55 protein-coding genes, 2 pseudogenes and 1 riboswitch (1 of these 58 only partly in view) are annotated in these 55,911 nt (G+C 71.4%); of the genes and pseudogenes, 27 read left to right on the top strand and 30 right to left on the bottom strand.

Features of this window, described 5'->3' with window-relative positions:
• Together rox and HHX33_RS03885 are read right to left on the bottom strand one after the other, a co-directional pair.
• On the bottom strand, positions 1-1,393 hold the 5' portion of the coding sequence (rox, locus tag HHX33_RS03890) for a rifampin monooxygenase (RefSeq protein WP_220501513.1). Its footprint begins 32 nt before the window's first position; only the first 1,393 of its 1,425 coding nucleotides appear in the window; it begins with the start codon at positions 1,391-1,393; the stop codon falls past the left edge of the window.
• 315 nt (positions 1,394-1,708) lie between these two features.
• Complete coding sequence (locus tag HHX33_RS03885; protein WP_182873378.1) at positions 1,709-2,317, bottom strand: TetR/AcrR family transcriptional regulator; 609 nt, start codon at positions 2,315-2,317, stop codon at positions 1,709-1,711.
• A gap of 177 nt (positions 2,318-2,494) precedes the next feature.
• Between HHX33_RS03885 and HHX33_RS03880 the strand changes: the two genes are divergently transcribed.
• Complete coding sequence (locus tag HHX33_RS03880; protein ID WP_182873377.1) at positions 2,495-3,055, top strand: hypothetical protein; 561 nt, start codon at positions 2,495-2,497, stop codon at positions 3,053-3,055.
• A 39-nt stretch (positions 3,056-3,094) separates the two neighbouring features.
• Here the strand turns inward: HHX33_RS03880 and HHX33_RS03875 are convergent, their stop codons facing one another.
• The 3 genes and pseudogenes from HHX33_RS03875 to HHX33_RS03865 all read right to left on the bottom strand — a co-directional run bounded on the left by HHX33_RS03875 (position 3,095) and on the right by HHX33_RS03865 (position 4,746).
• Complete coding sequence (locus HHX33_RS03875; protein WP_310741205.1) at positions 3,095-3,634, bottom strand: DUF1062 domain-containing protein; 540 nt, start codon at positions 3,632-3,634, stop codon at positions 3,095-3,097.
• Positions 3,635-3,911: 277 nt separating this feature from the next.
• Positions 3,912-4,079: pseudogene (locus HHX33_RS03870) on the bottom strand (VOC family protein); the annotation flags it as partial.
• A 130-nt stretch (positions 4,080-4,209) separates the two neighbouring features.
• Positions 4,210-4,746, bottom strand: a complete 537-nt coding sequence (locus HHX33_RS03865) for a TetR family transcriptional regulator (protein ID WP_111699622.1) — start codon at positions 4,744-4,746, stop codon at positions 4,210-4,212.
• Positions 4,747-4,832: 86 nt separating this feature from the next.
• Between HHX33_RS03865 and HHX33_RS03860 the strand changes: the two genes are divergently transcribed.
• Both HHX33_RS03860 and HHX33_RS03855 read left to right on the top strand, forming a co-directional pair.
• On the top strand, positions 4,833-5,978 hold the full coding sequence (locus HHX33_RS03860) for an FAD-dependent monooxygenase (RefSeq protein ID WP_182873375.1): 1,146 nt from the start codon (positions 4,833-4,835) through the stop codon (positions 5,976-5,978).
• Between the two features lie 150 nt (positions 5,979-6,128).
• Entirely contained in the window at positions 6,129-7,328 is a 1,200-nt protein-coding gene (locus HHX33_RS03855) for a hypothetical protein (RefSeq protein ID WP_182873374.1), read from the top strand.
• Positions 7,329-7,338: 10 nt separating this feature from the next.
• On the opposite strand, the gene HHX33_RS03850 is transcribed toward HHX33_RS03855, so the two are convergent.
• Positions 7,339-9,018 (bottom strand): ABC-F family ATP-binding cassette domain-containing protein, encoded by a 1,680-nt coding sequence (locus HHX33_RS03850; RefSeq protein WP_182873373.1) that lies wholly within the window; start codon positions 9,016-9,018, stop codon positions 7,339-7,341.
• Between the two features lie 200 nt (positions 9,019-9,218).
• Between HHX33_RS03850 and HHX33_RS03845 the strand changes: the two genes are divergently transcribed.
• Together HHX33_RS03845 and helR are read left to right on the top strand one after the other, a co-directional pair.
• Entirely contained in the window at positions 9,219-9,899 is a 681-nt protein-coding gene (locus HHX33_RS03845; protein WP_310741204.1) for a TetR/AcrR family transcriptional regulator, read from the top strand.
• Positions 9,900-10,130: 231 nt separating this feature from the next.
• Positions 10,131-12,278 (top strand): RNA polymerase recycling motor ATPase HelR, encoded by a 2,148-nt coding sequence (gene helR / locus HHX33_RS03840; RefSeq protein ID WP_182873371.1) that lies wholly within the window; start codon positions 10,131-10,133, stop codon positions 12,276-12,278.
• A gap of 1 nt (position 12,279) precedes the next feature.
• Here the strand turns inward: helR and HHX33_RS03835 are convergent, their stop codons facing one another.
• Positions 12,280-14,370 (bottom strand): HelD family protein, encoded by a 2,091-nt coding sequence (locus tag HHX33_RS03835; RefSeq protein WP_259402140.1) that lies wholly within the window; start codon positions 14,368-14,370, stop codon positions 12,280-12,282.
• A 186-nt stretch (positions 14,371-14,556) separates the two neighbouring features.
• On the opposite strand from HHX33_RS03835, the gene HHX33_RS03830 reads away from it, so the two are divergent.
• From HHX33_RS03830 to HHX33_RS34875, 3 genes are read left to right on the top strand one after another with little or no spacing between them, the layout of a single operon-like run.
• Entirely contained in the window at positions 14,557-14,901 is a 345-nt protein-coding gene (locus HHX33_RS03830; RefSeq protein ID WP_182873370.1) for an ArsR/SmtB family transcription factor, read from the top strand.
• Positions 14,898-15,296, top strand: coding sequence for an SRPBCC domain-containing protein (locus HHX33_RS34880; protein WP_259402139.1), 399 nt, complete (start codon positions 14,898-14,900; stop codon positions 15,294-15,296). The genes HHX33_RS03830 and HHX33_RS34880 overlap by 4 nt, the downstream gene beginning before the upstream one ends.
• Positions 15,271-15,996 (top strand): dihydrofolate reductase family protein, encoded by a 726-nt coding sequence (locus tag HHX33_RS34875; protein ID WP_310741203.1) that lies wholly within the window; start codon positions 15,271-15,273, stop codon positions 15,994-15,996. Before HHX33_RS34880 ends, HHX33_RS34875 begins: the two co-directional genes overlap by 26 nt.
• A 351-nt stretch (positions 15,997-16,347) precedes the next feature.
• Here the strand turns inward: HHX33_RS34875 and HHX33_RS03820 are convergent, their stop codons facing one another.
• Positions 16,348-16,773, bottom strand: a complete 426-nt coding sequence (locus tag HHX33_RS03820) for a MarR family winged helix-turn-helix transcriptional regulator (protein ID WP_182873369.1) — start codon at positions 16,771-16,773, stop codon at positions 16,348-16,350.
• Between the two features lie 172 nt (positions 16,774-16,945).
• Between HHX33_RS03820 and HHX33_RS03815 the strand changes: the two genes are divergently transcribed.
• From HHX33_RS03815 to HHX33_RS03805, 3 genes are all read left to right on the top strand, one after another.
• Positions 16,946-18,361, top strand: a complete 1,416-nt coding sequence (locus HHX33_RS03815) for an FAD-binding oxidoreductase (RefSeq protein ID WP_182873368.1) — start codon at positions 16,946-16,948, stop codon at positions 18,359-18,361.
• 117 nt (positions 18,362-18,478) lie between these two features.
• Complete coding sequence (locus HHX33_RS03810; protein ID WP_182873367.1) at positions 18,479-19,111, top strand: TetR/AcrR family transcriptional regulator; 633 nt, start codon at positions 18,479-18,481, stop codon at positions 19,109-19,111.
• Between the two features lie 19 nt (positions 19,112-19,130).
• Positions 19,131-19,877, top strand: a complete 747-nt coding sequence (locus HHX33_RS03805) for a class I SAM-dependent methyltransferase (RefSeq protein WP_220501481.1) — start codon at positions 19,131-19,133, stop codon at positions 19,875-19,877.
• A gap of 271 nt (positions 19,878-20,148) precedes the next feature.
• Here HHX33_RS03805 and istB read toward each other — a convergent pair whose 3' ends face one another.
• The 4 genes from istB to HHX33_RS03785 all read right to left on the bottom strand — a co-directional run bounded on the left by istB (position 20,149) and on the right by HHX33_RS03785 (position 23,655).
• Positions 20,149-20,940 carry an IS21-like element helper ATPase IstB gene (gene istB, locus HHX33_RS03800; RefSeq protein ID WP_182873365.1) on the bottom strand — a complete coding sequence of 264 codons (792 nt, stop codon included), beginning with the start codon at positions 20,938-20,940 and terminating at the stop codon, positions 20,149-20,151.
• Positions 20,940-22,478: an IS21 family transposase gene (gene istA, locus HHX33_RS03795; protein WP_310741202.1), complete on the bottom strand. Its 1,539-nt coding sequence runs from the start codon at positions 22,476-22,478 to the stop codon at positions 20,940-20,942. The genes istB and istA overlap by 1 nt, the downstream gene beginning before the upstream one ends.
• Before the next feature lie 79 nt (positions 22,479-22,557).
• Positions 22,558-22,737 (bottom strand): hypothetical protein, encoded by a 180-nt coding sequence (locus HHX33_RS03790; protein ID WP_220501480.1) that lies wholly within the window; start codon positions 22,735-22,737, stop codon positions 22,558-22,560.
• 111 nt (positions 22,738-22,848) lie between these two features.
• On the bottom strand, positions 22,849-23,655 hold the full coding sequence (locus HHX33_RS03785; RefSeq protein WP_182873364.1) for a helix-turn-helix domain-containing protein: 807 nt from the start codon (positions 23,653-23,655) through the stop codon (positions 22,849-22,851).
• An 88-nt stretch (positions 23,656-23,743) separates the two neighbouring features.
• Between HHX33_RS03785 and HHX33_RS03780 the strand changes: the two genes are divergently transcribed.
• Positions 23,744-24,148: a nuclear transport factor 2 family protein gene (locus tag HHX33_RS03780; protein WP_310741201.1), complete on the top strand. Its 405-nt coding sequence runs from the start codon at positions 23,744-23,746 to the stop codon at positions 24,146-24,148.
• Between the two features lie 110 nt (positions 24,149-24,258).
• Here HHX33_RS03780 and HHX33_RS03775 read toward each other — a convergent pair whose 3' ends face one another.
• The gene (locus HHX33_RS03775; protein WP_182873363.1) at positions 24,259-24,933 is read right to left on the bottom strand and encodes a CHAP domain-containing protein; all 675 of its coding nucleotides are present in this window, start codon (positions 24,931-24,933) and stop codon (positions 24,259-24,261) included.
• A gap of 13 nt (positions 24,934-24,946) precedes the next feature.
• Positions 24,947-25,081: riboswitch (cyclic di-AMP (ydaO/yuaA leader) on the bottom strand.
• Between the two features lie 280 nt (positions 25,082-25,361).
• Between HHX33_RS03775 and HHX33_RS03770 the strand changes: the two are divergent.
• Both HHX33_RS03770 and HHX33_RS35555 read left to right on the top strand, forming a co-directional pair.
• Positions 25,362-25,601 (top strand): annotated as a pseudogene (locus tag HHX33_RS03770) (Tn3 family transposase); the annotation flags it as partial.
• The gene (locus tag HHX33_RS35555; RefSeq protein ID WP_259402211.1) at positions 25,564-25,686 is read left to right on the top strand and encodes a hypothetical protein; all 123 of its coding nucleotides are present in this window, start codon (positions 25,564-25,566) and stop codon (positions 25,684-25,686) included. The pseudogene HHX33_RS03770 and the gene HHX33_RS35555, both read left to right, overlap by 38 nt.
• Before the next feature lie 302 nt (positions 25,687-25,988).
• Here the strand turns inward: HHX33_RS35555 and HHX33_RS03765 are convergent, their stop codons facing one another.
• Positions 25,989-26,651, bottom strand: a complete 663-nt coding sequence (locus HHX33_RS03765) for a TetR/AcrR family transcriptional regulator (protein WP_182873362.1) — start codon at positions 26,649-26,651, stop codon at positions 25,989-25,991.
• A 140-nt stretch (positions 26,652-26,791) separates the two neighbouring features.
• On the opposite strand from HHX33_RS03765, the gene HHX33_RS34870 reads away from it, so the two are divergent.
• The 6 genes from HHX33_RS34870 to HHX33_RS34855 all read left to right on the top strand — a co-directional run bounded on the left by HHX33_RS34870 (position 26,792) and on the right by HHX33_RS34855 (position 31,229).
• Positions 26,792-26,941 carry a hypothetical protein gene (locus HHX33_RS34870; RefSeq protein WP_220501479.1) on the top strand — a complete coding sequence of 50 codons (150 nt, stop codon included), beginning with the start codon at positions 26,792-26,794 and terminating at the stop codon, positions 26,939-26,941.
• An 18-nt stretch (positions 26,942-26,959) separates the two neighbouring features.
• Complete coding sequence (locus HHX33_RS34865) at positions 26,960-27,151, top strand: cupin domain-containing protein (protein ID WP_310741200.1); 192 nt, start codon at positions 26,960-26,962, stop codon at positions 27,149-27,151.
• 107 nt (positions 27,152-27,258) lie between these two features.
• Positions 27,259-28,692: an APC family permease gene (locus tag HHX33_RS03755; RefSeq protein WP_182873361.1), complete on the top strand. Its 1,434-nt coding sequence runs from the start codon at positions 27,259-27,261 to the stop codon at positions 28,690-28,692.
• A 19-nt stretch (positions 28,693-28,711) separates the two neighbouring features.
• A complete protein-coding gene (locus tag HHX33_RS03750; protein ID WP_220501477.1) occupies positions 28,712-30,352 on the top strand; it encodes a N,N-dimethylformamidase beta subunit family domain-containing protein in 1,641 nt (546 codons plus the stop codon).
• Between the two features lie 106 nt (positions 30,353-30,458).
• Positions 30,459-30,650, top strand: coding sequence for an aldehyde dehydrogenase family protein (locus HHX33_RS34860; protein ID WP_310741199.1), 192 nt, complete (start codon positions 30,459-30,461; stop codon positions 30,648-30,650).
• 84 nt (positions 30,651-30,734) lie between these two features.
• A complete protein-coding gene (locus HHX33_RS34855; RefSeq protein ID WP_220501476.1) occupies positions 30,735-31,229 on the top strand; it encodes an aldehyde dehydrogenase family protein in 495 nt (164 codons plus the stop codon).
• A gap of 133 nt (positions 31,230-31,362) precedes the next feature.
• Here the strand turns inward: HHX33_RS34855 and HHX33_RS03740 are convergent, their stop codons facing one another.
• From HHX33_RS03740 to HHX33_RS03730, 3 genes are all read right to left on the bottom strand, one after another.
• Complete coding sequence (locus tag HHX33_RS03740; RefSeq protein WP_182873360.1) at positions 31,363-32,571, bottom strand: hypothetical protein; 1,209 nt, start codon at positions 32,569-32,571, stop codon at positions 31,363-31,365.
• A 539-nt stretch (positions 32,572-33,110) separates the two neighbouring features.
• Positions 33,111-34,343 carry a HAMP domain-containing sensor histidine kinase gene (locus HHX33_RS03735; protein ID WP_310741198.1) on the bottom strand — a complete coding sequence of 411 codons (1,233 nt, stop codon included), beginning with the start codon at positions 34,341-34,343 and terminating at the stop codon, positions 33,111-33,113.
• Positions 34,340-34,993 (bottom strand): response regulator transcription factor, encoded by a 654-nt coding sequence (locus HHX33_RS03730; RefSeq protein ID WP_182873359.1) that lies wholly within the window; start codon positions 34,991-34,993, stop codon positions 34,340-34,342. The genes HHX33_RS03735 and HHX33_RS03730 overlap by 4 nt, the downstream gene beginning before the upstream one ends.
• A gap of 163 nt (positions 34,994-35,156) precedes the next feature.
• Between HHX33_RS03730 and HHX33_RS03725 the strand changes: the two genes are divergently transcribed.
• From HHX33_RS03725 to HHX33_RS03710, 4 genes are read left to right on the top strand one after another with little or no spacing between them, the layout of a single operon-like run.
• The gene (locus tag HHX33_RS03725; protein ID WP_182873358.1) at positions 35,157-35,687 is read left to right on the top strand and encodes a hypothetical protein; all 531 of its coding nucleotides are present in this window, start codon (positions 35,157-35,159) and stop codon (positions 35,685-35,687) included.
• On the top strand, positions 35,684-36,772 hold the full coding sequence (locus HHX33_RS03720; protein ID WP_310741197.1) for an efflux RND transporter periplasmic adaptor subunit: 1,089 nt from the start codon (positions 35,684-35,686) through the stop codon (positions 36,770-36,772). The genes HHX33_RS03725 and HHX33_RS03720 overlap by 4 nt, the downstream gene beginning before the upstream one ends.
• Complete coding sequence (locus tag HHX33_RS03715) at positions 36,769-37,533, top strand: ABC transporter ATP-binding protein (RefSeq protein ID WP_310741196.1); 765 nt, start codon at positions 36,769-36,771, stop codon at positions 37,531-37,533. The genes HHX33_RS03720 and HHX33_RS03715 overlap by 4 nt, the downstream gene beginning before the upstream one ends.
• On the top strand, positions 37,530-38,750 hold the full coding sequence (locus HHX33_RS03710; protein WP_182873357.1) for an ABC transporter permease: 1,221 nt from the start codon (positions 37,530-37,532) through the stop codon (positions 38,748-38,750). Before HHX33_RS03715 ends, HHX33_RS03710 begins: the two co-directional genes overlap by 4 nt.
• Positions 38,751-38,775: 25 nt before the next feature.
• Here the strand turns inward: HHX33_RS03710 and HHX33_RS03705 are convergent, their stop codons facing one another.
• The 6 genes from HHX33_RS03705 to HHX33_RS03680 form a co-directional block, all read right to left on the bottom strand.
• Complete coding sequence (locus HHX33_RS03705; RefSeq protein ID WP_182873356.1) at positions 38,776-40,128, bottom strand: serine hydrolase domain-containing protein; 1,353 nt, start codon at positions 40,126-40,128, stop codon at positions 38,776-38,778.
• A gap of 34 nt (positions 40,129-40,162) precedes the next feature.
• Positions 40,163-41,542 (bottom strand): MFS transporter, encoded by a 1,380-nt coding sequence (locus HHX33_RS03700; protein ID WP_182873355.1) that lies wholly within the window; start codon positions 41,540-41,542, stop codon positions 40,163-40,165.
• Positions 41,539-42,225, bottom strand: coding sequence for an ArsR/SmtB family transcription factor (locus tag HHX33_RS03695; protein WP_182873354.1), 687 nt, complete (start codon positions 42,223-42,225; stop codon positions 41,539-41,541). Before HHX33_RS03695 ends, HHX33_RS03700 begins: the two co-directional genes overlap by 4 nt.
• Positions 42,226-42,647: 422 nt before the next feature.
• Positions 42,648-43,451 (bottom strand): STAS domain-containing protein, encoded by an 804-nt coding sequence (locus HHX33_RS03690; protein ID WP_182873353.1) that lies wholly within the window; start codon positions 43,449-43,451, stop codon positions 42,648-42,650.
• Positions 43,444-44,310: an MEDS domain-containing protein gene (locus tag HHX33_RS03685; RefSeq protein WP_182873352.1), complete on the bottom strand. Its 867-nt coding sequence runs from the start codon at positions 44,308-44,310 to the stop codon at positions 43,444-43,446. Before HHX33_RS03685 ends, HHX33_RS03690 begins: the two co-directional genes overlap by 8 nt.
• A gap of 12 nt (positions 44,311-44,322) precedes the next feature.
• Positions 44,323-44,520 (bottom strand): hypothetical protein, encoded by a 198-nt coding sequence (locus HHX33_RS03680; protein ID WP_182873351.1) that lies wholly within the window; start codon positions 44,518-44,520, stop codon positions 44,323-44,325.
• A 77-nt stretch (positions 44,521-44,597) separates the two neighbouring features.
• Here HHX33_RS03680 and HHX33_RS03675 point away from each other — a divergent pair, with 77 nt between their 5' ends.
• Entirely contained in the window at positions 44,598-46,844 is a 2,247-nt protein-coding gene (locus HHX33_RS03675; RefSeq protein WP_182873350.1) for an ATP-dependent RecD-like DNA helicase, read from the top strand.
• Positions 46,845-46,860: 16 nt separating this feature from the next.
• Here the strand turns inward: HHX33_RS03675 and HHX33_RS03670 are convergent, their stop codons facing one another.
• Positions 46,861-47,955, bottom strand: a complete 1,095-nt coding sequence (locus HHX33_RS03670) for a hypothetical protein (protein ID WP_182873349.1) — start codon at positions 47,953-47,955, stop codon at positions 46,861-46,863.
• Positions 47,956-48,703: 748 nt separating this feature from the next.
• Here HHX33_RS03670 and HHX33_RS03665 point away from each other — a divergent pair.
• On the top strand, positions 48,704-49,720 hold the full coding sequence (locus HHX33_RS03665; protein WP_310741195.1) for a L,D-transpeptidase: 1,017 nt from the start codon (positions 48,704-48,706) through the stop codon (positions 49,718-49,720).
• A gap of 17 nt (positions 49,721-49,737) precedes the next feature.
• Here the strand turns inward: HHX33_RS03665 and HHX33_RS03660 are convergent, their stop codons facing one another.
• Positions 49,738-49,917, bottom strand: a complete 180-nt coding sequence (locus HHX33_RS03660; RefSeq protein ID WP_182873348.1) for a hypothetical protein — start codon at positions 49,915-49,917, stop codon at positions 49,738-49,740.
• A gap of 124 nt (positions 49,918-50,041) precedes the next feature.
• Here HHX33_RS03660 and HHX33_RS03655 point away from each other — a divergent pair, with 124 nt between their 5' ends.
• Positions 50,042-50,497: a helix-turn-helix domain-containing protein gene (locus HHX33_RS03655; protein WP_182873347.1), complete on the top strand. Its 456-nt coding sequence runs from the start codon at positions 50,042-50,044 to the stop codon at positions 50,495-50,497.
• 180 nt (positions 50,498-50,677) lie between these two features.
• On the opposite strand, the gene HHX33_RS03650 is transcribed toward HHX33_RS03655, so the two are convergent.
• The 5 genes from HHX33_RS03650 to HHX33_RS03630 form a co-directional block, all read right to left on the bottom strand.
• Positions 50,678-51,433 (bottom strand): phytanoyl-CoA dioxygenase family protein, encoded by a 756-nt coding sequence (locus HHX33_RS03650; RefSeq protein ID WP_182873346.1) that lies wholly within the window; start codon positions 51,431-51,433, stop codon positions 50,678-50,680.
• Positions 51,434-51,552: 119 nt separating this feature from the next.
• Entirely contained in the window at positions 51,553-53,379 is a 1,827-nt protein-coding gene (locus tag HHX33_RS03645) for an ABC transporter permease (protein WP_182873345.1), read from the bottom strand.
• 5 nt (positions 53,380-53,384) lie between these two features.
• Positions 53,385-54,146, bottom strand: coding sequence for an ABC transporter ATP-binding protein (locus HHX33_RS03640; RefSeq protein WP_182873344.1), 762 nt, complete (start codon positions 54,144-54,146; stop codon positions 53,385-53,387).
• Complete coding sequence (locus HHX33_RS03635; RefSeq protein WP_182873343.1) at positions 54,143-54,700, bottom strand: PadR family transcriptional regulator; 558 nt, start codon at positions 54,698-54,700, stop codon at positions 54,143-54,145. The genes HHX33_RS03640 and HHX33_RS03635 overlap by 4 nt, the downstream gene beginning before the upstream one ends.
• Positions 54,701-54,933: 233 nt before the next feature.
• Positions 54,934-55,755 (bottom strand): alpha/beta fold hydrolase, encoded by an 822-nt coding sequence (locus tag HHX33_RS03630; protein WP_182873342.1) that lies wholly within the window; start codon positions 55,753-55,755, stop codon positions 54,934-54,936.
• Positions 55,756-55,911: the final 156 nt, after the last annotated feature.

Here is a 55,911-nt window from a genome sequence, read left to right as displayed (position 1 = left end):
GGTGGTCGTCCAGGTCCCGCTGGTCGTCGCCGATCCAGGCGACGTGGCCGTCGGGGCGTAGCAGGACGCAGGGAACATCCAGTGCGGCGGTGGGATCCGCGAGGTGGTCGACCCGGTCCGACCAGCCATCGGCGGTCAGGCGTTCGGTGCGGTCCAGCAGCAGGCCGCGGCCGCGATGCAGCAGACCGTAGAGGTGGCCCTGTTTCACGTCGATGTCGCGCAGGCGGCGGCCGAGCAGGTCGGGGCCTGCGCCGAAGTCGTAGCGGATGCCGATCGCGGTGATCTTCTCGATCAGGTGGCGGTTCACCTCGTCGAAGTCCATCAGTTCGGTGAGCAGCCTGCGCACGGCCTGTGCGCCCGGTTCGGCGGACAGCAGTGCCATCTGGGCGCGGGTGTTGTCCAGCACCTCTTCGGCGACCGGATGACGTTCGGCCTGGTAGGTGTCCAGCAGTGTGTCCGGCGCCCAGCCGCGGATCTGTGCGGCCAGTTTCCAGCCGAGGTTGAACGCGTCCTGAACGCCCAGGTTGAGGCCCTGTCCGCCGATGGGCGGGTGGATGTGTGCCGCGTCGCCGGCCAGCAGCACCCGCCCGACCCGGTAGCGCTCGGCCAGCCGCGTGGCATCCCCGAAGCGGGACATCCAGCGCGGGGAGTGCACCCCGAAATCGGTTCCGGCGACGGCGCGCAACTGCTGCTGGAAGTCCTCCAGGGTGGGCGGCTTCGCCCGGTCGCCGACTTCCGCGGCCGGGACGACGATGCTGTAGACCCCTTCGCCGAAGGGCCGGAGCCAGAATCGCCGCTGGGTCTCGCGGAGTTCGGCCGTCTTGGCGGCGATCTCCTCCCGCGACGCGCTCACGTGCATCTCGCCCATCAGCGTGTCGTTGCGTGAGGGCTCGCCGGGGAAGCCGACGCCGAGCAGTTTCCGCACCGTGCTGCGCGCGCCGTCACAGCCGACGAGGTAGCGCGAACGCAGCTGTCGCCCGTCGGTCAGCTCGACGGTCACCCCCTCGTCGTCCTGCTCGAAACCGGTGACCGCGCAACCGCGCCGGACCTGCGCACCCAGTTCGATCGCGTGTTCTTCGAGCAGTTGTACGATGACCGGCTGCGGGATGCCCAGCAGATAGGCGTACGCGGAGTCCAGGCCCTGGGGCACGGGTTTGGGGATGGCGGCGAAGAAACCGCCGGCCGGACGCTGTCTTCCATGCGGGAGAACGCGCTCGAGCAGTCCGCGCATCGCCATCAGTTCGAGACTGCGAATATGCAGACCGACTATGCGGATGAACGACGCGGGCTCGGTCTCCTTCTCCAGGACGAGGACCCGTACGTCGTGCAGCCGCAGTTCGGCGGCCAGCATCGCACCGGTCGGACCGCACCCGGCGATGATCACATCGAACATGAACGGCGCGCGGTCGCGCTCGGTCACATCGTCCGACGACGGCTCGGAGGCGAACGGAAAGTCCATAGGTGTTGCCTTTCGGGAGTGCCTTGTTGGCTAGGCGCTCCCGGCGACACCTACGTCGATCGGCCGGCCGTGACGGGAAGGGGGAGCACCCACGTCGATACAGCGTTCATGGGTCTCACCTCCTCGGGCGGTGTCACGGTCGACCGCAAGCTACAAGCCCGAGCATCATCCCGTCCAATCCTTTTTCGAGCCGGGACGGCTGTGCGGAGCATCCGTGATCAGGGGCCTGACCGCGTCAGGCCCGCGGCTTCAGGCGCCCGCCGGTCCGCTGTAGTCGGTGACGGCGTAGACCTCCAGGAGCCTCTCGACTCCGCGGAGGAAGGTTTCGCTGATCAGCACGGGGTCGAACAGGCAGCCGGCGGCCATGGCGCCGTCGCGCATCATCACGTAGTGGCGGGCGGCGGGCTCGGCGCCGGTCCCCTGGATCTTGGCCAGCAGTTCCGTGACGGTCTCCAGGAACCATTGGCGGTGGGCGAGCACGGCCCTGTGGACGGGGGACTCGGGGTCGGGATACTCGGCGGCGGCGTTGAGGAAGGCGCATCCCCGGAAGCCGGGGGACTGGATGCCCCGGACGATGGACTCGCTGAGGGCCCGGATGGTGCCGGCGGCCGGTAGTCCGGCGGCCATGGCCTCGTCCGCCTGGCCCCGTATGGCTCGGTCGACCTCGTTCAGATAGGCGAGGACGAGGTCTTCCTTGCCGGGGAAGTGCCGGTAGAGGGTGGCCCGCGTCACCTGCGCTTCGGCGACGATGCGATCGATGCCGACGGCGTGGATGCCCTCCGCGTAGAAGAGCCGGGTGGCCGTGCTGAGCAGCCGGGACCGCGCTTCGGACGGTCGGCCTTCGGATTGGCGGGACATACCGCCATCCTAGTGGGTAGAACGTTCGGTCTTGACAGCCTGCGTCGCCGATTGCCATGCTGAGCCGAGATAGAACGTTCGGTCTACCAAGCGCGGCCCTTGCCGGTCGCCCCCTGATCGCAGAGGCCGGACGCGCCGAACCGCTCTCCTCGTCGCTCATCCGCTGGAAGGATCACCATGAGCACCATCGCCGCTTCGCCGGGTATTTCCGGGACCGCGTCCGCACTGCGGCGGCTGTACTTCGTCCGGTTCGCGTTCGCCGTCGTCTGGGCCCTCGCGATGTTCACGACCGCCTCGAACCTGGGTCCGCTCGCGGTCACCCTGCTCGTGCTCTACCCGCTGTTCGACGTGGCCGCCGCCACCGTCGACGCCCGTGCGTCGCGCAGCACCGGATCATCTGCCCTGCTGTACGTGAACATCGCCGTCAGCCTGGTCACCGCCATCGGCGTGGCCATCGCCTGCGCGTCCGGCATCCCGGCGGTGCTGCGCGTGTGGGGCGCCTGGGCGGTCGTGGCCGGGCTGGTCCAGCTGCTCGTGGGTGTCACCCGTCGCAGGATGAGCGGCCAGTGGCCGATGATCATCAGCGGCGGCATCTCCGTACTCGCCGGTGCGTCCTTCATCGTCGGTGCCGCCTCGGCCGGCCCGACGCTGATCAACGCGGCCGGCTACGCCATCCCCGGCGGCGTCTTCTTCCTCATCTCGGCCCTCCGTCTCGGCCGCGCCGCGAAGGGAGACTGAAGCCGTGGCGGGCCGGGTGGCCCGCCACGGCGGCGTTCCCTAGTCTCCGGCCATCACGACGAACGCGAATCCGCTGCTCGTCGTACGGCGCAGCGGAGTGTCGCACTTGATCCGGCGCAGCGCCTCGTTCCTGCTGAGGCCCAGCCCCTGGGCGATGAGCCGGTCCGGGCGCACCGGCACCGGGTCCTCGAAGACGACCTCCACCTGGACCGGCCACGCCCCGTCGAGCCGTGCCGCCGGGGTGTCCAGCCGCCAGGCCCCCGTCCAGTCCAGGGTGAAGCGGTTGCGCCGGGCGAGCAACGGATCCAACAGCCTGGCCGCCACCAGTTCCGGATCGTTGACGCGGTAGCCGTGGAGTTCGGCCGGATCGAGGGATCTCACCGGCACCCGCTCGTGCACGGTGAGCTTGCTCGTCCGATCGCAGGACACGCAGCGGACCAGCAGCCACACGTCCAGCAGCTTGCCGTTGGCGTTGACGCGGAACCTGCCCTCGCCGGTGGTGGCCGACTCCGACGGGCAGCCCACGCACCGCACCGACAGCAGAGGCAGCCTGGTCCGGCGGACGACCCAGGGCAGCACGATATGAGGTTGTGAAGACATGATCTCTCTAGACCTGACACGAGGCCGATTACGCGCGGCCTCAGACGCCGTGCGACCGGGCGCGCGGAGGCAGCCCGGCGAGACCGACGGGAGCGTCGGCTACGGGTGAGCGGAAGAAGGTGTCAGGTCTGAAGAGCAGGCGGGGTCACGCGGTTCTGTCCTCTGTCCTCACTGCTACGAGCCGCAGGCAACCTACGGGAACACAGAAGGACGGCTCAACCGGTTTTCCGCCTCAGCCCGGGGCGAGGACGCAGGAGTCGACGCAGACGGCGGTCGGGTCCGGCCAGGCGAAGCCCACCGGTTCGACGTTGGTCACGCCGGGCCCCTCGCTGGAGACGCCCCAGCCGAGCGCCTCCGCCCAGAACCGGCCGAGGGCCGAGTCGTCCCGAGCCTTGAAGTTCACCTGAACAAGTCGCAGAGCCATGCCGCCCAACCGTACGCGCGGGCGGATCGGCGGGAACAACCGGCAAGTCGGTCAGGGTGCGGGTTCGTGAGCGTCGTCCGGGCACCGGCCGGCGGCTCCGGGCGGAGAGGAGCGCGAAGACCCCGCGGTGTCACTCGGTGAGATAGCGCTGGACCGTGGGACTCAGCCAGGCGATGAGCTCTTCCTCCGTTGCCGCCACCATCGGCGGAAATTTCAGGATGTAGCGGGATAGGGCCAGGCCCAGTAGTTGCGAGGCGACCAGGGAAGCCCGCAGGGGAGCGCGCTCCGGATCACCGGTCAGGCCGATCACGAGCGGCATGACCTGGCCGCCGAAGATCGTCCGCATGCGCTCGGCGGCGGCCTCGTTCGTCACGCCGGTGCGGAGCAGGACCTGTAGCCCTTCGTCGGCCTCCCACTTGCGCAGGAAGTGCCGGACCAGGCCGGCGCCGGCCTGGTCCGGTGCCAGCTCGGGCAGTTCCAGGTCGAATTCGGCCGCGGCGGCGAACAGCTTCTCCTTGGTGCCGAAGTAGCGCATCACCATGGCCGGGTCGATCCGCGCGTCGGCGGCGATGGCCCTGATGGTGGCCTTGTCATAGCCGTCGGCGGCGAAGCGTTCGCGGGCCGCGGCCAGGATCACGGCCTTTGTCTCGGCGGAGGATCTCCTCATGCCAACAATTGTAGGCCAACAACCGTTGACATTCCACTCGGAGTGGGCATACGTTCATGCCAACAACCGTTGACCAAGGAGGCGCGATGAACGCCGAAGTGCTCGTCGTCGGAGCCGGACCCGCCGGGCTCACCGCCGCGATCGTCCTGGCCCAGCACGGCCGGCAGGTCATGATCGTGGACGCGCTGGGGGAGGGCGCCAACACCTCCCGCGCCGCCGTCGTGCATCCCCGCACCCTGGAAGTCCTGGAGCCGTACGGCGTGGCGGACCGGCTGGCCGCGCACGGCGTCCACACTCCGGTCTTCGCCATCCGCGACCGCGACAGGATGCTGGTGCCGGTGCCCTTCGGCGGCCTGCCCACCGCCTACCCCTACACCTTGATGATCTCCCAGGCCGACACGGAGGCCCATCTGCTGGCCCGCCTGCACGAGCTCGGCGGCAAGGTGATCAGACCCGCCCGGGTGAGCAGCGTCGAGCAGGACGCCGACGGCGTCACCGCCACTCTGGACGACGGGCGGCGGATCCGCGCCGCCTACCTGATCGGCGCCGACGGCCTGAACAGCACGGTCCGCCAGAGCGCCGGGATCGGCTTCACCGGCGGCACCTACGCCGAGTCGTTCGTCCTGGCCGACGTCCGCCTGTCCGGCGGGGTGCCGCAGAACGAGGTCACCCTGTACTTCTCGCCCGCCGGACTGGTCGTCGTCGCCCCGCTGCCCGGCGGCCTGCACCGCATCGTCGCCACCGTGGACGAGGCCCCCAAGGAACCCGGCATCCTCTTCGTGCAGCACCTGCTCGACACCCGTGGCCCCGAGGCCGAGCCCGCGCGGGTGCGGGAGCTGATCTGGAGCTCGCGCTTCCGCGTCCACCACCGCATCGCCGACACCTACCGGCGGGGCCGCCTGCTCCTGGCCGGCGATGCCGCCCACGTGCACTCGCCCGCCGGCGGCCAGGGCATGAACCTGGGCGTCGACGACGCCGTACACCTGGGCGAGACGCTGGCACGAGTGCTCGGCGGTGAACCGGACAGCCTGCTCGACTCCTACGCCGCCACCCGCCGCCCGCAGGCCGAGCAGGTGGTCGCCCTCGCCGGGCGGCTCACCAGGCTGGCCACCGCCGCCGACGGCCGCCGCGTGCTACGCAACCTCCTCCTCGCCCTGGCCGGCCGGGTCCCCGCCGTCCGCACCCGGCTGGCCTGGCAGCTGTCCGGTCTGAACAGACGGGAAGCCGCGTGATCGCCGGATCCGGGCATCGGCGGAGCCACCGAAAGATAACTTGCGAGAATTACCCATCTCCCAAGTTATCCGGGCGCGGACGCCACGCAACGGATCGAGGCTTTCTGTTTTCTGTTTCCAGAAATTCAGAAAATCGCTAGGCTGTCCGTCGTGACGATCTCCGTGACCACCGCGTGCAAGCACTGCGGGGCGCCCATCGACCAGCCCGTACGGCGGGGCAGGCCGCGGGAGTACTGCCCGGACGGCGACTGCCAGGCGGCGGCCAAACGGGAGCGGGAGCTGCGCCGCGCGACCCCGGGCCTGGAGGGCGCGCTGGCGCGGGTGGAGGACCTGTACGAGCGGATGGAGAAGGGCCTCGCCGCGGCGATCGACCCGCTGGCGCGGGTGCTGGAGCAGGAGCTGAGCCCGGCGGGGGTGGAGGCCAAGCTGAGCGCGGTCCAGGCGGAGGCGCACACCAGCGTCGCCATCGCCCGGGCCGAGCGGGAGCAGGCCCTGGAGCAGGTGCGGCTCGCCCGGGAGGCCGCCGAGGAGGCGCGGCGGGACGCGGAGGAGGCCCGCCGCCGGATGGACGAGGCCTACACGGAGCGGGACACCGCGTTCGCCGACGCGGAGACCGCCCGCGAGCAGGCCCTGGCCGCATTGCGCGAGGCGGCCGCCACCGAACGGCGGATCAGGCAGGAGGCCGACCAGGCCGGCCGGCGGGCCGAGGCCGCCGAGGCCGCCCGCGAGCAGGCCGTACGCGAGCTCGCCGACCGGGTGGACAAGGCCGCGGCCGAGGTGCGGCAGGTGCGGGAACGGGCGGCGCGGGCCGGTGCGGAACGCGACCAGGCGCAGGCCGAGGCGCGGGCGGCGCGGGCGGAGGCCGAGCTGGCCCGCCGTGCGCACCGGGAGTCGGAGCAGGCGAGCGCCGCCGCGCTGGCCCGGGCCCAGTCGGCCGAGGCCGAGCGTGACCGCGCGGTGGCGCGAGCGGAGGCCGAGCGCGACCGGGCCGTCGCCCAGGCCCAGGACGAACGCGACCGGGCGCTGTCACGGGCGCAGGCCGCCGAGTCGGCCCGCGAGGAGGTGGTCGCGGAGGCCGCCCGCCTGCGCGCCGAGGCGGCGCAGGCCGAGGCGCGTGCCCGGGCCGCGGGCGCGGAGGCGGAGCGCGCCGCCGGGGAGTCCCGGTCGGCGGCGGCCGAGCGGGATCGGGTCCAGGCCGAGCTGTCACTGGAGCTGTCACTGGAACGGGCACGGCTGGCGGACCTGCGTTCGCAGCTCGACGTGGCCAGGTCCGAGGCCGCCCAGCTGCGTGAGCGGGCGGTCGCCGCGGAGCTGCGGGCCGCGGGGGAGGCCCCGCCGCCGGACCGGTGACGTACGGCGATCAGGTCCGGGCGCGCCGGATCGGCTCCTCGGCCGAAGCCGACGGACGGCCCGGACGGGCGCGCGTGACACGAGCTTCGTCCCAGACCGGCTCGTCGCTCTCGTAGACGGTCCCGTCGGCGCCGAAGACGAGGAAGCGGTCGAAGTCGGCGGCGAACCAGCGGTCATGGGTGACGGCCAGCACGGTGCCGGCGAAGGACCCGAGGCCCTGTTGCAGGGCCTCGGCGCTGGCCAGATCGAGGTTGTCGGTCGGCTCGTCGAGCAGCAGCAGCGTCGCTCCCGACAGTTCCAGCAGCAGGATCTGCAGCCGGGCCTGCTGACCGCCGGACAGGGTCTCGAACCGCTGATTGGCCGCCGGCGCGAGTTCGTAGCGGGCCAGTGCGGCCATGGCTTCGTTCAGCGTGAGGGCATGCCCGGCCGTGACCAGTCCGGCGGGGGTACGGCCGTGCAGGTCGGGCCTGGCGTGGGTCTGCACGAAGTGGCCGGGCACGACCCGGGCGCCCAGCTGTACGGAGCCGCTGTGGCGCACCGAGGGGACCCCGCCGTCGGCCGACTCGGCCAGCAATCGCAGGAAATGAGATTTGCCCGAACCGTTCGACCCGAGGACGCCCACGCGTTCGCCGTACCAGATCTCGACGTCGAACGGCCGCATCAGTCCGGTGAGTTCCAGGGATTCGCAGACGACAGCGCGTTTGCCGGTCCGGCCGCCGCGCAGCCGCATCCGCACGTTCTGCCGCTTGGGCGGGCGCTCGGGCGGGCCCGCCTCCTCGAACCGCGACAGCCGGGTACGGGCGGCGCGGTAGGCGGAGGAGAGGGCGTCGTTGTTGGCCGCCGTCTGCCGGAGGGTCTGCACCAGGCGCCTGAGTCTGGTGTGCTCCTCATCCCAGCGGCGGCGCCGTTCCTCCAGCCGGTCGATGCGGTTCCGGCGGCCCTCGGCGTAGGTGGCGAAGCCCGCGCCGTGGACCCAGACGCCGCGCGACTCCACGGTCACGATGCGGTCGGTCGCGTTGGCCAGCAACTGCCGGTCGTGGGAGACCAGCAGCACGGTCTTGGATGTGCCGCGCAGTTGTTCTTCCAGCCATACCTTGGCGGGCACGTCGAGGTAGTTGTCCGGCTCGTCCAGAAGCAGGACCTGATCCGGTCCGCGCAGCAGCGCCTCCAGGACGACGCGCTTCTGCTCACCGCCTGACAGGGTGCCTACCGGGCGTTCCCGGACCTCGTCGTAGGGCAGGCCCAGGGCCGCTGTCGCACAGGTGTCCCACACCACCTCCATGTCGTAGCCGCCCGCGTCGGCGTAGTCACTGATCGCCTGCGCATAGGCCAGTTGCGTCGTCTCGTCGCCGCGTTCCGCCAGCGCCGACTCCGCCCGTCGCACTGCCACGGCGGTGGTGCGGACCCGGTCGGGGGCCACCGACAGCAGCAGATCGTGCAGGGTCCGGTCGTCGCGGACGCTGCCGATGAACTGCCGCATCACCCCCAACCCACCCGAGCAGGCCACCCGGCCGTCGTCCGGTCGCAGGTCTCCGGCGATCAGCCGCAGCAGAGTGGTCTTTCCCGCACCGTTCGGTCCCACCAGCCCGGCCCTGACGCCATCGCCGATGCGGAACGACGCCTCGTGAAGAAGCAGTCGCCCGTCCGGCAGGACGTAGGTGAGCCGGTCCACCTCGACATGTCCCGGCACTGTGTTCCTCGGCTCCCTCTGGGACGACGTTCGACTACCGGATCATTGGTCCGGTCATCGACCACGATACTAGACTGGCCCGCGCTAGGACGAGGAGGGACAAGGTGGGAACGAAGCACTCGGGTTCACCAGGGGACGTGTGGCTGCGACCGCCTGCACGGGCGGCGCGCGAAGCTCCGCCGCTGAGTCGCGACCGGATCGTGGCCGAGGCCATAGCCCTCCTGGATGAGGAAGGCGCCGACCGGCTGACCATGCGACGGCTCGCCGAGCGCCTCGGGACCGGCTCCACGACGTTGTACTGGCACGTCAAGACCAAGAACGACGTCCTCGACCTCGCCCTCGACGCGATCTTCGCAGCGGTCGAGATCCCGCGCGCGGACGGTCAGGACTGGCGTACCGGCATCACCGCGCTGATCAGCGGGTGGCGTGCCGTCCTGCTGGAACATCCCTGGTCGGCGGCGCTGCTCGGCCGTCCGATGCTCGGCCCCAACGTGCTCGCCCGCAGCGAGTTCCTGTACGCCACCCTCCTGGACGCCGGGGTGACCGGGCCGCACCTGACCGCCGCCGCGTACGGCCTGTCCAACTACGTCATCGGTTCCGCACTCATGCAGGCGACCTGGACGGCCGGGGGAGAGCAGGCCACGCGAGCCGCCGCTCAGGATCGCTTCCGCGCCGACCGTGAGCGGTACCCCGTCCTCGCCACCCATGGCCCTCTCGCCGCGGACAGCGATTGGGACTCTAGCTTCGCCCTCGGCCTCACCTGGCTCCTCGACGGTATCCACGCCACCGTCGGTGCCTCCATGCCGGCGTGCGCCACCGACGAGGCATCTGTCGGCGCCGCACGCCACGCCCGTCGTGGCCGCGGGTCTTCCGGAGAGTGAGGGAGCCGCCCACGGGGAGTATGTGCCGACCCGGTGGGCGCACACAGACGCGATCCAGGTGGTCGGCGATCGGGCGGAAAGGGGGTTGTCCGCACCTTTCCACTCTCAACCTATAGCGCACCGGGGGGCTTGCCACAAGACCCCGGTCGTGCCGCACAATCGTCGGCCGAGGCCGGGCCTGCGCCCACGGGGGACGCCGGCGCACCACCGGACCGGATCGGAGCTGATGCCGTGAACCCCTTGACCACCAGCGCGTTCGACCTTCCCGACCACCTGTCCCACAAGACCGGCCCGGAGCTGATCGCCGAGGACGAGCGGCACTTCGCGGCCATCGCGGATAGCCTGCGTCAGTCGGTCGCCGAGCTGTCCGGCCGTCTCGACGCCGAGCTCAGGGCGCCCGGCGGCGAGGGCCGCGAGGCGCTGGACCGCGACCTGGAGATCCACCGGCTGACCGCCCGCCTGCGTACGCTGCGCCGCTTCGGCCTGGACCTGTGCCTCGGGCGCATGGTCGGCGCGGACGGTTCCGAGCCCGTGTACGTCGGGCGGCTCGGCCTCACCGACAGCGCGGGCCGCCGGCTGCTGCTCGACTGGCGTTCCCCGGCGGCCGAGCCGTTCTTCGGCGCCACCCACGCCAACCCGATGGGCCTGGCGAGCCGCCGCCGGTACCGCTGGTCCGGGGGCCGCGTCAGCGACTACTGGGACGAGGTGTTCACCCCGGACGGGCTGGAGGGGAACGCCGCGCTGGACGACCAGTCCGCGTTCATCGCCAGCCTGGGCGGCAGCCGGTCGTCGCGGATGCGGGACGTGCTCGGCACCATCCAGGCCGACCAGGACGCCGTGATCCGCGCGGGATCGCGCGGCGCTCTCGTCGTCGACGGCGGTCCCGGCACGGGCAAGACCGTCGTCGCCCTGCACCGCGCGGCCTACCTGCTGTACGCCGATCCCCGCCTGGGTCAGCGCCGGGGCGGCGTGCTGTTCGTCGGCCCGCACCAGCCCTACCTCGCCTACGTCTCCGACGTCCTGCCCAGCCTCGGGGAGGACGGCGTACGGACCTGCACCCTGCGGGACCTGGTCACCGAGGGAGCCTCGGCCGGGATCGAGACCGACCCCGAGGCGGCCCGCCTGAAGTCGTCCGCCCGCCTGGTGGAGGCGATCGAGCCGGCCGTCAGGTTCTACGAGAACCCGCCGACCACGGGGATGACGGTCACGACCCCCTGGTCGGAGGTGTGGCTGAGCCCCGACGACTGGGCCGAGGCGTTCGAGGCTGCCGAACCCGGCACCCCGCACAACGACGCCCGCGATCTCATCTGGGAGGAGCTGGTCACGATCCTGGTGGACCGGCACGACGGCGACGCCCCGCCCGACCTGGTCCGCCGGTCGCTGCTGCGCGACAGGGAGCTGCTCACGGTCTTCAACCGGGCCTGGCCTCTGATCGAGGCGGCCGACCTCGTCGGAGACCTGTGGTCGGTGCCCGCCTACCTGCGGATGTGCGCGCCCTGGCTGAGCGTGGAGGAGATCCGCGTCCTGCAGCGCGCGGACGCGCAGGCCTGGACGGTGTCCGACCTGCCGCTCCTCGACGCGGCGCGGCAGCGGCTCGGCGACCCGGAGGCGTCCCGCCGCAGGCGCCGGAACGAGGCCGCCGTCGCCGCCCAGCGCGAGCACATGACCCGGGTCGTCGAGGACCTGATCGAGGCCGACGACTCCGAGATGCTCGTGATGTCGATGCTCCGCGGGCAGGACATGCGCGACGCCCTGGTCGACGAGGCCGGGCTGGCCACCGGCGATCCGGACCAGCTCGCCGGGCCGTTCGCGCACATCGTCGTGGACGAGGCTCAGGAGCTGACCGACGCGGAGTGGCGGATGCTGCTGCGGCGCTGCCCGTCCCGGAGCTTCACCGTCGTCGGGGACCGCGCCCAGGCGAGGCACGGGTTCACCGAGTCGTGGCGGGAGCGGCTGGAGCGGATCGGGTTCGACCGGATCACCCTGGCCTCCCTGAGCATCAACTACCGGACGCCGGAGGAGGTCATGGCGGAGGCCGAGCCGGTCATCCGGGCCGTGCTCCCCGACGCGAACGTGCCGGTCTCGATCCGCAGCGGCGGCGTCCCCGTCGTGTACGGCCCGGTGTCGGAACTGGGCACGGTGCTCGGCACGTGGCTCGCCGAGCACGCCGAGGGAATCGCCTGCGTCATCGGCGACCCCACGTTCGAGGAGACGCCACGCGTCCGGTCGCTGACCCCGGAGCTGTCGAAGGGGCTGGAGTTCGACCTGGTCGTGCTCGTCGACCCCGGCGCGTTCGGCGACGGCGTCGAAGGAGCGGTCGACCGCTACGTCGCGATGACCCGGGCGACCCGGCAGCTCGTCATCCTCACCAGCCCCTGATTCAGCGATCGCGGTGTACGGCGATCGTGCACAGTCTCCTGGTGGCACGCGTCAGGGCGACGTACAGGTCACGCTCCCCGCTGGGACGGGCCGCGACGATCTCCTCCGGGCCGACGACGACGATCGCGTCGAACTCCAGCCCGCGGGCCTCGGAAGCCGGCACGAGACGCGCCCACTGTGCGACACCCGCGGACGCCATCTCCTCGACCCGGTCGTCCGCGCAGATCACGGCCAGCAGTTCGCCCGGGTGTGCCGCGGCCTGCGCCCGGAGTTCCTCGGCCACCGTGCCGGCGAGTGTGTGCGGACATGCGGCGAGGCCTCGGGGAGGCTCGCCGTGGCGGATCGATCGGCTCGGCGTCTGGCCGGGGGCGATCCGGGCGAGCAGTCCGTGGGTGGTCGCCAGGATCTCCTGGGTCGTGCGGTAGCCGACGGTCAGGGTGTGCAGGGCGAACCGGCTGCCCAGGTGCGGGCCCAGCGCCTGGGACCAGTCGCCCGCGGCGGTCGCGGGGCCCGCCTGGGCGAAGTCGCCCACCAGCGTCATCGACCTGGCCGGGCACCGGCGCATCACCATCCGCCACTGCATCGCGGTCAGCTCCTGGGCCTCGTCGACCACGACGTGCCCGAACGTCCGCTCCGGCGGCCCGTCCACCAGGGCCGCGGCCTCATCCAGCAGCGGTGCGTCGGCATCGGTCCACGGGGCGTCGGGGGAACGCGCCAGCCGGGAGTGTTCGTCACCGGAGAGCGACGGCAGATGCCTCTCCATCGTGGGAGCGTCCGCCAGCAGCGCCCGTACGACCGCCTCGGGTGCCAGCCGCGGCCAGAGGGCCTCCACCGCACGGTCGACGCCGGCGTCGCCCGCGAGGTCCGCGCGGACGGCATCCGCGTCGAACACCTCGGCCGGATCCGCGGCCGGCGCGTCGTCGAGGCCGAGAGCCCGCAGATCGGCCGCGGCCGCGGCGTCGAGATCCATGCCCGTGCTCTCGGCGACCTCGGCGTCGATGAGTTCGAGGGCCTCGACGGCGCCGCGCTCCAGGGCGTCCGTGACCAAGTCGATCAGGTGTTCCTTGAACACCTCCCGCGCGCGGTTGTGCGCCAGGCAGCTCGCCACCGCGGCCTGCCGTGCCGCCGCGACGTCCACGCTCGTCAGGCGGACCCACTCCTGCCCCGCACGCACCGCGAACCCGCCGCCCGGTGCCTGCCGGGAGCGCACCAGGTCCGCGAGCGCCCCGGCCAGCGCCGAATCCCCCTTGAGGCGCGCGACATCGAACGGCTCCGTGGCGGCGGGCACCACCCCGGCCAGCGCCGCGCAGGTCGCCAGGAGCACGTCGTTCTCACCGAGCGAGGGCAGCACCCGGGAGACGTAGTCGAGGAACCGCGCGTTCGGCCCGAGCACCAGCACCCCGCGTGCGGCGGCGCCCGGGAACGCGTACATCACGTACGCCGCCCGGTGCAGCGCGACGACGGTCTTGCCCGTGCCGGGACCGCCCCGCACCACCGTCACGCCCCGGTGCGGGGACCGGACGATCTCGTCCTGCTCCGCCTGCAGCGTCGCCACGGCGGCCCGCATCCGCCCCGTCCGCCGCGCCTCGAGTGCCTCCGTCAACGGACCGTCGCCGACGACGTCGCCGACCGCGGGCGCGGATCCGTCCAGCAGCTCGTCGCTCACCGCACGGACCATACGGCCCTCGACCCGCAGATGACGGCGCCGCCGCAGGCCCATCGGGTGGACGGCCGTCGCCGCGTAGAAGGGTCGCGCCGCCTCCGCTCGCCAGTCGACGAGCAGCGGCAGCTCCCGATCGCCGGTGTGCAGGCCGAGCCGTCCGACGTGCAGGACGGTTCCGTCCGCGCCGTCGATCCGGCCGAACGCCAGGCCCTCCTCGGCCCCCTCCAGCCGGCGAAGCCGGCGCGCCAGACGCTCCGCTTCGACATCGCGCGCGTACGCCTCACCCGCGCTGCCGGCCGACGACCTCAACACGTCCGCCAGCCGGGCACGTGCATCCGCCAGCTGCTCGTCGAGCAGCCCGTACATGGCGGCCACGTGGGCCTGCTCCACCTCGACCTGTCCTGCGGCATCCTCGTCGAACTGCGGCAACAACAGCCCTCCTCTCGGCTCGGCCCTCCACTATGCGGCCCGATTCCCGCGAAAGTAAGGCTTGACTTACTTAGCCGAGCACGCCGCCGTCACTACTCGCGATTTTCGCTCCGCCGCCCCTTGTCCCGGCCACGGTTCCGTGCCTATTATCAACACATCGGTTGATAAAGAGGTTGGTTGATAAAGATGTCGATTGACGAGGCGGAGGACCGCCTGGACCGGGCGTTCGCCGCACTGGGCGACCCCGTCCGCCGCGCGCTGATCGCCCGGCTGTCGCGGGGCGAGGCGACCGTGAACGAGCTCGCGGAGCCGTTCCCGATCACCAAGCAGGCCGTGTCGCGGCACATCCAGGTGCTGGAGGCGGCCGGGCTGATCACGCGGAGCCGTGACGGCCAGCGCCGTCCGTGCCGTCTGAACCCGGCGGCGCTCGAGGAGCTGACGAGCTGGATCGACACCTACCGGCTGACCCGCGAGGGGCAGTTCCGGCGCCTCGACGGCGTACTCGGCGAGATAAGGGAGCAGGAACCATGATCGAGAACCCGACCACCATCACGGCCCAGCCCGGCAGCCCGTTCATCGAGGTCGTCCGCGAGTTCGACGCGCCGCCCGCGCGGCTCTTCCGCGCGTACACCGACCCCGAGCTGGTCACCCGCTGGCTCGGCCCGCGTGACATCGAGATGCGCCTCATCGAGTACGACGCGCGCCCGGGCGGGGCGTACCGCTACGTGCACCGCGACGTCGAGGGCAACGAGCACGTCTTCCGCGGCGTCTTCCACACCGTCACCCCCGGCGAGCGGATCGTCCAGATCCTTCGAGCACGAGGGCACGCCCGATGTCGTCAGCCTCGACTCGGCGACGTTCGAGGACCTCGGGGGACGCACCCGGCTGTGGACCCGGTCCGTGTTCCCGACCGTCGAGGCCCGTGACGCAATGATCGCCAGCGGGATGGAACGCGGCATCCGCGACGCGATGGACCGCCTCGGCGAACTGGCCCACGACCCGGCCGAGGGCCGCCCGGAGGCGAGCCGGGTCGTCGTCGACATCTCGATGTCGCTGGACGGGTACGTCAGCGCGCCGGGCGTCGACCTCGAACACGGCCTGGGGGTGGGCGGCGAACCGCTGCACGCCTGGGTGACGGACGATCGTACGCCGCGCGACGCGGAGATCCTCCACAGGTCCTTCACCGACACCGGCGCGGTCATCATGGGCCGGCGCACCTTCGACATCGTCGACGGGCCGAAGGGATGGAACGACGAGGTGGGCTACGGCCACGACCAGGACCAGATCGCCGCCCCGCCCGTCTTCGTCGTCACCCACTCGCGACCCGAGAAGGTGCGGCTGGGCGAACGGTTCCGCTTCGTCACCGACGGCCTCGACAGTGCCGTGGAGAAGGCGCGTGCCGCCGCCGGCGGCAAGGACATCGTGATCCTGGGAGGCGGCACGATCGCGGACGCGTTCCTGCGCGCCGGCCTGGTGGACGTCCTCCGGATCCACCTCGCTCCGATCATCCTCGGCGGCGGCACGTCGCTGTTCCCCGAGGGCATGCCCGAGTCCCTGCGGCTGGAGCCGCTCGGCTCCGTGTCCACCCCGGCCGCCGAGCACCTGACCTACCGTGTGGTCAAGTGAGGACAGGCGGATGACTCGGCGGGTCAGCTGTGCGGGTCAGGCAGGGCCGGGGGTGTCCAGTCCCCCAGGGCACCGAGCGTACGGGGCGCGAGACGTGCCCACAGCGTTGAAGGCGTGAGCCGAAGGGCGAGAACGGTCAGGGCATGGGTGACCGGTCCAGCGTTGATCGTCTGATGACCGGCCTGGCGGGCGGCGCGGGCGACGGCCTGGGTGCGGGGGCGGCGCCGGGCATCGTAGGCGTCCAGCGCCGCGGGCACGGAACCGTCGGCGGCCAGGACGACGGCGTCTTCGATCGACTGGCCGTGCTGGGGCTGGTTCGGGCGGTTTGGGCTGCTTGGCCCCGCCCCCTGCTCAGCCCTTTTCGAAGCGGACGACCTCTTCCAGCACTGTGCGCATGCCGGCGATCCGATCCCGGCCGAGGTGCTGCGCCCACCGCCGCTCGATGTCCCCGAGGATTCGGGCGGCGGCAACCCGCGCCTTCATTCCCCGTTCGGTCAGTCGGATGATCTTGGCACGGTGGTCGTCAGGATCGATCGTCCTCTCGACGTAGCCGTGCCGTTCGAGCTCGGTGACCACCTCACCGAGTGCCTGCTTGGAGAGCCCCGAGCGTTCAGCGAGCACGGTCAGCCGCGAGCCCTCGGCATCGATGAACCGGAAAACGGCGCCGTGGCTGTAACGGATCCCCTCGAATCCCTCCGCATCGAGCCGCCGGTGCAGCGCCGCGAGCGTGACTTCCTTGGCCTGCGTGAACAAGGCGGGAAGTGGGATCTCGCTCACACCTTGGTCGCCCCGCCTTCCGGTGCGCGTCATCATCCCGAGTGCCCCTTCTTCCGCCGCGATTCGTCAGGCGACTTGACAATACCGTGCCGATCGATAGTACGGTCGCCTTACTATTTGCGTCCGCTCCGGCTGATCGAGCGCCGAGGGCGACAACCCAGAGGACATGATCATGAGCAGTTCGAAGCCCCAACGCTTCCAGCCCGCCGACATAGACCCAGCCGAGGTCAAGGCCCTGGCTGAGCGGGTGAGAGGTCCGGTGCTCACACCCGAAGCCGAGGGCTACGACACCGAACGGGCCGGGTACCAGCTCGCTCGTCAGCATCGGCCCGACCTCGTGGTCGGCGCGACCGGAACCGCGGACGTGCGGGCCGCGGTGGAATTCGCGAGAACTCACGCGCTCCCGGTGGCCGTGCAGGGCACCGGACATGCGTCAGCCGGCATCGCCGGTGAGGGCGGAGTGCTGATCAACACCACTCGGATGACGGGTGTCCGATTGAACCTCGAGGCGAACACGGCCTGGGTGGCAGCCGGAACCCGATGGGACGAAGTGATCCACGAGGCCGCGCCTGCCGGGTTGGCGCCGTTGTCAGGCTCCTATCCAGGCCTCGCCGTGGTGGCCTACACCCTGGCAGGAGGGCTCAGTCTGCTTTCCCGGCGCTACGGTTACGCCGCCGATCACGTACGCAGCATCGACGTCGTCACAGCGGACGGCCGACTACGGCATGTCACCGAGAAGTCCTACCCGGACCTGTTCTGGGGACTGCGCGGCGGCCGGGACAACTTCGGTGTGGTGACCGGCATCGAGATCGGTCTCGTGCCGATCACCACCCTCTACGGCGGATCACTGCAGTTCCCCGGTGAACTGGCCGCCAAGGTGTTCGACACCTACCTACGCTGGACGGCCACCGTGCCCGATGAGATGAGCTCGTCGATCATGCAGATGTCCTACCCGGACAGCCCTGCGTTCCCGGAGGCCTTGCGAGGCCGGCAGGCCGTCCACGTCCGCATCGCCTACGCCGCGGACGTACTCGATGCCGCCGAGAACCTGGTCGAGCCGTTGCGGGCACTCGGCCCGATGAGTGACACCCTCGGCGTACTGCCCTACACGGAAGCCGGGTCCATCTACGCCGATCCGCCCTTTCCCGGATTCATCGAGGCCGGTACCACCTTGCTCGGCGAGCTCGACACCACGGCGGTACGCACCATCCTCGATCTGGCCCCACCCCACGCGCCGTTGCCGCACATCTTCGAACTGCGTCACCTCGGCGGCCGACTTGCCCTCCCGCCGACCGTCGCCAACGCCGTGGGCCACCGGGACGCGCGATACCTGTTCAACGTGGTCTCCCGGCTGGAACGAGCCGACATCACCGAAATCCGGCCGGCGCACAGACGCATGCTCGAAGCGCTCGCCCCGTGGAGCACCGGCGGCCGCCTTCTTAACTTCATGAACGGCGAGGACGCCGCCAAGGAGGTGCGCTCAGCTTACGAGCGCGAGGACTACCAGCGTCTCACCGAAATCAAGGCCGTCTACGATCCTGAAAACACCTTCCGGCTCAATCACAACATCCCACCCGCCAAGCCGTAAACCCCGCACCATCAGCCGTCTTCTCGCTTCGCGGTACGCCGGGTACCTCGCTGGTTCGCTAACCTTCCCACCAGATCCACAGGTAAGGTACGCGCGGTTGTAAGCGGAAGGCTCGCGGTGAACGACTCGGTCAAACCTCCGGGGGCGGGGCGGACACGGCGCCGCGGCGCCTCCCTGGAGGAGGCGATCCTGCGCGCCGCGGTGGACGAGATGCTCGAATCCGGGTACGCCGGGCTGACCATGGACAAGGTCGCCACCCGCGCCGGCACCAACAAGAACGCCATCTACCGCCGCTGGCCCAGCCGTCTCGCGCTCGGCATCGCCGCCTACCGGCAACTGGTCACGGCGGTGCAACCGCCCGACACCGGCGACGTGCGCGGCGACGTCCTGGAGATGCTGCGCCGGGCCAACCGCCACTGGAGCTCCCCCCTCGGCGCGATCCTGCGCGAGCTGATGTCGGCCGCCGGCGGCGCGCAGGAGTTTCTCACGCAGTTGCCGGAGCAGTCCGGCGACGCCGCGGCCGCCGCCTGGCTGACGATCCTGGGGCGGGCGGTCGCGCGCGGCGAGGCGTCCCCCGAGGCGCTCCATCCCCGCGTCGCCACGGTGGCCGTCGTCCTGCTGCGCAACGAGTTCGTCGTACGCGGGGTGCCCACCGCGCCCGACGACGTACTCGTCGAGATCGTCGACGAGGTGTACCTGCCTCTGGTGCGAGGCCGCGGCACCGCGCACCATGGCGGGGACGACGGGTGACGACCGAAGGGCGGTGTCGATGTCCGGCGCGCAGTTGTACGACGCAATCGGTGCCACCTACACCGTGACACGGCGCACCGAACCGCGCATCGCCGCGCGGATATGGGCCGCGCTCGGCGGTGCCCGGACCATCCTGAACGTCGGGGCGGGGACCGGGTCCTACGAACCCCCCGACCGCCATGTGCTCGCGGTGGAACCGTCGGCGCTCATGCGTTCGCAGCGCCCTCCGGACGCGGCGCCGTGCCTGGCCGGGTCTGCCGAGAACCTGCCGTTCGCCGACCGGTCCTTCGACGCCGCGATGGCTGTCTCCTCCGTTCATCACTGGCAGGACCCGATCGCCGGCCTGCGCGAGATGCGGCGGGTCGCGCGCCGGGTGGTGGTGTTCACGCACGACACCAGTGACGCCGGATGGCTTCGTCGGTTCTGGCTCACCCGCGACTACCTGCCTGAGGTCGCGGACCTCCTCACCGGCCGGCCTTCGGTGACCGAGCTGGCCGGTGCGATCGGCGCCCGGATGGAGCCGGTGCTCATTCCGTGGGACTGCGCCGACGGCTTCTTCGAGGCGTACTGGCGCCGGCCGGAGGCGTACCTGGACGAGAACGTCCGTCGCGGGATATCGGTCTGGGCCAGGGTCGGGCCGGATGCCGAGCGGCGTGCGGTGCACAGCCTCCGTGACGACCTCGCATCCGGCCGGTGGGCCGAGCGCAACCGAGAACTCCTCGATCTCGAGGCGGCCGAGCTCGGCCTTCGCCTGCTGATCGCTTGAACCCCCGCAGTCTCCAGCCCGTGAGAACAGCCACCACGTCGGCGGCGACGCGGCGAGTCGGGGTGTCGGTAAGACTCGTGCAGCTCCTTCGCGTGGCTCCGATCTGGTCCCAGTACGCCCAGGTGTAGTCGTAGGACGTCTGCGACACCTTCAGCTCGTGTCAACGGCCATTTGGTTCTCCCCGTGGGCGGCCGTGAGATCTCCCCGTTGGCGGCCACGAAGTTCTCCCCGACGGCGGCCAGTTATCTCCCCACCGTCGGTGTTGATCCGATTAGCTGAAGGGCTTCACCCCCTGTCCGGAGGTGGCCTGGGTGAGCCGGAAACTGTCACCCTGGGTGACCACGACGTGGGCGTGGTGGAGCAGCCGGTCGACCGTGGCGGTGGCCAGGGTCTTGGGCATGATCTCGTCGAACCCGGACGGGTGCAGGTTGCTGGACACGGCGAGGCTGCGCCGCTCATAGGCGGCGTCGACCAAGCGGTAGAAACCTTCGGCGGCGTCCGGGGAGACCGGTAGCAGGCCGATGTCATCGACGATGATCAGATCGGCGCGGATGATGCGGGCCAAGGCGCGGGCGATGGAGTCATCGACGCGGTGGTGGCGGACCAGGGCGCCGAGGTCTTCGATGGTGAACCAGACGACCGTCAGCCCGGCCTCGACGGCGGCCTGGCCCAACGCCTCGCTGAAGTGGCTCTTGCCGGTGCCCGAGGGGCCGCAGATGCACAGGTTCTCGCGGCGGGTCACCCATTCCAGGCTTTTAAGGGCGTCTTGGGTGGGGCGGGGAATGGAGGATGCGCTGTCGTCCCAGTCGCTGAAGGTCTTGCCGGTGGGGAAGGCGGCGCGTTTGCGGCGGGTGGCCAAATTGGCCCGGTCCCGGCCGGCTGCCTCTTCGGCGAGCAGGACGCGCACCACTTCAGCGGGGTCCCAGCGTTGCGCCTTGGCGGTGGGCACGACCTCGGGCAAAGCCCGGCGGATGTGGGGAAGCTTGAGCCGGCGGGTCAGCTCGATCGCCTCGGCCAGCGGGTCACCGGCGGAGGCGGGAACGGTGCGCAACGGGGTGGCCATCAGATGAGGTCCTCGTCATGGTCAGCGGGCGCGGGCAGGGCGGGCTCGGCATGGGCGGGAACGGCGGTGCCGAAAGCGGCCCAGGCGGAGGTGCCTGGCTGCAGGCTGTGGTCCTCACCCGGCCGGGTGGGCTCAGCACCGGCCCGGCGGGCCTGGTAGTCCAGGATCGACAACAAGTCGGCTTCGGCGAAGCGGCCGCTGATGGCTGCGGTGCCCAGGGCGCGGTCGACCGCACTGGGCGAATGCAGCTTGGCCAGCGCGACAGCCGCGGCCATCTTGGCCCGGATCCGGCGGGTGCCCGCCGCGGCGGCCTCACTCAGCCAGGAGGCGGCCCCGGGGCCGAGCATCAAGAACGCCGCCTCCTCGGGATTGGTGGCCTTGGGAGTGCGGTCGGCATCCTTGTCCGGGCGGGGCGGGTAGTGCGCAGGGTCGATCACCGGCGTCCCGGCGTTGCCACGCGGGTGCCGGGCCACCTCTGCGGCGGTGCCGTCGTCGGCGACGGCGGTGACGATGAGCTCATCGCCGTGGAAGCGGGCCCAGACCCGTGTGTCGACCAGCCGATGCGGCACCGAATAGCGCACGCCCTCCACCGAGATGGTGCAGTCCCAGTTCACCCGGCGGGTCGTGCCGAACGCCGCGGTGAACGCAGAGGCCGGCAGCGGATGCAGCCGGGCGCGTTCCTCGGCCAGCATCTGCTCGGGTACCCGCCGGCTCAGGCGGTGCACCCGGGCGTTGACCTGCTGGCAGGCCGTCTCCAACTGCGCGAACGTCCGATACTCGCCCAGCAGGTTGACCTCGGTGGGCACCAGGTCGGCCTTGGCGATGCGCACCGTCGCCTCGCTGCCGCCCTTGGACTCGGGATCGGCCGGCACACAGGTGCGGATCGTCATCCCGTAATGCTTGGCCACCTCGACGATCTCGGCGTTGCGGACCGCGATCCCGGCCACGTGCTCGGCTGTGACGGTCTTTTCGTTGTCGGTCAGCGCATAGGCCGGCACCCCGCCGATCCGGCGCAGCGTCGTATCCAGGCACGCGACGATCGTCGGCAGCGTCTTGTCCCAGACCGGGATCACCACCCGGAATCGCGACCAGGCCAGCCACGCGCACCACAACGTGGTCTGCCGCCCGCCGATCAGCGGGCCGGTGCCCCAGTCCCACTGCAGCCACAGCCCCGGCTCGACCACCCACGGCCGGTAGATGCGATGGCGGCCCAGCCGATACTGCGCTTTGGCCTCGGCCACCGTCCGCCGGGTGGTGCGCTCACCGCCGGCGAACCCCATCGCGACGATCCGCTTGTGCACCACATCCCCGCGGACCTTCCCCCGCGAGCGGACCACCAGCTCCTCGATCTTCGGCAGGTAGGCATCGATCGCCCGTTCCCGGTGCTTGCGCTGCTCGGGGGCCTGCCCCGCCGCGCGCATCTTCACATAACGGGCCACCGTGTGGTGGTCACACCCGGCCAGCTCGGCCGCAGCCCGGTAACTGCCGGTGAGGTCATACGCCTCGAGAATCTCCATGATCTCCCTGCTGCTCTTCACCCGCTCGACTGTCGCCGACCGGGACAAGTACGGAAGGAGCGGGGAGATATCTGGCCGTCCACGGGGAACCCGGCGGCCATCAGTGGGGCGGTATCTGGCCGCCTACGGGGAGCTTTCCATGGCCGCCGTCAAGCTCGCCGCTCTCGTCCAATGGGACGTCACCGCCGGACAACCAGTCGAACAGCGGCCCGGGCTGGTCATTCTCGTCCGCGACGAAGCCGTCCACCGACACCGAGCTGTACATGACCACCTTGCCCACGGGGCTCTCCTCTGCTTTGGGCGCCCCGAGGTTGACGATGAGCAACGCCGCCGGCATCGAGCGCCGAGACGGTCCAGCCGCGCTGCCGCCGGAACGGGCGAGCGTCCGGCGTTACGCAGTCGGCAGGTCGGTACAACTCCTCGCGTCGGCGCCGGCGTCGGACATGGTGAAGTAGGCGGCGCTCTCCGCGTCCGCCGGGTAGTACGACTCGATCGCGACCTCGTCCAGGGTGATGTCCATCGGAGTGCCGAACGTGGTGGTGGTCGAGAAGAGCCGTAGTTCTCGTTCGCCGAAGCGGAAGATCATCGGTACGGCGATCTCGGACTCGATCGGGTGGCTCACGTCCTCGGCGCCGGGCGCCAGCAGTTCCTCGTAGAGCGCGGTGAGTTCGGGGTCGGGAGCGGTGGCGAGCTGACGCGCGATGCGGGCACGAAGCAGCGAGCGCACCTCGGCCAGATTGACGATCTGGGAAGCGAGCCCGCGCGGGTCCAATCCCAGCCGCACCATGTTGATCGGCGGCCGTAGCAGGTCGGGGGCGACATTCGCCAGGAACGGGTCGATGGCTCGGTTGGCCATCGCGATGTTCCATCCACGATCGATGACCAGCGCCGGGTACGGCTCGTGGGCGCGCAGCACCCGCGCGATCGCGTCCCAGGCCGCCGGCAGCGCGTCCCCGTTGAGCGGTCGCTTCGCGTAGCGGGGCGCGAAGCCGGCGGCGAGCAACAGCCGGTTTCGCTCACGCAACGGCACGTCGAGCTGATCGGCGAGCCGGAGGATCATGTCGGCGCTCGGGTGGGACTTGCCGGTCTCCACCAGGCTGACGTGACGGGCTGAGACGTCGGCGGCGATCGCGAGATCGAGCTGGCTGATCCGCCGGCGATGCCGCCACTGCCGTAACAGTTCCCCGATCGTGTACACGACCGTCGATGCTACGCATCGCGGCGCGCTGCGCCATGAAATGCGAGTTCATCGACACCGTCGCGATCGACGGAGACACTGCATTCCCGTGACCACGCAGAACATGACCACAGACAACAAGAGCATCGTCCAGCGGGCGCTGACGGCACTGGTCGCGACGGGCGACGTCGATGCGCTCGCGCCGTTGCTGAGCGACGACTTCGTCCATCACAGGCCGGACTCGACTTCGAGAACCAAGGCGGAATGGCTCGCCGCCGTACGCGCCGCGCTCGTCCCGCTCGCCGGCATGCAGGTCGAGATCCAGCATGTGCTGGCCGATGGTGATCGCGTCGTGATGTGCTCGCGGCGCCGGCTGCCCGGTGCCGGGCCGGGGATCGTGGTCGTCGATGTCTGGCGCCTCGACGACGGGCTGATCGCGGAGGCGTGGGAGATCATCGAGCCGGTGGCGCAGGCAGCCGCCAATCTGACGTGGTGGGAACCCGCTGATCACTGACCCGGTCACAAGCCGAGAGCCGCGGTCGTGAACACGAGACCCCGGTCACAGGGGCCCGGGTTCGCCGCGGCTCTGAGGCTTCTTGGTCGAGTATTCCTACGGGGATCTCGTCAGGATGCGAGTTCGGCGGGGTAGACCGGGTAGCCGTACCCGGCGACCTGCCAGGTGGGGCGGGTACGGGCCTCGACGGCTCCGTTGCCGGTGTTGCCCTCGACGGTGCGGATCGTGCCGTTGCCGTTGTCCCTGACGACGAAGCCGACGTGCTGGATGTCGTCGATCTTCTTACTGCCGCTCCAGCTGAAGAACACCACGGCCCCGGGCTTGGGCGTACGGCCCCAGCGGCCGTGGTCGGCGAACCAGCGGGCGTGCTCCACGGTGTAGGCGTCGGAACCCATGACCGGCTGGATGCCGAGCTGCTGGCCGACCCAGGAGACGAACATGTCGCACCAGGGGGCGTTCTCGTACTCTTCCAGCGCCCCGCCGTCCCGCGCGAGGGTCTCGCGGGCGCGCGGGCTGGTCATGTACCACTCCTGGAACTTGGTCCCGCCGCCGTCGGCGTCCTCGCTGATGCCGACCTGGCTCGCGGCCAGCTTGATGACGTCCTGGGGGCCGACCTTGGGCAGCCGGGCGGCGATCTCGGTCAGGGACGGCGCGGCCGCGGCGGCCGGGCCCTTGCCGGCCGCCGGGTTGTCCGCCGCCTGCGCGGCGGGCGGGGCGATCGCCACGGCCGAGGCGAGGACTCCGCCGGCGAGGGCCGTGCGCAGACAGGTCGTGAGGGCGTGCATGATGGGCGGACTCCCTTTGCTTCCATGCCGCCGACCGGGTTAGCTGACGGGTTCGGGCTGGAAGTCGCCCTACGGCAGGTACGCCGATTCACCCCAGGAAGAGGTTGGGTCCCCGGCTCCGCTTGCGCGGATTAGGCGGCCGAACGGCAGGCCGAGATCGGCCGGCCGCGTCGGTGTGAGGTGGGCTTTCTTGACCACTGAGATGAGCAAGTGGGCCCCGAGTTGCCCAAAACGTAATAGACACGTCCAAACCAGTCAAGTGATGACAAGTCGGGTTTTGCCTGGTGAGACGCCGGGGCGGCGAGAGCAAAGGGCGGGTTCGCCCGTCCTACCGGGGTTGCCGCGTTCCCCTTCTTCTCCTCTGCTCACACCTCTGTTCGCTCACAGCGAACGCGCCTCGCTGACCTGGGGTGAGTCGGGGCTGCCGATCCGGCCGGCCTACCCCGCTCGGGCAGGCGTTCGCCGAGTCCGGCCGGATCGACAAGACCCTGCACCTGCTGTCCATCCTGGACCCGATCGACGACACCTACCGCTGCAGGCTGAACAAGCAGCTCACCGTCCAGGAGTCCCGGCACCGGCTCGCCCGCAAGATCTGCCACGGCGCAGGCGGGCAGATCCGCAAGGCCTACCGTGAAGGACAAGAAGATCTCCATCTCCTCCTCCACGCCGGCCGAAGGTCCGCGACAGCTCTGCGAGATCCCCGACCGGCCCGCCTTCCCCGACGGCGGTGGCGTGCAGGAGGCAGAGGCGTAAGACCTCCCGAGCTTGGGGCCACTGGTCCGGCGAGTGTGGGCTCACGCGGGGCCGTGGTCGGTGCAGACCGCGCTGAGGTCGGTGCCGTCCGAGCCCTCGAGCCGGGGAGTCGAACGGGGCGCGAAAGTACTCCCACAGGCCAGTGTCGCTGATTAGATGAGGCCGTCCCCCGCAACAGCTGAGATCACCAGCCTGCCGGCGACGGCCGCCGCTGAGTCTGGCAGCTCGCCTCGGGCCACCGGCGTTACCGCAAGGCCTCCGGCGAAATCAGTCCAGTCTCGACGGCGGGCAGGAACTGCGGCTCATGTGGTCGTCAGGGCCGAACTCCACTGATCGAGCAGGAGCGCGCTTGCTTGCTGGACGTCCGGGAGGCGGGTGGGGTCGGCGAGGGTACCGCGCAGGAGGAAGTCGGCGATTTCGCGGGGGAGGGTGTCGGGGTCCGGAGTGGGGTCGCTGCCGCGGTCGCGCATGGCCTCGAGAATCAGGCCGGTGATGGCGCGTCGCACGAAGTACGGGCCGCCGACGATCTGGAGTTCCCCGCTGTCGATGGCCTGGGCGATCAGTTCCTCGGTGAGGCGGTGCAGTTCGTCCCGTTTCGCGGCCTGGGCGGCGAAGTCGGGGAGTTCGAGGACGTCGTCGTTGTAGAGGCCGCGGGTGTCGTAGGGCAGGACCAGGATGGCGTAGAGGTCGGCCTGCAGGTAGGCGTGCAGCCGCGCGGCGGGGGACCCGTCGGCGGCCAGGGCCGTGCGGAGGCGTTCGAGGGCGGGAAGCAGATCCGCGTCGAGGAGTTCGGCGAGGATCTCGGCCTTGCTGGCGAAGTGCCGGTAGATGGTCGGTTGCCGCACTCCGACGGCGTTGGCGATGTCGCGGGTGGAGGTCCCGTGGTAGCCGCGCACGGCGAAGAGCTTGGACGCCGCGATAAGTGCTCGCTGACGGGTGACGCCGTCCGGTCCGCGTACTGCCATGTCCGTCCTCTCCCTGCCGGGTCACCTACCGGGTGGCCGAGTTCACGCCTCCGTCAAGTCTGGACCGCCCTCTTGCCAACACAAGCTATCAATCTATAGCTTTACCGCCCAACCGGTGTTCTGCCCGCAGGAGGTCCGCCGTGGCCATCACACAGATCCAGGTCCTCGTTCCAGGGACCGGAACCGCCGTGGTTCCGTCTCCGGGCGACTACGACGAGGTCAGCGAGGGGTGGGACGAGGTCGAGCATCGCGCCCGCCTGCCAATTGATCATTCGGTCGCCGGCGCCTAGGTGGGAGAACCCGGCTCCGTGCGGATTCGGCATTGGCCCTACGACGAGGTCTGCGTGATCCAGACGGGCCGGGTCGCGATCGAGGACGCCGACGGCGGGCGCGTGGAGTTCGGCCCGGGTGCGGCGTTCCTCATGCCGGCCGGATTCGACGGCCGGTGGCACACGCTCGAGCCCACCTGCAAGATCTTCGTCGGCGTCTCGGCTCGCTGACCTCCACGGCCTTCGGGGGAGGGCCGGACCACCGGGTCCGGTGCAGGCCGCCTCCGCAGATTCAGCCCGGAGCCGTCGAGACGGCTCGCAAGGAAGGCACCATGGACATGACCCATCCCCCCCAGCACGAACTACGCCGCAACGCGGTCAGCGCCCGGCACCTGGTCTTCTTCGTCGTGGCGGCCGCCGCGCCGCTGACCGTCTCGGCCGGCTTCCTGCCGCTGGGATTCCTGGTCGGCGGGACGATGCTGCCCGCCGCGTTCGTGATCGCCGGAATCGCCTACACGATCTTCGCGGTCGGCTTCACCGCGATGAGCCGCCACGTCACCGACGCAGGCGCGTTCTCCGCCTACATCGACAAGGGCCTCGGGCGGACGGCCGGTTCCGCAGCCGCGATGGTCGCCTGGACCGGCTACACCCTCGGGCAAATCGGCTTCGCGGCCGCGTCCGGCTTCTTCGCCTCGATCTTCCTGAAGACGTACCTGTCGGTGAGCGTCCCCTGGGGGCTGTGCGCGACGGTCATCGGCCTCCTGGTCACAGCGATCTCGTACGCGAAGATCAACCTCGGCGCCCGCGTCGCGGCGGTCCTGCTGATCCTGGAGATCGGCGTCCTGGCCGTCTTCGCGATCGCGGTCTGGGTACAGGGAGGGCCCGAAGGCACCCCCTGGTCCGCGTTCGACCCCGGTTCCTGGCAGGTGCCGGTCCTGGGCGGCACCTTCCTCGTCACCTTCCTGGTGTTCATCGGCTTCGAGCAGACCGCCGTCTACAGCGAAGAGGTCCAGGACGCCGGCAACGCCGTGCGGAAGGCCACCTTCTGGGCCATCGGCATCCTCACCGTCATCTACATCGCCGCCGCGTTCACCATCCTCATGGCGATCGGCCCGAACCGGCTGCTGGACGTGCTGAGCGGAGACCCCTCGCAGGTCGTGTTCAACCTCAACACCTCCTTCGTCTCCTCGTCCATGACCGGTGTCATGCAGCTGCTGGTCATCACCAGCTTCATCGCCGGAGTCATCGCGTTGCAGAACGCCGGCTCGCGGTACCTGTTCTCCATGTCCCGGCGCGGCCTGCTGCCCGCCTTCCTGTACGGCACCAGCCGATCCGGCACCCCGCGCGCGGCGGTCCTGCTCCAGGGCGGCCTGGTGACCGTCGCACTGATCGGCTTCGGCCTGTCGTCGCTCGATCCGTATACGCAGGTCGTCACCTGGACCAACTCCCCGACCCTGTTCGCCGTCCTCGCGCTCCAGATCGCCACCGGCGTCGCGGTGATCCGATGGTTCGCGGCACGTGGCACTCAGGAAAGCCTGTGGGCGCGCCTCATCGCCCCCGCCCTGTCAGTGATCGTCCTCGGCGTCGTGCTGTACCTGGCGGCGGCGAACATGAGCCTGCTCACCGGGCTCGGCGCCACCGGCAACGCCCTCATCATCTCCCCGCTCGTCATCGCGTTCCTGTTCGGGGCCGTCCGCGGCCGCATGACCGCCGGCCGCACGCAGGAAGCAGACGAACACGTCGCGCCCGCCCAGGCGCCCGAACAGCTCTGAAGAAGGATCGGAAGAACCCATGAGTGATCAGCTGCCCGCGACCGTACGCACCGCCCCTCCGCAGGGCCCGGCGCCCACCCCGCGGTATGCCTGGTCCATCCCCGGTTTCGCGGTGGAACGGCCCGGGGTGGGCGGCCCGGAGGCCTGGTGCTACACCGACAGGTGGACCTACTCGCCGGGTGAGGAGGTTCACGTCCACACCCACACCACCGCGCAGACGTACACGCTCACCCTGGTGCGCGACGGGCTCACCCCGCGGGTCGTCTGGTCCGCCGCCGGCCTGCCCGGCCGGGCCCACCCGACTCCTGACGACGCCTATGCCGTCGGCTGCGGCTGGCCCGTCGCGCACACCTTCACCGTCGACCAACAGTGGAAGCCCGGCTTCTACATCCTGATCATGGGCATCGAGGCCGGCGGACGCCGCCACGAGCGCGAGCACTTCCTGGTCGTGCGTAATCCCGAGCCCGGCGTGCGGACCCCGTACGTGCTCGTGCTGACGACCAGCACGATGACCGCCTACAACGACTGGGGCGGCGCCAACGCCTACCGCGGCCTCGGCGGCGACCCCTGGACCGACGTGGCCAGCCCGCGCCTGTCCATCCAGCGGCCGATCGCCCGCGGCATGATCCGCAAGCCCGACGATGCCCCTCGCAGCTCCAACCCCGACACCCCGCCGCGCGGCGCCCTGCCCCGCCATCCCGCCTACGAGTGGGCGCACACACACGGCTACTCCCGCCACCACGCCGATGCGTTCTGGGCCACCTACGAGCGGCCCTTCGCCGTATGGGCGGAGAAGGAGGGCATCGAGTTCGACGTCCTCACCCAGCACGACCTCCACCAGGACCCCGGCTGCCTGACCCCCTACGCCTGCGCCGTCTTCGTCGGCCACGACGAGTACTGGACCTCGCAGATGCGCGACACCGCCGACGCCTTCGTCGACGGCGGCGGCCACATCGCCAGATTCGGCGGGAACTTCCTGTGGCAGGTCCGGCTCGAAGAAGACGACCAGGTCCAGGTCAACTACAAGGTCCCGCAGGACGACCCCCTGTTCGCGAAGGACCGCGCCAAGGTGACCACCGCGTGGGACTGGCCGCCCATCGACCGTCCCGCCGCCGCGACCATGGGGCTCACCGGTCTGTCGGGCACCTACAACCGCTATGGCTCGGCGATCTCCCGCTCCAGCGGCGGCTTCACCGTCTACCGGCCGCGGCACTGGGCCCTGCAGGACACCGACCTCGGATACGGCGACGTCTTCGGTGGTGCGCCCGTCTGTATCGCCGCGTTCGAGCTGGACGGCTGCGACTACACCTTCCGGCGCGGCCTGCCCTTCCCCACCGGCAGCGACGGGACCCCGGACAACCTGGAGATCATCGCCATGTGCCCGGCCGTTTTCGGCGAGGAGGACCGGTGGGACGGGCAGGTGCCGCTCGGCGCCCCCATCACCGAGGTCCAGGGCATCCTCGGGCTGCTGTTCGACCCGCTGCCCGACCGGTTCGACGGCGAGGCCTACGGCTCCGGCATGGTCGCCACGTTCACCCGAGGCAGGGGCGGCGTCTTCTGCGCCGGGACGACCGAATGGGTCAACGGCCTGCGCCTGCAGGACGAGTTCACCGAGCAGATCACCCGCAACGTGCTACGCCGCTACGCCGTCCGCGGCTGACCCGCACCCCACTCGCCCAGTCGCAGAAAGACGTTCATGAACCCGCTCGGCCCCATCGACAGCTCCACCACGCCGCGCCTACGCCACCAACGAGCAGATCGCCGACGTGATCGCCGACCCACGCGTGCAGGGAGTCTCCCTCACCGGCTCCGAGCGGGCCGGAGCCGCCGTCGCTGAGATCGCCGGACGCCACCTGAAGAAGGTCGTCCTCGAATTCGGATGTTCCGATCCCTTCATCGTCCTGTCGGTCGACAGGACGATACCGGCCAAGCCTGCAACGCGGGCAAGCGGTTCGTGATCGCCGAGAACCTGTACGAGGCGTTCGTCACGAAGTTCACCGACCAGCTCCCTTTCGCGATCGCCCGAGGCTCCCCTGTCCTCGGTGACGACCGCGGAAAACCTCGCCTGCCAGGTCGACGCCGCCATCGCCCAGGGCGCCACCTTCCATAGCGCGGGCGAACGGCACGGCGCGTACTTCCCCGCGGGTGTCCTCACCGGGGTCACCACCAAAGACGAGGTCGCTCAGCAGGAACTCTTCGGCCCGGTCGCCCTGGTGTTCTCGGCCGCCGACGAGGACGAGGCCGTCGAGATCGCCAACGACACCCCCTACGGTCTCGGCTCCTACCTCATCACCACCGACGCCGAGCAGGCGCAGCGGGTTGCCGATCGCATCGAAGCTGGCATGGTCTTTATCAACGGCATCCAGGCGGAGAGCGCGGACCTGCCCTTCGGAGGGATCAAGCGCTCCGGCTTCGGACGCGAACTCGGCCGTCACGGCATCGAGGAGTTCGTCAACAAGAAGCTCATCCGCACCGTGACTCGAGACGCCCTCTCGGTGTCCGCCGTTGGCGGACACCGAGGGTCCCAACAGAGTTGATATAGGCCCCTGACCTTGGAGTGTTCGGGACAGAGGGAGAGTCGGAAAGTTGCTTGTGGCAGCCTGCGGCGCCAGGCGCGGTCACGCGAAGACGATGGTCATCTCCGACATTGCGTCACTCCGGGCGGTGCGGTCAATCGCAGGACGGGTACGGCCATGGGCCGTTCAGGTAGTTGAACATGGCGTTCCAGCTGTAGTACCAGTTCTCCGTGTTGGACTGGCACGCAATGAAGTTGTAGCCGAAACTACCCGAGTCGTCGTCGGGGTAATTGGTGAAGAGCGTGCTGTGGAAGACCAGAAACCATTTCGCCCTGTTGCCGTTGTGTGCCCAGCACAGAGCTTTCAGGGTCTGGTCGCCCATGATGCCGGCCTCCTCCAGGTGTTGGAGAGCCGGCCATATTTCAGTCAGATCCCTGGGACGGTCCCAGCCGGAGATGGGCAGAAAATCTCCGCTGTTCGGTTCGAGGACGGCAACCCGGTTTCCCGCGGTGAGCCAGTAGTAGCCGTTGCCGTCGGTCGTGGCGCAGGAGATTCCGTTGGCCCAGTGGTCTTTCTCTTCTTGACCGAAGTCTCCACGGTCGATCCGGCCGAGCCCCGCCCACGTCTCCGTCAGTCTCGACGGCGACCAGGTGAGAGAGTCTCCGTAGCCGTTCGTTCTCGCGCAGTATGGGCCGTTGAACAGCCACCACATTCCGGTGCGGGGGACGAAGGTGCACGTGTCCAGCCCGCTGTCGAACTCCGCATGGCCCTGGAGGCAGGGCCATCCGTAGGTACTCCTGAAATCCCGGGGGTTGACGTGCATGGAGTTCCCGTCGTACTCCGTGGAGAAGTAGATCGACGACACCGAGGACTCGTCCGGATTCGAATTGGTGGCGGTGAAGGCCCAACGCTTGTTGTAGAGGCTGATGGAGTTGACAGTCCACCACCGCAGGCCGTTCACGGTGTCCGGCGGGTCCCATCCTCCCGGGGGGACGTAGCCCTCGTCCGGCTCTGGCATCACGGTAGGATCGGGGATGTATCCCACCAGTTTGACCCTTCCGTCCGGCACGCCGTTCGACACCACCTTGATCGACTCCGCCTCGGCGTCGATATAGATACTTATCGCCTCGAAGAGCGGCGCGAGTTCTTCGATTGCCTCCATGGACGCGTTCAGGATCTGATCGAAGAGCTTCTCCATGCCGTCGATCCAGATGACCGCCTGTTTGCTCAAGTGAATGGTGTAGCGAAGGCCGTCCAATTCGGTGTAGACGTCTCCGCTGATGTCGGCGTTCCCGGTGTCGGCCCTCCGAGGACGCGGGCGGTGCACGAGCGTTCCATCGACAGGTTGATTGGGAAGCGGCATGGCGTCTCCTCCAGGACCGTCACGGACGTGCGCTCGGCAGCGCGCGGGACACGGCAAATCACACAGCTGTCATTACATCGAGTTTATCGAGCGGTGATGCGCCTGTACAAGGGTTCTGCGACAGGCGGCCGAGCCTCCGCAAAATCCCACCGGGCGTCCCACACCATGACCTCGACGTTTCCGCTGCTCAGAGATATGCGCTGGATTTTCGGCGGATATGCGCCGACCCGAGGCCCGAAATGACGCCTCCGGAATCTCATTACCGGCCTGATATGCGCCCGCCAACCGGACATCGTCACAGACCGGGCCAATCCCGCGATCCTCATGCGTCCCAATAGTTCTCGCCGAAAAAACAACGCTGAGCGGCGACGGCCCAGCTCGTGGGCGAAATCACGTCGCTCGGGATGCCTTCTCATGTGAGCGCGGCATTCGCGTGACGGTCACGGGTGAGGGGTGCTGTATCGCCTACGACACCGCTTCGTGCCTGTGACGTACCGGCCGCCGGCGTGTGACACGTTTCGCTCGCACTCCGGTCGCCCCTACCTGGGCAGACGTACGGTGACCACCAGGCCGCCCTCCGGGCGGGCGCGGGCGTCGGCCGTGCCGCCGTGCGCGACCGCGATGGCGCGGACGATGGACAGCCCGAGCCCGGCGCCGCGGGCCGACCGGATCCGGTCGCCGCCGTGCCGCCGGAACGGCTCGAACAGGTCACCGACCTCGTACGGCGGCACCGGCGGCCCGGTGTTCTCCACGGTCAGGCACGCCCCGGCGTCGTCCTCACGCAGGCGGACCCAGACCTGCCCGTCCCGCACGTTGTACTTGACGGCGTTCTCCAGCAGGTTGACCAGGCAGCGTTCCAGGAAGAGCGGATCGCCGTGCGCGACCGCCGGGCACAGGTCCTCGTGGACGGTGACCTTCCCGCGGCGCGGCTGCGGGCCGATCTGCTCCATCGCCGTACGGACGACCTCCCGCAGGTCCACCGGCCTGCGGGTGGTGATCTCCTGCTCCGACTGCGCCAGCATGAGCAGCCCGTCGATCAGCCGCTCGTACCGGGCGGTGGCGCCCAGCAGGGCCCGCGCCAGCGCCTTGAGGTCCTCCGACGCCGCGGGCTCCTCCAGCGACACCTCCAGCACCGTGCGGTTGACCGCCAGCGGGGTGCGCAGCTCGTGGGAGGCGTTGGCGATGAAGCGGCGCTGGGCGTCGAAGACGCGGTGCAGCCGGTCGAGCATCGCGTCGAAGGTGTCGGCCAGCCGCTTGACCTCGTCCTGCGGGCCGCGCAGGGCGATCCGCTCGTGCAGCGTGCTCTCCGACAGCCGCTGCGCGGTCTCGGTCACCCGGTCGAGCGGGCGCAGCGCGCGGTCGGCCACCAGGTAGCCCAGCACCACCGCGACCACCCCGACGAGGATCATCACGATCAGCGACGACCGGAGCACCTCGTCCAGCACGTCGGCGGCGCCCTGCTCGACGTCGGTGCGGATGCGCCGCGCGACCACGTCCGTGCCGAGCACGCCGCCGGGCAGGGTGTCACCTGGCAGAGTGTCACTGGGCAGGGTGGAGCCGGGCAGGGCGGAGCCGGACACCGCGGGGGTGGGGCGCGCGCCGCCGGTCACCTTGTCCACCGCCACGACGAACCGCTGGTTGAGCGCCCGCGCGGTCAGCAGGTGGGTGAACCACAGCAGCACCGAGCCCGCGACGAAGAACAGCCCGCCGTACAGCAGGGTGAGCCGCGTCCGCAGCCCCAGCCTGCGCCACACCAGCAGACGCCGGGTCACAGGCGGTACCCCCGGCCCGGGACGTTCTCGATCACCGGGGGGTCGCCCAGCTTCCTGCGCAGCGAGGTGAGGGTGACGCGCAGCACGCCCGTCCCGGCGCCGGCGTGCTCGTCCCACACGCTCGCGCGCAGCCGCGCCGAGCTGACCAGTCCGCCGCCGGCGCGCATCAGCTCGCGCAGCACGTCGAACTCGCGGCGGCCCAGTGCCACCTGCCGTCCGTCCCGGGTCACCGTACGGCGGGCCGGGTCGAGCCGGATCCCGGCCCGCTCCAGCGCCGGCGGCGCGGCCCTGGGCGAGCGCCTGGCCAGTGCCCGGACCCGCGCCACCAGCTCGGCGAACGCGAACGGCTTGACCAGGTAGTCGTCGGCGCCCAGGGCCAGACCGCCGACCCGGTCCCGCACCCGTCCCGCCGCGGTCAGCATGAGGATCCGGCTCGCGCCGCTCGCGGCGGCCAGCTCCCGGCACACCTCGTCCCCGTGTACGTCGGGCAGGTCGCGGTCGAGCACCACCACGTCGTAGTCCACGTAGGCGGTCAGCTCCAGCGCCTCCCGGCCATCGTAGGCCACGTCCACCGCGATCGCGTGCAGCCGCAGCCCCCGGGCGACGGCGTCGGCCAGTTGTTCCTCGTCCTCGACCACCAGCACCCGCATCCTCGCCTCCCGCTCGGCACCGACAGTGACGCACGCGGTGTTAGGCGCGGATAAGCGAAGCCTCCCGGACGCCCGGCGGGCTCCTCCTTATCCGTGTTTAGCACCGGCTGCGCTGGAGTTGGGCCCCGTCCCGGGCGAAGGCCCCGGGGGAGGAGGAACGACCATGCGCTCACGACCCGTACGGGCGGGGCTGTGCCTGGCCCTGGCGACGACTCTGGTGACGGCGGCCGGCTGCGGCGACGCCCCGGACGGCGACGGAATCGCCGCCGCCGGCGATGGCGCCGCGACCGGGACCACGGCCGCGCCGTCCGCCTCGGCGAGCACGGACCTGCGCGAGGCCCAGCTGAAGTTCGCCCAGTGCATGCGCGAACACGGCGTCGACATGCCCGATCCCGACGCCCAGGGCCGCGTCCAGATCCGCGCCCGGAAGGGGGAGGAGGCGACGACCCGCGAGGCCATGCGAGCCTGCGAGCACTTCATGAAGAACGCCGTCGGCGACCGGGCGGGCGCCGACGACCCCCGGGAACGCGACCGGATGCTCAAGTTCGCCCAGTGCATGCGCGAGCACGGCATCGACATGGCCGACCCCAAGCCCGGCGAGGGACTCCTCGTCAAGGTCAAGCCGGGCCAGGAGAAGACGATGGAGGCGGCGCAGAAGGCGTGCGAGGAGTTCGCGCCGGGGGAGCGGCCGTGACGCGCCGCGCCCTGGTCCTCGCCGGGGCGGGCGTCCTGGCGCTGGCCGCAGCGGGCACGGCCGTCGCCGTGGCGGGCGGCGGCCCGTCCGGAGGGCCGGGTGGAGGAGCCGGCGCGGGCGGGCCCTCCACGCCGGCCGTCCCCGCCACCACCCCGATCACCCGGCAGGACCTGGTGGACACCAAGACCGTGGAGGGATCGCTCACCTACTCCGGGGAGCGGCGGATCGTCACCGACGCCCGGGGCGTCGTGACCTGGGTGCCCGCCGAGGGAGCGGTCGTCCGCCGGGGGCGCCCGCTGCTGCGGGTCGCCCGCCGCCCGGTCGTGCTGATGTACGGCACGCTGCCGCTCTACCGCACGCTCCGGCAGGGCGTCACCGACGGGCCGGACGTCGAGCAGCTCGAACGCAACCTCAAGGTCCTCGGCTACGGCGGCGACCTGACGGTGGACGACCACTTCAGCTACGCCACCTACCTCGCCGTCAGGCAGTGGCAGGACGACGCCGGGCTGCCGCGGACCGGGCAGGTGGACGCCACCCAGGTGGTGTTCCTGCCCGCCGCCGCCCGGGTGACCGACGCCAGGGCCGAGGTCGGCGCCAGGACCACCCCGGGGCAACCGGCCCTGGTCGTGTCGGGCCTGCGCCGCCTCGTCCACGTCGACCTGTCCACGAGCGACCAGGCGCTGGTGCGGAAGGGCGCCAAAGTCACCGTGGAGCTGCCCGGCGGTGAACACGTCAGGGGCAGGGTGACCTCGGTCGGCACGGTCGCCAAGGCGGCCTCGCAGGGTGAGGGACAGGACGAGGACAGCACCGTCGACGTGGACATCACGCTGGCCAAGACCCCCAGAACCCGGCTCGACAGGGCGCCCGTGCAGGTGGAGCTGGTCAGCGAACGCCGCCGCGACGTGCTCGCCGTGCCGGTGGAGGCGCTGCTCGCGCTGCGCGAGGGCGGCTTCGGCGTGGAGGTGGCCGAGGGAGGCTCGACCCGGATCGTGCCGGTGGAGACCGGCGCCTTCGGCGGCGGCATGGTCGAGATCACCGGCGCCGGGCTCGCCGAGGGCATGAAGGTCGGGGTGCCCGCCCCGTGAACCGGCCACCGAACGAGCCCACCCGCACCGGCGGGCCGTACGTCGTGGAACTGCGCGAGGTGACCCGGACCTACGGCGGCGTGCGGGCGCTGCGCGGGGTGGACCTGCTCGTCGAGCGGGGCGAGCTGGTGGCCGTCGCCGGGCCGTCCGGGTCGGGGAAGTCGACCATGCTCCACCTGATCGGCACGCTCGACCGGCCCACCACCGGCACCGTGCGGATCGCCGGGCACGACGTGCCGGGGCTGTCGGACCGCGAGCTGTCCGCGCTGCGCGCCCGCCACCTGGGGTTCGTCTTCCAGCAGTTCCACCTCGCGCCCGGGGTCATCGCGCTGGACAACGTCGCCGACGGGCTCCTCTACATGGGCGTCCCGCCGCGGGCCCGGCGCGAGAAGGCCGCCGCGGCACTGGAACGCGTGGGCCTCGGCCACCGCCTCGGCCACCGGCCCCACCAGCTGTCGGGCGGCGAGCAGCAACGCGTGGCGGTGGCCCGCGCGGTGGCGGGCGACCCGCCGCTGCTGCTCGCCGACGAGCCGACGGGCAACCTCGACTCGGCGGCCGGGACCGAGGTGCTGGCCGTCCTGCGGGACCTGCACGCCTCCGGCACCACGATCCTGGTCATCACCCACGACGCGGAGATCGCGGCGTGGTGCCCGCGCCAGGTGCGCGTCCGCGACGGGCGGATCGCCGGCGACGACGGCCCGGGAACGGGCCGCCGCCCCCCCGGGCCCGTCCCCGCGACCGCGAAGGGAGCAGCACTATGACCGGCGAGACGACCGGCGAGACGACCGGCGGGCGGCTCATCCCCGCCCGGCTCGGGCCCTCCGATGTCCTGCGGACCGGTATGGCCGGGCTGCGCACCCGCCCCGCCCGGGTGATCCTGTCCGCGCTCGGCATCGCCATCGGCATCGCGACCATGATCGCCGTGCTGGGCGTGTCGGCCTCCTCCCGGGAGGAACTGCTGCGCCGCCTCGACCGGCTCGGCACCAACCTGCTGACCGTCTCGCCGGGCCGCACGCTGTTCGGCGAGCAGGCGAAGCTGCCGGAGGAGGCGCTGCGCATGGTCCGGCGCATCGGACCGGTCCGCACGGCGTCGGCGACCGGGGTGGTCGACACGACGATCCGGCGCACCAACCACATCCCCGAGGCGGTGACCGGCGGCATCGCCGTCCAGGCCGCCACGTCCGGCCTGCTCGCCACCCTGGAGGGCCGGGTGACCGCGGGCACCTGGCTGAACGCCGCCACCGAGACGCGGCCCGCCGTCGTGCTGGGCGCCAGGGCCGCCGAACGCCTCGGCGTCACCCGGACCGGCGTACGGGTCTGGATGGGCGAGCGGTGGTTCACGGTCGTCGGCATCCTCGGCCCTATGCCGCTCGCCCCCGAGATCGAACGCTCGGCGCTGGTCGGCTTCCCCGCCGCCGCCGACTACCTGGGCTTCGACGGCCACCCGACGACGATCTACGAACGGTCGGCCGAGGAGTCGGTGGAGGCCGTACGGGCCGTGCTGCCGCGCACGGTCAACCCGGAGAACCCGGAGGAGGTGACGGTGAGCAGGCCCTCGGACGCGCTCGCCGCCCGGGCGGCCGCCGCGAGCGCCTTCACCGGCCTGCTGCTGGGCCTCGGCGCGGTGGCCCTGCTCGTCGGCGGGGTCGGCGTCGCCAACACCATGGTGATCTCGGTGCTGGAGCGGCGCAGGGAGATCGGCCTGCGCCGCTCGCTCGGCGCCACCCGCGGACAGGTGCGCCTGCAGTTCCTCACCGAGTCGCTGCTGCTGTCGGCCCTCGGCGGGCTGGCGGGGACGGTGCTCGGCGGCCTGGCGACCATCGCCTACGCGCTGGCCCGGGGCTGGCCGCCCGTGGTGCCGCCCTGGGCGTTCGCGGGCGCGGCCGGCGCCGCGCTGGTCATCGGCACGATCGCCGGTCTCTACCCGGCGATGCGCGCCGCCCGGCTGCCGCCGACGGCCGCGCTGTCGGCCACCTGATGACCGGCCACCTGGCCGGGCGGGGTCACCGCCAGCCGTCGGGGTCGACCCCGCCCGGCACCGGGGCCGCCGGGTCGTACGGCTCGCGGGTGAAGACGAAGGTGTTGAGGTCGAGGTGCGTGACGCCGCCGGGGGAGCGGACCACCCGCAGGGTCTCCCCGGCGTAGTAGCCGTCGAGCCCGACCCAGGTGCCGTCCGCGTTGGGCGCGAACCGGGACGCCCGGCCCCGCCCGTTGACCGGGCCGAGCGACAGGCCCCGCCGCGGCAGGACCCGCAGCACGTACGGCGCGGGCCCCCAGTACCACGGCCCGGTCAGCTCCAACAGGTCCTCGTCCACCGGCGACGGCCGCCACTCGGCGGGCAGCGGCGGCTCGTGCTCGGCCAGGATGTCCAGCAGCGCGGTGTCGAGGGGGCGCACCCCGGAGGTGGTGTTGGCCATCCACAGCACCGCCACGCCGTCGGCGGGGTCGGCCCACACCGTGGCGAGGAAGCCGGGCATCGACCCGGTGTGCCCGGCCAGCCGCCGCGGCCCGCCGGGCCCGGTGTGCCGGGCGAGCTGCAAGCCCAGGCCGTAGCCGCGGGCCCAGGCGTCGCCGTCCTCCACCGTGGCCGGCTCGCGCATCTCCGCCAGCGTGGCCGGGCGCAGCACCTCGCCGGTGTCACCGGCGACGAACGCCGCCCAGCGGGCCAGGTCGGCGGGGGTGGACCACATCTGCCCGGCGGGGGCCATGGCGCCGTGGTCGTTCTCCGGCTCGGGCAGCAGCACGTCGGCCCACGGGTGCACGGCATACCCGGTCGCGTGCGGCGGCCTCGGCCGGGGGGTGGTGTCGCGCATGCCGAGCGGCAGCAGGATCTCCTCACGCACCACCTGCTCCCACGGCGCCGACCGCTTGCGCGCGACCAGCTCGCCGAGCAGGGCGTACCCGAGGTTGGAGTAGTGGTAGCGGCGGCCGGGCCGATGCCGCGCGGTCTCCGGGCCGAGCGCGGCGAGCAGGTCGGCCGCCGGCGTCCCCGGCGTGCGCTCCCACCACTGGCCGGGCGACTCGGCCGTCAGCCCTCCGGTGTGCGACAGCAGTTGCGCGACCGTCACGTCGCCCAGCGGGGTGCCCGGCACGTGCTTGCCGAGGGGGTCCAGCAGGTCGAGCCGGCCCTCGTCGCGCAGCCGCATGACGGCGGTCGCGACGAACGTCTTGGTGATGGAGCCGATGCGATACTGGGTGTCCGGAGTGGGCGGCTCGTCGCCGACCCGGCCGCGCGCCCCGAACCAGGCGACCACGCCGCCCCGCACGATCGCCGCCACCAGCGACGGCACCCGTGACTCCGCCTGCTCGGCCGCCAGCTTCGCCAGCAGCGCCCGGGCCGTCCCCTCCGAAACCATGCCCCACCCCTCCCGCTCCGTGATCGGCACCAGGCTAGCGCTCCGCCGCCCGCGCGGCCTCCGGCCGGAGACCAGGCCTCCGTGAGCGGTCCATCTCGCGCCACTCGGGGCGCAGCCCGGCCAGGTTGGTGGTCAGGAAGTACGCGACGCCGCCGGCCACCAGCGCCGGGGCGAGGCCGAAGGCGGCCACCGCCGCCCCGGCGACCAGCCCGCCGATGGGGATGCCCGCCCACGCCAGCGCGTCGCCCAGCCCGTTGACCCGGCCAAGCAGGGCGCGCGGCACCCGCTCGAAGGCGATCGCGCCCAGGATCGGGTTGAGGAAGCCGGACCCGAAGCCGCCCACGGCGAACACCGCGACCACCGCCCACATCGGAGCGTCCGCGGCGAGGACGAGAAACCGCGGCGCCCCGACCAGCAGGAACCCGGTGAAGAACACCGCCCGGCGCGGCAGCCGGTGCGCGGCGCCCGCCGCGAGCAGGCTCCCCGCGATCGCCGCGGCGCCCAGCACGCCGTTGCTCAGGCCGATGGCGGCCGGACCGTTGCCGGACCGGTCGGCCCACACGGGCAGGAGCACCGTGTTCAGCGCCGCGTCGAGCAGGTTGGTGATGCCCACCATGACGATGACGGCCAGCAGCAGCGGTTCGCCGCGCAGGAAGACGAAGCCCTCGCCGAGGCGCCGCCAGTAACCCGGCTCCGCACCGGACGACGCCTCCACCGGCGGACGTCCCGGGCTCTCGGGCGGGGCCGGCCGTCCCATGCCGCGCGGCAGCGCCAGCGCGACGAGCAGCGCGGCGAGCGCGAAACACGCCGCGTTGACGACGAGACCGGTCAGGGGGCCCAGCAGCGCCACCAGGATCCCGCCGGCCGGCAGGCCGAGGGTCGACGACAGCCGCTCGGTCACCCCCGACAGTCCCGTGGCCCGCTCCAGCGGCACCCGGCCGCGCTCGGCCGCCTCCGGCACCATCACGTGCTTGGCGAGGTCGCCGGGGCCGCGCGCCGCGCCGACCACCGCGACCACGGCCAGCAGCAGCGGGAAGGACAGCAGGCCGAGGGCGTGCAGCAGGGGTACGGCGCCGACGGCGGCCGCGCTGACCAGGTCGGTGATCGAGGAGATCCTTCGCGGCCCGGCCCGGTCCACCAGCGGCCCGGCCAGTGCCTTGACCACCACGTAGGGGGTCATCTCGCAGAACGCCACCAGGCCCGTCTGGGTGGCGCTGCCCGTGGTGACGAGCACGAACCACGGCAGCGCGACGGTCGAGACCCGGGTGCCGGTGAGCGCCACCGCCGTGGCCGCGAGCAGCCCGGTCAGCGCCCGCGCCCCCCGCTCCCGGGAGGACCCGCCCGCGTCGGCCACAGGTCCGGCCGCAGGTCCGGTCGTGGGGCCGGTCGTGGGGCCGCTCGGCGCGGCCGTCATGACGGGCCCGTCCCCGCCGTGCCCCCGCCGCCGTCCGGATCACCGTCCGGATCACCGGCTGGGTCCGCGCCGGGGACGGGGGCGTCCAGTTCGGGCAGGATGTAGGTGATCAGCCCCACCCGCTCGGCGCCCTCCGGTGCGACGGCCGCCTCCTCGGGGACGTCGCGGCGGTATCGGGCGAGGACGTCGTGCAGTTCGTCCCGCAGCCGCACGGTCTCCTCGGGGGTGAGCCGCAGCGCCCAGTCGCTCATGTCCGCGGCGCTCCGCCACGGCCGGGGCATCGTCTGGAACTCGTTCACCGCCCGCTGCACGCGCAGGGTGTGAACGGCGGCGACCGACTGCAGGTAGGCCAGCGCTACCTCGGGTTCCCGCTCGACCAGGTCGATGCCCTCGAAATACGTCGACCGGTGGATCGAGCGCCACCAGCGCTCGCGCGCGTTGCCGCGTCCGGTGTCCTCCTCGACGAAGCCCGCGGCGGCCAGTTGCCGCAGGTGGTAGCTCGCGGTGCCGGAGTTGACGCCCAGCCGCTCGGCGAGCCGGGTGGCGGTCGACGGACCGTGCTTGCGCAGCAGGCCGACGAGCTGCACGCGTACGGGATGCGCCAGGGCACGCAGGCCCTTGGCATCCAGGACGATCACGTCGGGGTTGCCCGGGGTGTAGGGCGAGGACGGTGGGTCGGACATGCCTTCACCCTAAACTGCAAAGAGTTCTTCGCAAAGACTTCTTCGCGAACACCTCTTTGCGGTCCGGCTCGGCGCGCATGGGTGGGTGATGGAGTCCGCCGTTGTGGATGCATCGCCGCGAGATCCGCGAGCATCTGCGTTTTCGGGAGTGCTCGGTGGCCGACGCCGGCAGGCTGACCGACGGGATGGCGGTCGACGTCGCACACGCCGAGCGCCAGCCCGCTCGGGTCCGCGATGAGCCGCTCGAGCAGTGCCGCGCCGAGCGACGCTGCAATACCCCGCAGGCGTTCAGTGACGGGCGGATATCTGGGCGCCCCGCAGCGGCTCGTAGCTGCCGGTGTAGCCGACCGTCTCGCCGCTCGCTCGGCACGTAGGAGAACGCCAGGACGCCGCCGGTGATCAGGAAGACCACGAACAGCGCTTCAGGAGGGCGGAAACAGGGGGACCGCCTTGGCGGGTGTCTCGCGGGTCGTGAACGGAACCGGGCTGAGCGCGTCGAGGCGCTCGGCGAACTCGGCCGCGAGGCCGGTCAGGACCAGCATCCCCGCCGTCGTCTCCGATACGCGCTGCTGCGCCACGATGAGGGCGGTGATGCCGGTGCTGTCCCAGTAGGTCACCGCGGAAAGGTCGATCACCAGCCCCGGCGCCGGTGTGCCGGAGACGAGCTCGCCGACCGTCGCGATGATCGCGGGGGCCGCCTGCTCGTCGAGGGCGCCGTCCAGCTCGAGGACGGTGTGCGACTCGAGACGGCGCAACCGCGGCGTGGCGGACCGGCGCGACTCGGGCCCGGGGAGGGTGAAATGGGCCGTGGCGAGGGTGCCCTCCGGGCCGGCATCGATCGTGAACCGGTCCGACAGGTAGCGGGCGAGCCACAGCCCGTGTCCGTACTGGACCGGCCATCCGGCGGCGTCGTGCCCCGGTGAGTCGGGGTCGGCGACCTCGCACCACAGCACGCCGTCGAGCTGCCAGATCCTCGCCCGTCCGGTTCCCGAGCCGTGGAAGACCGCATTGGTGGCGAGTTCGTGGACGGTGAGCACCAGGTCCACCGACCGCCCGTGGGGGAGCCCGGCGTGGACGACGTGGGCTTCCAGCGTCTCCCGCAGGGGGTAGAGCGAGCCGCGGTCGAACGGCTGGTCGAGGATCAGCACCGGCGTCGCGGCGCTCCGCTTCCCACCGCCGGAGGCCGGGGCGACGTGGGCGGCATCGTTGGTTCTGTCATCACTCATGCGCGGTCACCAGGCTGACCCCGGCAATGCCCTGAGCGCCGAGCAGCACGAACCGCGGCACGATGGCGGGATTGCACCGCAGGACGACCCTGCGGGCCGGCACCAGGCTCCGTGCCACGTCGATGATCATCCGGGTGCAGGAGAGGTCGATGAAGGACAGCTCAGCCATGTTGATCGTGACGGGGCCGTCCGTCCTGATAGCCTCGCTCAGCGCCAGGGCCAGGGCGTCCTCGGCCGCCCGGTCGATCTGTCCCGCCATCCGGATGCCGGGCGGCGCGTACTGGCGGCAGATCCGCAGCAGCGGGTCGTCGTAGTAGGTGGCCGCGGCGACCGCCCGCGTGTGGAACGGGGAGACCGACGCGAGGGTGACCGGGTCGAAGCGTTCCCGGTCGTACTGGCACAACACCGACACGCTGCTGTCCGCCAGGATCGTCGCGATCTTCTCCTCGAAGGCGGGCAGTTGCTCCACACCATGGACCGGCCGCAGCGCCCAGCCCATGTCGAGGGCCACCCGCAGTCCCGAGTAGCCCTCGTGGGCGGTCCGCTCCATCTGGGAGCTCAGCCACCCCATCGCGTGATCCACGGTGAAGACCTGCCCGGACAGCAGGCCCTCCTGAGAGGCGACGACGTCCATCCGGCCGCTCGCGGTGGCGGACTGCACGGCGATCCCGCGGCGGTTCAGCTCGGCCAGCGCTCCCTGCGGCTCCTCGCAGAGCCAGACGACGCGCAGCCCTCCCGCCAGCCCGTCCCGTACGAACGCGGCGGTGAGGTCGAGCAGCTCTTCCGGCTCGCCGAAGGTCAGGCACGCGTGATCATCGATCGCCAGATCCGTGATCTGCACCTCAGCACCGACTGTCACCGCGCCACCACCTCACCGGGACCACCCTAGCGCGAAGCCCGCCAGAAGCCGCAGGGTGGCCGTCTCCGCCTCCACCATCGCCTCCGCCGGCCGCGGGCCGATGCCGGGGGTGCCGGAGGAGACCAGCACGAAAGGGTGCAGGCCCGCGCCGAGTGCGACGACGGGCTGGGCGGCCGATACGCCGGAGCCGCCGACGTCACACGAGGTCACATAGGGGTCATCCGTATTCGGCGGCCGGCAGGACACGTTGGTCAACGGCACCCAGGGCGTGGGGGAGAATGCCACGCATGACCACCGCGGGTCCCGAAGGCAGGCCGCCCGGCGTCCAGCTCGACGCCGTGCTGGAGCGGATCACCTATGCCAACGAGGAGACCGGGTACACGATCGCCAGGGTCGCCGCCGAGCGGTCGGGCACCGAGCTGCTGACGGTGGTCGGGCCGCTGCTCGGGGCGCAGGTGGGCGAGTCGCTGCGGCTCACCGGCCGCTGGGGCTCCCACCCCAAGTACGGCAGGCAGTTCGAGGTCTGGTCGTACACCACGGTGCTCCCGGCGACCATCCAGGGCATCCAGCGCTACCTGGGCTCGGGCCTGATCAAGGGCATCGGCCCGAAGATGGCCGAGCGGATCGTGGACCACTTCGGCACCGACACGCTGCGGGTGATCGAGGAGGAGCCCAAGCGGCTGGTCGAGGTGCCCGGGCTCGGCCCCAAGCGCACCAAGATGATCGCCGCCGCCTGGGAGGAACAGAAGATCATCAAAGAGGTGATGATCTTCTTGCAGGGCGTCGGGGTGTCCACCTCCATCGCGGTGCGCATCTTCAAGCAGTACGGCGAGGACTCCATCGAGGTGGTCCGCAAGGAGCCCTACCGGCTCGCCGACGACGTGTGGGGCATCGGGTTCAAGACGGCCGACACGATCGCCCAGGCCGTCGGCATCCCGCACGACAGCCCCGAGCGGGTCAAGGCCGGGCTGCGTTACACGTTGTCGCAGGGCGCCGACGACGGCCACTGCTTCCTGCCCGCGCCCAACCTCGTCGCCGACGCCGTGAAGATCCTTGAGGTGCCGGCCGCCCTGGCCGGCGCCTGCCTGGAGGAACTGGTCGCCGAGGAGGGGGTGGTCCGCGAGGAGATCCCGGCGCGAGGCAACGGCGAGGCGGGCGAGGACGGTGACGTCACCGTCCCGGCGGTCTACCTCGTGCCCTTCCACCGGGCCGAGATGTCCCTGGCCGGCACGCTGCGCGGCCTGCTGGCCTCGTCCCACGACCGGCTCAAGGCGTTCGCGGACGTCGACTGGCCCGCCGCCCTCGACTGGCTGCGCGGCCGCACCGGCGCCGACCTCGCCCCCGAGCAGGCCCAGGCCGTACGGCTCGCGCTGACCGAGAAGGTCGCGGTGCTGACCGGCGGCCCCGGCTGCGGCAAGAGCTTCACCGTCCGCTCGGTGGTGACCCTCGCACGGGCCAAGCGCGCCAAGGTCATCCTCGCCGCCCCGACGGGGCGGGCGGCCAAGCGGCTGGCGGAGCTGACCGGGCACGAGGCCACCACCGTGCACCGGCTGCTCCAGTTGCGGCCCGGCGGGGACGCCACCTTCGACCGCGACAACCCCCTCGACGCCGACCTGGTCGTGGTGGACGAGGCGTCGATGCTCGACCTGCTGCTGGCCAACAAGCTGGCCAAGGCGGTCGCCCCGGGCGCGCACCTGCTGTTCGTCGGCGACGTCGACCAGCTTCCCTCCGTCGGCGCCGGCGAGGTGCTGCGCGACCTGCTCGCCGCCCCGGACGTCCCCCGGGTGCGGCTGACGCAGATCTTCCGCCAGGCGCAGGAGTCCGGCGTGGTCGTCAACGCCCACCGTGTCAACACCGGCCAGCACCCTCTCGTGCGGGAGTTCCCCGACTTCTTCCTGTTCCCCTGCGAGGAGCCCGAGGAGATCGCCGCGCTGACCGTGGACGTGGTCGCCCGCCGCATCCCGCGGAAGTTCGGGCTCAACCCCCGCAGGGACGTGCAGGTCCTGGCGCCGATGCACCGCGGCGCGGCCGGCGCGGGCGCGCTCAACATCGCCCTGCAGGAGGCGCTGACCCCCGCCCGGGAGGGCATGCCCGAGCGCCGGTACGGCGGGCGCGTCTTCCGCGTCGGCGACAAGGTCACCCAGCTGCGCAACAACTACGACAAGGGCGCGGCCGGGGTGTTCAACGGCACCGTCGGCGTGGTCACCGCCATCACCCCCGAGGAGAGCAAGCTGACCGTGCTCACCGACGAGGACGAGAGCGTCGACTACTCCTTCGACGAACTGGACGAGCTCGCGCACGCCTACGCGGTCAGCATCCACCGTTCCCAGGGCAGCGAGTATCCCGCCGTGGTCATCCCGCTGGCCACCAGCGCCTGGATGATGCTGCAGCGCAACCTGCTCTACACCGCCATCACCCGGGCCAAGAAGCTCGTGGTCGTCGTGGGGTCGCGGCGGGCGCTCGGCCAGGCCGTCCGCACGCGGGGGGCGGGCCGCCGGCACACGGGGCTCACCCACCGCCTCCGCGTGCCGTGACCCGCCCCCGGTTCTGTCAGTACTTCGAGGTGTAGGTCACGAACGACGGCTGGTCGACCTGGGTGGTGCCCTTGTAGCAGACCACGTCACGCACGTAGACGTCGGCGCCGGAGGTCGTCCACAGCGTGAGCAAATTGCAGTACTCCGGCCCGGGACCGTACGCCGTCACCTGCACGTTGTTGGGCGGCGACCCGACCCTGGGGAAGTACACCAGGCGCATGCCGGTCCCCGCCGTCCGCACCGTGTTGACCCCGCTCTGGGAGTTGTAGTTGATCCCGGTGGGGACCGGCGCGTACGGCCCGGGGTTGGCCGGGACGTTGTCGAAGGTGTAGGCGAACAGCTTCGGCGGCGCGAAGGCCCCGGTGATCGCCCGCTCACGCTGGTAGGTGAGGGTCCAGCCGGTGTTGTACGGCTTGTCGGCCACGTCGTGGCACAGCACCTGGATCTTCTGCCCCGACGCCGCCCAGCTCCAGGCGCCCACCTTGCACCGCGCCGGCTTGCTCGAGTCGACCGCGGTGACCTGGATGTTCCCCGCCTGCACGGCGGAGCCGAGCCCGGGCAGCCAGACGGTCCAGTCGCCGGTCGTGTTGGGGAAGACGGCGTTCACGCCGAGCGAGGAGTTGTAGTCGGAGGCGATGGACGCGCCGTCCCAGTAGACGTAGCCGTACGCCTGCGTCGCCGAGGCCAACGCCCCGCTGCTGCTGGCGAAGACGATCGAGAAGCGCGCGAAGACGGGAATTCCGCCGAACCGGTAGCACCGCACCGCCACGATCTCGTCGGAGCCGGCCTGCCCCCACTTCTCGATCTGGCACCACTCGGCCGACTGCGAGATCGCGGTCACGTGCGCGATCCCGCCCTTGGGGATGCCGATCTTCGGGAACCGCACGAAGTACTCGCCGGTGCCGCCGGGCGTGACGCTGACCGTCGGCCCGGGCGCCCAACTGCCCGCCTGATAGGCCAGGTTCGGCACCCCGGAGGTGACGTCGACGTAGGCGAACCCCCATACGTCCGGAACCGCCGCGTTCGCGGCCCCCGCACCGGCGGCGGCACCCGCGGCGACCATCGCGCACAACAGAAGTAATCGAGTGACCACGGTACGTAACAGGCGCATGCCGTCCTCCATCGCGGTGGTGCCCAGTGGGCGTGCGAGATGTCGACGCCGGGCGGCCCCGGCGCGTCGTGCTCTGCTTCGGGTGGAGCGGTGATCGGGGGTGAAGCGGCCATCACGGTGAAGGCGGAAGGTTCACTTTCACCTTTCCGCTTTGTGATAACCCGTGCGGCGATCTTTGAAAAGGCCCAATCCACCTGCCGGAAGACGGTCCGGCGGGCGCCGTTCGCCCCCTGGCCGAAAGGGCACGCCCGCGGCGCGCGTTCGGGCAGCGCCGAATTCCCCCGAGGCCTGATCGCCGGGCCCGGCCCGGCGGCCGGCGGCGGCCGACAGCGGCGGGGTGAACGAGGGGCGGCGCGGGCCCTGCGGGCCGGACACGCCTGACTGAACACTTGATCAGTCTTGACCTGCACCTTACCGTTTACAGAGGTGAGACGAGCGAAGAGCGACCGAAATGTGACCTCAGGGCCAGAGAAAATGCCAACATAAGAGGCAACCCCGAATAAGGTCTGATGGTGCCCTTCGCGCTCATGGGGGAGTAGTTGTGCTGAGCACTGCACGTCGTTCGATGGCGCCGATCGCCGGTGTCGCCGTGGTCCTGACCGCGACTCTGTCGGCATGCTCCGGTGGCTCGGGCGGACCGGGCTCGACCGGAGGCGGAGGGTCCGGGGGGTCCGGAGGATCCGGGAACAGCGCACCCGCCGTTCCGGCTCCCACGATCAAGATCAGCCCCGCCACGGGCAGTGCCGGTGTGCGCCCAGACAAGACCGTGGTCGTCACGGCCACGGGAGGCCAGTTGCAGGAGGTCACCGTGAGTGCGGGTGGCACGACGGTCGAGGGCGAGTTCGACCCCACCCACACCAAGTGGACGTCCAAGCAGCCGCTCAAGCCCTCCAGCAAGTACACCGTCTCGGCCACCGCCGGCGGCGAGGGCGGCCCCGCCAACGCGTCCAGCAGCTTCTCCACCCTCAAGCCCAAGTTCCCCCTGCAGATCGCCGACGTCACCCCCGGCGTCAAGGGGGAGACCGTCGGCGTCGGCATGCCGATCATGGTGAGGTTCAACCGGGCCGTGCAGGACAAGGCCGCCGTCGAGCAGGCGCTCGAAGTGGAGGCCCAGAAGCCGGTCAAGGGCGCCTGGCGGTGGATCGACGACACGTACGCGATCTACCGGCCGGCCAAGTACTGGCCCGCCCACCAGAAGGTGAAGTTCACCGCGCACCTCACCGGGGTGAAGGCCGGACGCGACACCTACGGGGTGAAGGACCAGTCCACGACCATCAAGATCGGCGCCGCCTGGGTCAGCACGGTCAACACCAGGACCCACATGATGGTGGTCCGGCGCGACGGCAAGGTCGTGCAGTCCATGAAGATCAGCGCGGGCAAGGCGACCACGCGCGAGTACACCACCACCAGCGGTGTCCACCTGACCATGGAACGCGGCAACCCGGTCACCATGATCTCCCCGGGGAAGAAGGAGGGCGACCCCGGCTACTACAAGGAGATCGTGAACCACGCGGTGCGCATCTCCAACAGCGGCGAGTACGTCCACAGCGCGCCGTGGTCGGTCGGCTCGCAGGGCCGCGCCAACGTCAGCCACGGGTGCGTCAACGCCAGCCCTTCGCAGGCCAAGTGGTTCTACGACAACTTCCACCGCGGCGACGTCGTGAAGATCGTCGGCACGAACCGGGCGCTGGAGTGGAACAACGGCTGGGGCTTCTGGCAGATGCCGTTCAACAAGTGGAGGCAGGGCAGCGCCCTGGAGTCCTGACCCCCGGAGGGCCGCTCCTAGGTGATGCCCCACTTCATGAGAACGAAGGCGCCCACGATCTTCAGCACGACGAGCACCATGATCACGCAGAAGACGATCAGCGCGGGGCGGTGCTCGAAGTGCTTGCCCTCCTTGAGAGGGGGACGCTTGGCGACGCGCTCGGCGATGCGCTCTTCCAGGGGTTTGCGGTGGAACATGCCTCCAGGCTATCGCCCCCTGTCTCCGCCCCACCAGCCGGGCGCGGCCACCTCGCTCCCCAAACTTCCCTGAGGTCACCAGTGTTAGGGTAGGTTAGGGAATCACGGGGAGAGGGGTGCCACGATGCCGCGGCAGCCGTACTCGGTCGAGCAGGTGGCCGAACTGCTGGGCCTGCACGTCAAGACCGTGCGCACCTACGTGCGCGACGGGCGCCTCAAGGCGGTGCGCATCGGCAAGCAGTACCGCATCGCCCCCGAGGACCTCGACGCCTTCCTGGGACACCCCGTGACGGCTCCGGCCACCGGGACCACCGGCCGGAGGCGCCACGCCGAGGCGTCCAGCATCGTGCAGGTGGACGCGATCACCCCCGACGCGGCGATGACCGTGGGCAACACGCTGATCGCCGCCGTCAACGGGCGCACCCCCGGCGGGCGGCCCCTGCGCGTCGAGACGATCTACGACGAGGAGCGGGCGAGCCTGAAGATCATCATCGTGGGCGGCGTGGCCGACACCGCGGAGCTGCTGCGGTTCGTCACCACGCTGACCGAGGAGACCACGCCGGCCGGAGGCCCCGCGTGAGCGCCGGCCGGTAGCCCGGGACGCGCGGCGCGGCCACTCCGGAGGCGTCCGCGTCCTACCTGGCCGCGTCCTACCTGGCCGCGTCCTACCTGGCCGCGTCCTACCTGGCCGCGTCCTACCTGGCCGCGGCCGGCCGGGCCGTCTGACGCCGCCGCCTTCCTCCGGCCGCCTGCTTCCGGGTCAGCCGGCGAGGCCGAGCCCCGCCGCGCGGGACAGGGGGGTGTCGGCGCCCGGGACGAGCGGCTCGGTCAGCATGAACGGCATCTGGGACATGAACCGCGGCCGGGTGCCGTGGTGGGGCTGCGCGGCGTGCACCAGGTAGGGGTGGCACACGTAGGCGTCTCCCGGCAGCCCGGTCGCCAGGGCCACGGGCCGGTGGGCGCTCGCCTCGTCGAGCAGCGGCCCGGAGGCGAAGAACTCCAGCCCGCCCTCGCCGTGCGGTTCGAGCACGCGGGCGGTGTCGAGATGGGAGCCGACCCTGATGCGGGTCGGCGCGTCGTCCGGGCCGACCTCCGAGAACAACATCAGCACGAGCAGCGTGCGGGACCTGGCGGTGACGGTTCCCCACGCGCCGCCGGGCCCGGGGTCGTTCTGGTCGATGTGCCAGCCGGTGTCCCCGGCGTCGGAGGGATGCGGGAAACGGATCGGTATGTTGCCGATCGTGCCGCGCGGCTCCCAGCCGCCCTTCCCGGCGACCAGGTCGAGCGCCTCGGCCAGTGCGGGGCTGCGCACCGCCTCCCCGAACGGACCCCGCCCCATCGGGTCGGGTCCTGCCCACACCACCGGCTGCGTCCAGTCGCCGGGCCGGTCAGGCGACAGCCCGACCTGCTGCCACAGGATGTCCCTGAGACGGTCGCCGGTCTCCCGGGGGAAGGCCTCCTCCAGTTTGAGGAAGCCCTCGGCGACGAAACGATCGGCGTCGGTGTCAGTGACCATGCCGTGGACGGTAGCGATCACAGCCCCGCGCGTCGACCGGTTTTCCGCCGCCTGCTTACGCCGCTCCTGCTTTCGGCGTCGTCTACTGCCGTCGCCAGGGGATCGCCGTACCCGGCCGGTCAGGCCGACTCGGCGCTGAGGGCCCGCGCCACCGGGCGCCGGGCCGCCATGCGTGCCGGCAGGGCGGTGAAGGCCGCCGTCACCAGCAGGGTCACGATTGCGGCGGCGAGCATCCAGGAGACGGGCGGCGTGATCATGTTCCGGGCGCCGAAGATCCCGCAGACTCCGATGCCCAGGGGAACTCCGGCCAGGGCGCCGGGCAGGGCGGGCAGGACCTGGGCGGCCGACAGTCCCGCGGAGATCTGCCCGGGGGTGGCGCCGAGCGTGCGGGCGACGGCCATGCTCGCCCGGGTCTCCATGGCCGTGGTCCAGGTGAGCGTGAGGGTGTTCACGACGGCGAGAGTGATCAGCAGGACGACGACGGCGAGCATCAGCCGGCGGTCGAGCTCGCCCCGCAGGTTGGGCAGGGCGGAGGAGCCGTTCAGGCCGTAGCCCCTCTCCTCCTGGGAGTCGAGGGTCAGCAGGGCGACGATCGCTATCACCGTGGTGGCGGTGGACCAGGCCTGCAGCACGGCGCGGCCCGGCCGGCGGGCGGTCAGCCGCAGCCCGAGCAGCAGCGGGGTGGGCAGCAGCGCGGACAGCGCGGTGAGCAGCGGCCGGTGACGGGGCTGGTGCGCGGCGGCGGCCAGCGCCGTGACGGTCGCCGTACGCATGGCCCGCAGCGTGGGACGCAGCGTGGACAGCACCGCCACCGCCACGGCGAGGACGGTCGCCGTGGCGACGGCGGCGCCGCCGGGCCCGGCCGCGTCACCGATCCGGCTGGCGGTGGGGCCGGCGATGCCGGGCACGGTCAGCCGGGCGATCACCAGCCCCAGCGCGTCGCCGATCAGCGCCAGCGCCAGGTACTCGGTGAGCAGGACGGCCGCGATCAGGCCCGGGGTCGCGCCGACGGCCTTGAGCAGCCCGGCCCGGCGGGTCTGTTCGACCGCTCGTCCCGCGGCCAGCGCCGCCGCCCCGGTGACGGCCAGGAGGCCGAGCAGCCAGCTCCCGACGACCAGGATCGGCTGGCTGTTGCTGAGGATGACCGCGTCCTGCCTCGCGATGAACTGCCAGGTGTGCAGGTTCATCCTGGCGGTGGAGTCGTGGTGGGCTTCCTTGAAGGTCTCGGTGAAGGCCTCGGTGGCGGCGGGGTCGCGCAGCTTGAGGTCAATGGCCGTGGTCACCGGCAGATCCCGGCCCGCGAGGGTCCGGGCGTCCGACCGGGTGAGCCAGACCAGGCCGCTGGAGTCGCTGGGGCCGCCGTACGGGCCGATCTGCGCCGCCCAGGGGTAGATGGAGGTGGCCGCCGTCACCGCGATCCCGACGACGGGGTACGGCCGGCCGGCGATGGTGACGTGGTCGCCGACGCCGATGCCCAGCGCGGTGGCGAAGCCCCGTTCGACGACCGCGCCGCCGGGCCGTACCCAGCGGCCCGAGGTCACCAGCGGCCGGTTGACCGTGCCGGGCGTCTCGGCGAAGCCCTGCACCACCACTCCGGACGACACCGGGGCCGGCCCCGCGGGAGACCTGTCCGAACCGCGCGTGGTGAGATCGGCGTAGACGATGCGGTAGGGGCCGTGGTGGGCGATCACCTCGGGATCGTCCGCCAGCGAGGCCAGGGCCGAGGTCACGGCGGGGCCCGTGTCGCCGGAGAGCGCCACCACGTCCGGCCCGGCGGTGGCCGCGCGGGTCTGCTCGTACAGCGCCTCGCTCGCGCCGCGCAGGGACAGGCCCAGCGCCATCGTGGCGGTGGCCACGGTCACCGCGAGCAGCAGCATCGCGGCCTGGGCCCGGTGCCGGCGGACGTCGGCGAGGACGAGGCGGACGACGAGCACGAGGGAGCCCACGCCGGTCAGCCCTCCCACTCGACCAGGCCGTCGAGCCCGCGCGGGGAGGAGCCCGCCAGCCGGGTGTCGTCGACGAACATGCCGTCGCGCATCGACACCAGCCGGTCCGCGGTGGCCGCGACCCGTTCGTCGTGGGTGACGATCACAAGGGTCTGCCCCGCCGTACGCAGGTCCTCGAAGATCCTCAGCACGTCGAGCGTCGCCGCGGTGTCGAGGTTGCCGGTCGGCTCGTCGGCCAGCACGATCGGCGGCTCGTTGGCGAGCGCGCGGGCGATGGCGACCCGCTGACGCTGCCCGCCCGACAGCCGCGACGGCAGATGCCGGGCCCGCGCGGCGAGCCCGACCCGTTCCAGCAGGAGGCTCGCGCGGCGCCTGGCCTCGCGCCGCGAGCGCCCGGCCAGCAGCACGGGCAGTTCCACGTTCTCGGCGGCCGTCAGCTCCTCCACGAGGTGGAAGGCCTGGAAGACGAATCCCACCGACCGGCGTCGCAGCCGGGCCAGAGCCCGCTCGCTCAGGGTGTCGACGCGCCGGCCTGCCAGCCACACCTCCCCGCGGGTGGGCCGCTCCAGCCCGCCCAGCAGGTGCAGCAAAGTGGACTTCCCGCAGCCGCTGGGCCCCATCACCGCCAGCGTCTGCCCCCGGGGCACCTCCAGGTCGACCTCGTCCACCGCGCGGACCCTGCCCTGCCCCTGTCCGTGCTCCTTCACCAGGCCGCGGATCTCCGCCACCGGACCCGCCACCGGCTCGGGCACACCCGGCACGTTCATCCGCCCTCGACTTCGTCGTCCTCGTCACCGGCCGTCGCGTCGCCGCCCGTGGACCAGGCACGCTCGCAGGCCGCCAGCCAGCGCAGGTCCGCCTGCAGCCGCAGCATGACCCCCTCCAGCAGGACGGCGGCGGCCGAACTCTCCGGCTCGGCCAGGGCCGCCCGCTGCGCCTCGCGCAGGCGGCGCAGCAGCTCACGCCGCTGCGCCGCCACCAGTTCGACGGGGTCGGCGAGCCGGGCCGCGGCCGCCGCGACGAGCTTGAGATGGAACTCCGCCAGGTCCGGCTTCGGCCGGCCCACCTCGGCCAGCCACGCGGCCACCCGCCGCTGCCCGGCCGGCGTCAGCGCGTAGACCTTGCGGTCCGCCCGGTCGGGCAGGCCGTCGCTCCGCTCGCAGACCACGAGCCCGGCCTTTTCCAGCCGGGCCAGCGTCACGTAGATCTGGCCGTGGTTCATCGACTCGCCCAGCGGGCCGAGGGCCCGCCGCAGCCGGGCGCGCAGGTGATACCCGTACGACGGCTCCTTGGCGAGCATCGCCAGCACCGCGTCCTGCATCCTGCCCCACACCCCCTACGGCTAACGGTTAGCCGATAGATATCGGTTAGCCGTAGGAAGTGTCAAAACAGCCGCTCCCGCACCGCGGGCCGACGTAGTACTCGCCGGGAAACGGGCGGATAACCCTGGGCATCGTCATGGCTCGGGTCTCGGGGAGGGCGCCGGCTTGTGCGCGGATCACGCCTGCTCGGTGCTGATCTGCCCGAGCACGGGCTGCGGACCTGTCGCAGCGATCAGTGACCTTGTTCCCGGCCGAGGAAGCACGACAGGAGTCGCCTGAAGTCGTGCGGGTGCTCGAGCGCCGGCACGTGCCCGCATCGGCCGAACACGTGCAGACGGACATCGGCCAGGTGTTCGAGCAGGGGCAGGGCCGCCGTCCCGAGCGGGGTGACTCGGTCCTGGGCGCCGTGGACGAGCAGCACGGGCGCGCGGATCCCTGCCAGCGTCTGCGCCGAGAGGGTGAGGTCGTCGGCCCAACGTGCCCTGGGTGGAGGGAACAACGACGCGTACGCGGCCGCCCCCGCTTCCATCGCGGCCGCACGGGCGGCGACGGCCGACTCGGTCACGAGCGCCTGGTCGAAGACGAGGCGACGCAACATGTCCCGTGCCCCGGGCGGGCCGGCGGGGGCGGCCCAGAGCGCGTCGAGGTCGGCGGACAGCGGCGCCCCGGGGGCGCCCATCGTCGAGACCGCCACGACACGGGTGACCTGCTGGGGACGCGCGGCCGCCAACGCCAGCGCCACGGCACCGCCCATGGAGTGGCCCACCACGGCGTAGCGCTCGGCACCGAGAGCGTCCATCAGGCCCGCGGCCTGCTCCGTCCAGAGCCGGAGCCCGCCCCTGGAGCCCGCCGGGATCGGCGTACGGCCGAACCCCGCCTGGTCGGGAGCCACCAGGTGCAAGGACGTGGCCAGCGCCTCTGCCGTCGCCGCCCAGGCTCCGGATCCGGTCGTACCGGGTCCGGAGCCGTGCAGCATCAGCACCGCGGGCCCCGTGCCGCCCTCCAGGACGTGGACGGGGGAGCCGTCGACGGTGACGGTCCGAAGAGTCGTCACCGGAACAGGCCAGGTGTGCTCATGCCGATGCGGAGTTGACGGACTTCGAGAAGACCTCCATCATCACCCGGCCGAACTGCGGCATGTCGGGCCAGCCGCGGCAGGAGACGAGGTTTCCGTCCACGACGTCGGGAGCGTCGATGACCGTCGCGCCCG

The sequence above is a fragment of the Microbispora sp. H10670 genome, from assembly GCF_014161385.1.
Lineage (GTDB): Bacteria > Actinomycetota > Actinomycetes > Streptosporangiales > Streptosporangiaceae > Microbispora > Microbispora triticiradicis.
Note: the sequence above shows the minus strand (reverse complement) of the source record. Positions and strands in the feature narration are given on the sequence as shown.

What these genes read in the sequence shown, in the direction of transcription:
- HHX33_RS03885 (WP_182873378.1), bottom strand. Translation starts at nt 2,317, where the DNA reads ATGTCCCGCCAATCCGAAGGCCGACCGTCCGAAGCGCGGTCCCGGCTG.
- HHX33_RS03880 (WP_182873377.1), top strand. Translation starts at nt 2,495, where the DNA reads ATGAGCACCATCGCCGCTTCGCCGGGTATTTCCGGGACCGCGTCCGCA.
- HHX33_RS03865 (WP_111699622.1), bottom strand. Translation starts at nt 4,746, where the DNA reads ATGAGGAGATCCTCCGCCGAGACAAAGGCCGTGATCCTGGCCGCGGCC.
- HHX33_RS03860 (WP_182873375.1), top strand. Translation starts at nt 4,833, where the DNA reads ATGAACGCCGAAGTGCTCGTCGTCGGAGCCGGACCCGCCGGGCTCACC.
- HHX33_RS03830 (WP_182873370.1), top strand. Translation starts at nt 14,557, where the DNA reads ATGTCGATTGACGAGGCGGAGGACCGCCTGGACCGGGCGTTCGCCGCA.
- HHX33_RS34880 (WP_259402139.1), top strand. Translation starts at nt 14,898, where the DNA reads ATGATCGAGAACCCGACCACCATCACGGCCCAGCCCGGCAGCCCGTTC.
- HHX33_RS03815 (WP_182873368.1), top strand. Translation starts at nt 16,946, where the DNA reads ATGAGCAGTTCGAAGCCCCAACGCTTCCAGCCCGCCGACATAGACCCA.
- HHX33_RS03805 (WP_220501481.1), top strand. Translation starts at nt 19,131, where the DNA reads ATGTCCGGCGCGCAGTTGTACGACGCAATCGGTGCCACCTACACCGTG.
- istB (WP_182873365.1), bottom strand. Translation starts at nt 20,940, where the DNA reads ATGGCCACCCCGTTGCGCACCGTTCCCGCCTCCGCCGGTGACCCGCTG.
- HHX33_RS03775 (WP_182873363.1), bottom strand. Translation starts at nt 24,933, where the DNA reads ATGCACGCCCTCACGACCTGTCTGCGCACGGCCCTCGCCGGCGGAGTC.
- HHX33_RS03765 (WP_182873362.1), bottom strand. Translation starts at nt 26,651, where the DNA reads ATGGCAGTACGCGGACCGGACGGCGTCACCCGTCAGCGAGCACTTATC.
- HHX33_RS03755 (WP_182873361.1), top strand. Translation starts at nt 27,259, where the DNA reads ATGACCCATCCCCCCCAGCACGAACTACGCCGCAACGCGGTCAGCGCC.
- HHX33_RS03750 (WP_220501477.1), top strand. Translation starts at nt 28,712, where the DNA reads ATGAGTGATCAGCTGCCCGCGACCGTACGCACCGCCCCTCCGCAGGGC.
- HHX33_RS03740 (WP_182873360.1), bottom strand. Translation starts at nt 32,571, where the DNA reads ATGCCGCTTCCCAATCAACCTGTCGATGGAACGCTCGTGCACCGCCCG.
- HHX33_RS03730 (WP_182873359.1), bottom strand. Translation starts at nt 34,993, where the DNA reads ATGCGGGTGCTGGTGGTCGAGGACGAGGAACAACTGGCCGACGCCGTC.
- HHX33_RS03725 (WP_182873358.1), top strand. Translation starts at nt 35,157, where the DNA reads ATGCGCTCACGACCCGTACGGGCGGGGCTGTGCCTGGCCCTGGCGACG.
- HHX33_RS03710 (WP_182873357.1), top strand. Translation starts at nt 37,530, where the DNA reads ATGACCGGCGAGACGACCGGCGAGACGACCGGCGGGCGGCTCATCCCC.
- HHX33_RS03705 (WP_182873356.1), bottom strand. Translation starts at nt 40,128, where the DNA reads ATGGTTTCGGAGGGGACGGCCCGGGCGCTGCTGGCGAAGCTGGCGGCC.
- HHX33_RS03700 (WP_182873355.1), bottom strand. Translation starts at nt 41,542, where the DNA reads ATGACGGCCGCGCCGAGCGGCCCCACGACCGGCCCCACGACCGGACCT.
- HHX33_RS03695 (WP_182873354.1), bottom strand. Translation starts at nt 42,225, where the DNA reads ATGTCCGACCCACCGTCCTCGCCCTACACCCCGGGCAACCCCGACGTG.
- HHX33_RS03690 (WP_182873353.1), bottom strand. Translation starts at nt 43,451, where the DNA reads ATGAGTGATGACAGAACCAACGATGCCGCCCACGTCGCCCCGGCCTCC.
- HHX33_RS03675 (WP_182873350.1), top strand. Translation starts at nt 44,598, where the DNA reads ATGACCACCGCGGGTCCCGAAGGCAGGCCGCCCGGCGTCCAGCTCGAC.
- HHX33_RS03670 (WP_182873349.1), bottom strand. Translation starts at nt 47,955, where the DNA reads ATGCGCCTGTTACGTACCGTGGTCACTCGATTACTTCTGTTGTGCGCG.
- HHX33_RS03660 (WP_182873348.1), bottom strand. Translation starts at nt 49,917, where the DNA reads ATGTTCCACCGCAAACCCCTGGAAGAGCGCATCGCCGAGCGCGTCGCC.
- HHX33_RS03655 (WP_182873347.1), top strand. Translation starts at nt 50,042, where the DNA reads ATGCCGCGGCAGCCGTACTCGGTCGAGCAGGTGGCCGAACTGCTGGGC.
- HHX33_RS03650 (WP_182873346.1), bottom strand. Translation starts at nt 51,433, where the DNA reads ATGGTCACTGACACCGACGCCGATCGTTTCGTCGCCGAGGGCTTCCTC.
- HHX33_RS03640 (WP_182873344.1), bottom strand. Translation starts at nt 54,146, where the DNA reads ATGAACGTGCCGGGTGTGCCCGAGCCGGTGGCGGGTCCGGTGGCGGAG.
- HHX33_RS03635 (WP_182873343.1), bottom strand. Translation starts at nt 54,700, where the DNA reads ATGCAGGACGCGGTGCTGGCGATGCTCGCCAAGGAGCCGTCGTACGGG.